Origin of the sequence: Spiroplasma endosymbiont of Villa modesta (genome assembly GCF_964030925.1) — a bacterium.
Classification (GTDB): Bacteria; Bacillota_I; Bacilli_A; order Mycoplasmatales; family VBWQ01; genus Spiroplasma_E.
On the sequence record NZ_OZ034992.1, the window covers coordinates 1,211,101 to 1,268,771 of the forward strand.

At 24.0% G+C, this 57,671-nt stretch carries 59 protein-coding genes (2 of these 59 only partly in view); 30 read left to right on the top strand and 29 right to left on the bottom strand.

Going from position 1 to position 57,671, the window contains the following annotated elements:
• On the bottom strand, nt 1–83 hold the 5' portion of the coding sequence (gene thyA / locus AAHM89_RS07865) for a thymidylate synthase (RefSeq protein WP_342265984.1). Its footprint begins 787 nt before the window's first position; only the first 83 of its 870 coding nucleotides appear in the window; it begins with the start codon at nt 81–83; its stop codon lies off the left edge, out of view.
• Between the two features lie 194 nt (nt 84–277).
• Between thyA and AAHM89_RS07870 the strand changes: the two genes are divergently transcribed.
• From AAHM89_RS07870 to AAHM89_RS07885, 5 genes are all read left to right on the top strand, one after another.
• Nucleotides 278–700 carry a transposase family protein gene (locus tag AAHM89_RS07870; protein ID WP_339045912.1) on the top strand — a complete coding sequence of 141 codons (423 nt, stop codon included), beginning with the start codon at nt 278–280 and terminating at the stop codon, nt 698–700.
• A gap of 23 nt (nt 701–723) precedes the next feature.
• Nucleotides 724–1,131: a transposase family protein gene (locus AAHM89_RS07875; RefSeq protein ID WP_339045908.1), complete on the top strand. Its 408-nt coding sequence runs from the start codon at nt 724–726 to the stop codon at nt 1,129–1,131.
• A 543-nt stretch (nt 1,132–1,674) separates the two neighbouring features.
• Nucleotides 1,675–1,809 (top strand): IS3 family transposase, encoded by a 135-nt coding sequence (locus tag AAHM89_RS12815; protein WP_425289702.1) that lies wholly within the window; start codon nt 1,675–1,677, stop codon nt 1,807–1,809.
• 224 nt (nt 1,810–2,033) lie between these two features.
• Complete coding sequence (locus AAHM89_RS07880; RefSeq protein WP_342265985.1) at nt 2,034–2,372, top strand: GNAT family N-acetyltransferase; 339 nt, start codon at nt 2,034–2,036, stop codon at nt 2,370–2,372.
• Between the two features lie 117 nt (nt 2,373–2,489).
• Nucleotides 2,490–3,467: an IS3 family transposase gene (locus AAHM89_RS07885; protein ID WP_342265776.1), complete on the top strand. Its 978-nt coding sequence runs from the start codon at nt 2,490–2,492 to the stop codon at nt 3,465–3,467.
• Here AAHM89_RS07885 and AAHM89_RS07890 read toward each other — a convergent pair.
• Both AAHM89_RS07890 and AAHM89_RS07895 read right to left on the bottom strand, forming a co-directional pair.
• On the bottom strand, nt 3,464–3,586 hold the full coding sequence (locus AAHM89_RS07890) for a hypothetical protein (RefSeq protein WP_342265986.1): 123 nt from the start codon (nt 3,584–3,586) through the stop codon (nt 3,464–3,466). The genes AAHM89_RS07885 and AAHM89_RS07890 overlap by 4 nt on opposite strands.
• A 2-nt stretch (nt 3,587–3,588) precedes the next feature.
• A complete protein-coding gene (locus AAHM89_RS07895; RefSeq protein ID WP_342265987.1) occupies nt 3,589–4,029 on the bottom strand; it encodes a hypothetical protein in 441 nt (146 codons plus the stop codon).
• Nucleotides 4,030–4,204: 175 nt separating this feature from the next.
• Here AAHM89_RS07895 and AAHM89_RS07900 point away from each other — a divergent pair, with 175 nt between their 5' ends.
• From AAHM89_RS07900 to AAHM89_RS07915, 4 genes are all read left to right on the top strand, one after another.
• Nucleotides 4,205–4,942, top strand: coding sequence for a hypothetical protein (locus AAHM89_RS07900; protein ID WP_342265988.1), 738 nt, complete (start codon nt 4,205–4,207; stop codon nt 4,940–4,942).
• Nucleotides 4,943–5,321: 379 nt separating this feature from the next.
• The gene (locus AAHM89_RS07905; RefSeq protein WP_342265989.1) at nt 5,322–5,705 is read left to right on the top strand and encodes a hypothetical protein; all 384 of its coding nucleotides are present in this window, start codon (nt 5,322–5,324) and stop codon (nt 5,703–5,705) included.
• A 20-nt stretch (nt 5,706–5,725) separates the two neighbouring features.
• On the top strand, nt 5,726–5,968 hold the full coding sequence (locus AAHM89_RS07910; RefSeq protein ID WP_342265990.1) for a hypothetical protein: 243 nt from the start codon (nt 5,726–5,728) through the stop codon (nt 5,966–5,968).
• Nucleotides 5,969–6,045: 77 nt separating this feature from the next.
• A complete protein-coding gene (locus AAHM89_RS07915) occupies nt 6,046–7,314 on the top strand; it encodes a TIR domain-containing protein (RefSeq protein ID WP_342265991.1) in 1,269 nt (422 codons plus the stop codon).
• 76 nt (nt 7,315–7,390) lie between these two features.
• Here AAHM89_RS07915 and rpoC read toward each other — a convergent pair whose 3' ends face one another.
• The 7 genes from rpoC to AAHM89_RS07950 form a co-directional block, all read right to left on the bottom strand.
• Nucleotides 7,391–11,149, bottom strand: coding sequence for a DNA-directed RNA polymerase subunit beta' (rpoC, locus tag AAHM89_RS07920; protein WP_342265992.1), 3,759 nt, complete (start codon nt 11,147–11,149; stop codon nt 7,391–7,393).
• An 18-nt stretch (nt 11,150–11,167) separates the two neighbouring features.
• The gene (locus AAHM89_RS07925) at nt 11,168–14,878 is read right to left on the bottom strand and encodes a DNA-directed RNA polymerase subunit beta (protein ID WP_342265993.1); all 3,711 of its coding nucleotides are present in this window, start codon (nt 14,876–14,878) and stop codon (nt 11,168–11,170) included.
• 182 nt (nt 14,879–15,060) lie between these two features.
• On the bottom strand, nt 15,061–15,441 hold the full coding sequence (locus AAHM89_RS07930; protein WP_342265994.1) for a ribosomal protein bL12: 381 nt from the start codon (nt 15,439–15,441) through the stop codon (nt 15,061–15,063).
• A 40-nt stretch (nt 15,442–15,481) separates the two neighbouring features.
• Nucleotides 15,482–15,973, bottom strand: coding sequence for a 50S ribosomal protein L10 (gene rplJ / locus AAHM89_RS07935; protein WP_342265995.1), 492 nt, complete (start codon nt 15,971–15,973; stop codon nt 15,482–15,484).
• A 364-nt stretch (nt 15,974–16,337) separates the two neighbouring features.
• Nucleotides 16,338–16,550: a hypothetical protein gene (locus tag AAHM89_RS07940; RefSeq protein WP_252320294.1), complete on the bottom strand. Its 213-nt coding sequence runs from the start codon at nt 16,548–16,550 to the stop codon at nt 16,338–16,340.
• A 152-nt stretch (nt 16,551–16,702) separates the two neighbouring features.
• The gene (locus AAHM89_RS07945) at nt 16,703–17,017 is read right to left on the bottom strand and encodes a hypothetical protein (protein WP_342265996.1); all 315 of its coding nucleotides are present in this window, start codon (nt 17,015–17,017) and stop codon (nt 16,703–16,705) included.
• Nucleotides 16,980–18,233: a hypothetical protein gene (locus AAHM89_RS07950; RefSeq protein ID WP_342265997.1), complete on the bottom strand. Its 1,254-nt coding sequence runs from the start codon at nt 18,231–18,233 to the stop codon at nt 16,980–16,982. The genes AAHM89_RS07945 and AAHM89_RS07950 overlap by 38 nt, the downstream gene beginning before the upstream one ends.
• A 567-nt stretch (nt 18,234–18,800) precedes the next feature.
• Between AAHM89_RS07950 and AAHM89_RS07955 the strand changes: the two genes are divergently transcribed.
• Both AAHM89_RS07955 and AAHM89_RS07960 read left to right on the top strand, forming a co-directional pair.
• Nucleotides 18,801–19,223 (top strand): transposase family protein, encoded by a 423-nt coding sequence (locus AAHM89_RS07955; RefSeq protein ID WP_342265998.1) that lies wholly within the window; start codon nt 18,801–18,803, stop codon nt 19,221–19,223.
• Nucleotides 19,224–19,246: 23 nt separating this feature from the next.
• Nucleotides 19,247–19,654 (top strand): transposase family protein, encoded by a 408-nt coding sequence (locus AAHM89_RS07960; protein WP_339045908.1) that lies wholly within the window; start codon nt 19,247–19,249, stop codon nt 19,652–19,654.
• Between the two features lie 374 nt (nt 19,655–20,028).
• Here AAHM89_RS07960 and AAHM89_RS07965 read toward each other — a convergent pair whose 3' ends face one another.
• Complete coding sequence (locus AAHM89_RS07965) at nt 20,029–20,277, bottom strand: TIR domain-containing protein (RefSeq protein ID WP_342265999.1); 249 nt, start codon at nt 20,275–20,277, stop codon at nt 20,029–20,031.
• 385 nt (nt 20,278–20,662) lie between these two features.
• On the opposite strand from AAHM89_RS07965, the gene ileS reads away from it, so the two are divergent.
• Genes ileS through AAHM89_RS07985 form a run of 4 tightly spaced genes read left to right on the top strand, consistent with a single transcriptional unit; the run spans nt 20,663 to nt 26,333 of the window.
• Nucleotides 20,663–23,425: an isoleucine--tRNA ligase gene (ileS, locus tag AAHM89_RS07970; RefSeq protein ID WP_342266000.1), complete on the top strand. Its 2,763-nt coding sequence runs from the start codon at nt 20,663–20,665 to the stop codon at nt 23,423–23,425.
• A gap of 31 nt (nt 23,426–23,456) precedes the next feature.
• A complete protein-coding gene (lspA, locus tag AAHM89_RS07975; RefSeq protein ID WP_342266001.1) occupies nt 23,457–24,164 on the top strand; it encodes a signal peptidase II in 708 nt (235 codons plus the stop codon).
• Nucleotides 24,109–24,975: an RluA family pseudouridine synthase gene (locus AAHM89_RS07980; RefSeq protein WP_256468411.1), complete on the top strand. Its 867-nt coding sequence runs from the start codon at nt 24,109–24,111 to the stop codon at nt 24,973–24,975. Before lspA ends, AAHM89_RS07980 begins: the two co-directional genes overlap by 56 nt.
• Entirely contained in the window at nt 24,975–26,333 is a 1,359-nt protein-coding gene (locus AAHM89_RS07985) for a hypothetical protein (RefSeq protein WP_342266002.1), read from the top strand. Before AAHM89_RS07980 ends, AAHM89_RS07985 begins: the two co-directional genes overlap by 1 nt.
• Before the next feature lie 42 nt (nt 26,334–26,375).
• Here the strand turns inward: AAHM89_RS07985 and tsaE are convergent, their stop codons facing one another.
• From tsaE to AAHM89_RS08000, 3 genes are all read right to left on the bottom strand, one after another.
• Complete coding sequence (gene tsaE / locus AAHM89_RS07990; protein ID WP_342266003.1) at nt 26,376–26,846, bottom strand: tRNA (adenosine(37)-N6)-threonylcarbamoyltransferase complex ATPase subunit type 1 TsaE; 471 nt, start codon at nt 26,844–26,846, stop codon at nt 26,376–26,378.
• Between the two features lie 95 nt (nt 26,847–26,941).
• Nucleotides 26,942–27,679 (bottom strand): nicotinamide riboside transporter PnuC, encoded by a 738-nt coding sequence (gene pnuC / locus AAHM89_RS07995; protein ID WP_342266004.1) that lies wholly within the window; start codon nt 27,677–27,679, stop codon nt 26,942–26,944.
• A 178-nt stretch (nt 27,680–27,857) separates the two neighbouring features.
• Nucleotides 27,858–28,394 carry a hypothetical protein gene (locus AAHM89_RS08000; RefSeq protein WP_286642680.1) on the bottom strand — a complete coding sequence of 179 codons (537 nt, stop codon included), beginning with the start codon at nt 28,392–28,394 and terminating at the stop codon, nt 27,858–27,860.
• A gap of 181 nt (nt 28,395–28,575) precedes the next feature.
• On the opposite strand from AAHM89_RS08000, the gene asnS reads away from it, so the two are divergent.
• The gene (asnS, locus tag AAHM89_RS08005; protein WP_422397100.1) at nt 28,576–29,994 is read left to right on the top strand and encodes an asparagine--tRNA ligase; all 1,419 of its coding nucleotides are present in this window, start codon (nt 28,576–28,578) and stop codon (nt 29,992–29,994) included.
• A gap of 145 nt (nt 29,995–30,139) precedes the next feature.
• Nucleotides 30,140–30,667 carry a hypothetical protein gene (locus AAHM89_RS08010; protein WP_342266005.1) on the top strand — a complete coding sequence of 176 codons (528 nt, stop codon included), beginning with the start codon at nt 30,140–30,142 and terminating at the stop codon, nt 30,665–30,667.
• A 55-nt stretch (nt 30,668–30,722) separates the two neighbouring features.
• Here AAHM89_RS08010 and greA read toward each other — a convergent pair whose 3' ends face one another.
• The gene (greA, locus tag AAHM89_RS08015; protein ID WP_342266006.1) at nt 30,723–31,244 is read right to left on the bottom strand and encodes a transcription elongation factor GreA; all 522 of its coding nucleotides are present in this window, start codon (nt 31,242–31,244) and stop codon (nt 30,723–30,725) included.
• A 109-nt stretch (nt 31,245–31,353) separates the two neighbouring features.
• Nucleotides 31,354–31,701 carry an HPr family phosphocarrier protein gene (locus AAHM89_RS08020; RefSeq protein ID WP_252320667.1) on the bottom strand — a complete coding sequence of 116 codons (348 nt, stop codon included), beginning with the start codon at nt 31,699–31,701 and terminating at the stop codon, nt 31,354–31,356.
• 219 nt (nt 31,702–31,920) lie between these two features.
• Here AAHM89_RS08020 and rpmB point away from each other — a divergent pair, with 219 nt between their 5' ends.
• From rpmB to phoU, 5 genes are all read left to right on the top strand, one after another.
• Nucleotides 31,921–32,112, top strand: coding sequence for a 50S ribosomal protein L28 (gene rpmB / locus AAHM89_RS08025; RefSeq protein ID WP_252320665.1), 192 nt, complete (start codon nt 31,921–31,923; stop codon nt 32,110–32,112).
• A 210-nt stretch (nt 32,113–32,322) separates the two neighbouring features.
• A complete protein-coding gene (locus AAHM89_RS08030; protein WP_342266007.1) occupies nt 32,323–33,285 on the top strand; it encodes a PstS family phosphate ABC transporter substrate-binding protein in 963 nt (320 codons plus the stop codon).
• Nucleotides 33,286–33,299: 14 nt separating this feature from the next.
• Nucleotides 33,300–35,321, top strand: a complete 2,022-nt coding sequence (gene pstA, locus AAHM89_RS08035) for a phosphate ABC transporter permease PstA (protein WP_342266008.1) — start codon at nt 33,300–33,302, stop codon at nt 35,319–35,321.
• Entirely contained in the window at nt 35,246–36,181 is a 936-nt protein-coding gene (gene pstB / locus AAHM89_RS08040; RefSeq protein WP_252320660.1) for a phosphate ABC transporter ATP-binding protein PstB, read from the top strand. Before pstA ends, pstB begins: the two co-directional genes overlap by 76 nt.
• Nucleotides 36,182–36,218: 37 nt before the next feature.
• Entirely contained in the window at nt 36,219–36,896 is a 678-nt protein-coding gene (gene phoU, locus AAHM89_RS08045) for a phosphate signaling complex protein PhoU (RefSeq protein WP_342266009.1), read from the top strand.
• A 536-nt stretch (nt 36,897–37,432) separates the two neighbouring features.
• Here the strand turns inward: phoU and AAHM89_RS08050 are convergent.
• The 3 genes from AAHM89_RS08050 to AAHM89_RS08060 are packed head-to-tail and all read right to left on the bottom strand — an operon-like array spanning nt 37,433 to nt 43,351.
• Nucleotides 37,433–38,431, bottom strand: a complete 999-nt coding sequence (locus AAHM89_RS08050; RefSeq protein ID WP_342266010.1) for an ABC transporter ATP-binding protein — start codon at nt 38,429–38,431, stop codon at nt 37,433–37,435.
• Between the two features lie 20 nt (nt 38,432–38,451).
• The gene (locus AAHM89_RS08055; RefSeq protein ID WP_342266011.1) at nt 38,452–42,447 is read right to left on the bottom strand and encodes an ABC transporter permease; all 3,996 of its coding nucleotides are present in this window, start codon (nt 42,445–42,447) and stop codon (nt 38,452–38,454) included.
• Nucleotides 42,448–42,487: 40 nt separating this feature from the next.
• A complete protein-coding gene (locus AAHM89_RS08060; protein WP_342266012.1) occupies nt 42,488–43,351 on the bottom strand; it encodes a hypothetical protein in 864 nt (287 codons plus the stop codon).
• Between the two features lie 165 nt (nt 43,352–43,516).
• On the opposite strand from AAHM89_RS08060, the gene AAHM89_RS08065 reads away from it, so the two are divergent.
• Nucleotides 43,517–43,765, top strand: a complete 249-nt coding sequence (locus tag AAHM89_RS08065; RefSeq protein WP_342266013.1) for a hypothetical protein — start codon at nt 43,517–43,519, stop codon at nt 43,763–43,765.
• 24 nt (nt 43,766–43,789) lie between these two features.
• Here the strand turns inward: AAHM89_RS08065 and AAHM89_RS08070 are convergent, their stop codons facing one another.
• The 3 genes from AAHM89_RS08070 to AAHM89_RS08080 all read right to left on the bottom strand — a co-directional run bounded on the left by AAHM89_RS08070 (nt 43,790) and on the right by AAHM89_RS08080 (nt 45,608).
• Nucleotides 43,790–44,272, bottom strand: a complete 483-nt coding sequence (locus AAHM89_RS08070) for a hypothetical protein (RefSeq protein WP_342266014.1) — start codon at nt 44,270–44,272, stop codon at nt 43,790–43,792.
• A gap of 71 nt (nt 44,273–44,343) precedes the next feature.
• Nucleotides 44,344–44,487 carry a hypothetical protein gene (locus tag AAHM89_RS08075; RefSeq protein WP_342266015.1) on the bottom strand — a complete coding sequence of 48 codons (144 nt, stop codon included), beginning with the start codon at nt 44,485–44,487 and terminating at the stop codon, nt 44,344–44,346.
• A gap of 26 nt (nt 44,488–44,513) precedes the next feature.
• A complete protein-coding gene (locus AAHM89_RS08080; protein WP_342266016.1) occupies nt 44,514–45,608 on the bottom strand; it encodes a hypothetical protein in 1,095 nt (364 codons plus the stop codon).
• Nucleotides 45,609–45,746: 138 nt separating this feature from the next.
• On the opposite strand from AAHM89_RS08080, the gene AAHM89_RS08085 reads away from it, so the two are divergent.
• Nucleotides 45,747–46,994, top strand: coding sequence for an ISNCY family transposase (locus AAHM89_RS08085; RefSeq protein WP_342266017.1), 1,248 nt, complete (start codon nt 45,747–45,749; stop codon nt 46,992–46,994).
• 125 nt (nt 46,995–47,119) lie between these two features.
• On the opposite strand, the gene AAHM89_RS08090 is transcribed toward AAHM89_RS08085, so the two are convergent.
• Both AAHM89_RS08090 and AAHM89_RS08095 read right to left on the bottom strand, forming a co-directional pair.
• Nucleotides 47,120–48,604 carry a hypothetical protein gene (locus AAHM89_RS08090; RefSeq protein ID WP_342266018.1) on the bottom strand — a complete coding sequence of 495 codons (1,485 nt, stop codon included), beginning with the start codon at nt 48,602–48,604 and terminating at the stop codon, nt 47,120–47,122.
• 197 nt (nt 48,605–48,801) lie between these two features.
• Nucleotides 48,802–49,236: a hypothetical protein gene (locus AAHM89_RS08095; RefSeq protein ID WP_342266019.1), complete on the bottom strand. Its 435-nt coding sequence runs from the start codon at nt 49,234–49,236 to the stop codon at nt 48,802–48,804.
• 509 nt (nt 49,237–49,745) lie between these two features.
• Between AAHM89_RS08095 and AAHM89_RS08100 the strand changes: the two genes are divergently transcribed.
• Both AAHM89_RS08100 and AAHM89_RS08105 read left to right on the top strand, forming a co-directional pair.
• Nucleotides 49,746–50,168 carry a transposase family protein gene (locus tag AAHM89_RS08100; protein WP_339045912.1) on the top strand — a complete coding sequence of 141 codons (423 nt, stop codon included), beginning with the start codon at nt 49,746–49,748 and terminating at the stop codon, nt 50,166–50,168.
• 23 nt (nt 50,169–50,191) lie between these two features.
• A complete protein-coding gene (locus tag AAHM89_RS08105) occupies nt 50,192–50,599 on the top strand; it encodes a transposase family protein (RefSeq protein WP_339045908.1) in 408 nt (135 codons plus the stop codon).
• Nucleotides 50,600–50,772: 173 nt separating this feature from the next.
• Here AAHM89_RS08105 and AAHM89_RS08110 read toward each other — a convergent pair whose 3' ends face one another.
• The 5 genes from AAHM89_RS08110 to AAHM89_RS08130 all read right to left on the bottom strand — a co-directional run bounded on the left by AAHM89_RS08110 (nt 50,773) and on the right by AAHM89_RS08130 (nt 56,089).
• A complete protein-coding gene (locus tag AAHM89_RS08110) occupies nt 50,773–51,030 on the bottom strand; it encodes a hypothetical protein (RefSeq protein ID WP_342266020.1) in 258 nt (85 codons plus the stop codon).
• 105 nt (nt 51,031–51,135) lie between these two features.
• Nucleotides 51,136–52,947 (bottom strand): PTS transporter subunit EIIC, encoded by a 1,812-nt coding sequence (locus AAHM89_RS08115; protein ID WP_342266021.1) that lies wholly within the window; start codon nt 52,945–52,947, stop codon nt 51,136–51,138.
• A 438-nt stretch (nt 52,948–53,385) separates the two neighbouring features.
• Complete coding sequence (gene der / locus AAHM89_RS08120; RefSeq protein ID WP_342266022.1) at nt 53,386–54,717, bottom strand: ribosome biogenesis GTPase Der; 1,332 nt, start codon at nt 54,715–54,717, stop codon at nt 53,386–53,388.
• A 27-nt stretch (nt 54,718–54,744) separates the two neighbouring features.
• Nucleotides 54,745–55,416 (bottom strand): (d)CMP kinase, encoded by a 672-nt coding sequence (gene cmk / locus AAHM89_RS08125; RefSeq protein ID WP_252320710.1) that lies wholly within the window; start codon nt 55,414–55,416, stop codon nt 54,745–54,747.
• A 16-nt stretch (nt 55,417–55,432) separates the two neighbouring features.
• Entirely contained in the window at nt 55,433–56,089 is a 657-nt protein-coding gene (locus AAHM89_RS08130; protein WP_342266023.1) for a hypothetical protein, read from the bottom strand.
• A 439-nt stretch (nt 56,090–56,528) separates the two neighbouring features.
• Between AAHM89_RS08130 and AAHM89_RS08135 the strand changes: the two genes are divergently transcribed.
• From AAHM89_RS08135 to AAHM89_RS08150, 4 genes are all read left to right on the top strand, one after another.
• Complete coding sequence (locus AAHM89_RS08135) at nt 56,529–57,089, top strand: hypothetical protein (RefSeq protein WP_342266024.1); 561 nt, start codon at nt 56,529–56,531, stop codon at nt 57,087–57,089.
• A 117-nt stretch (nt 57,090–57,206) separates the two neighbouring features.
• On the top strand, nt 57,207–57,353 hold the full coding sequence (locus tag AAHM89_RS08140) for a hypothetical protein (protein ID WP_342266025.1): 147 nt from the start codon (nt 57,207–57,209) through the stop codon (nt 57,351–57,353).
• Between the two features lie 40 nt (nt 57,354–57,393).
• The gene (locus AAHM89_RS08145; RefSeq protein WP_339047194.1) at nt 57,394–57,543 is read left to right on the top strand and encodes a hypothetical protein; all 150 of its coding nucleotides are present in this window, start codon (nt 57,394–57,396) and stop codon (nt 57,541–57,543) included.
• A 57-nt stretch (nt 57,544–57,600) separates the two neighbouring features.
• Nucleotides 57,601–57,671, top strand: partial view of a hypothetical protein gene (locus AAHM89_RS08150; RefSeq protein ID WP_339047170.1) — the start only. Its footprint extends 145 nt past the window's final position; 71 of the gene's 216 nt are visible here — the first part of the coding sequence; its start codon is at nt 57,601–57,603; its stop codon lies off the right edge, out of view.

Genomic DNA, 57,671 nt, shown 5'->3' on the forward strand with positions numbered 1-57,671 from the left:
GAAACAGTACCAGTGCCTGTTCTATCAGCTTTTTTATATCCTTTTTCTAAAACATATTGACATAAATCTAAATATTGTTTCATAATCATTACCTCTTTCATAAATCAAATTAAATCAATTATATTTTAACAAAAAATATTTTTTTATCTAAGTTTTAATTTTAGTTCCTTACTATAGACATATTCCGTAATTAAATTTTTTAAAAGTCAATTAATAATTTTAAAATTTATTTTATAATTTTGTTATTAACAATAAATTTAGAAAAGTGTTGATAAAAATGATTTTTGAAAATTTAAAAAAATTAAAAAATGAAGAATTTTACAGATATTTTGGTATAAAACGTTTTCATTTTAATGAAATGTTAGAAAAATTAATTGAAATAGAAAAATTAGAAAAAAATAAAGGTCGAAAAAATAAACTTTCAGTAGAAGAAAGATTAATGATGACTTTATTATACTGAAAAGAATATTATACTTTTTTTCAAATGAGTATTAAATCTAAAATGAGCCCATCAAGTTGTTTTCGAAATATTACTTGAGTAGAAAATAAACTTAGTAACCACAAAGATTACCAATTTTTAAAAGAAAGATATAAATTAAAAATTGATAAAAAACAAGAAAATTCAAATGAATTTCAATTTTATTTAATTGATTCAACTGAGATTGAAATTGAAAGACCAACTAAAAAAAACTACAGTTAGAATATTTTTCTGGTAAAAGTTGAATGTATTCTATAAAATTTCAAATTGTATATGATTTTTTTAATAAAAAAATTGTTGATATTTTTGCTGATAATGGTAAAGTGCATGATTTTCAAATATTAAAAAATTCAAATCTTGAATTTTCAGAAAAAACAATAATTATTGGTGATTTAGGATATCAAGGTATACAAAATATTTATAAAAATACAATAATACCAATTAAAAGAACTAAAAATAAAAAATTAACTAAACAAGAAAGAAAATACAATAAGATTGTATCTAAAATTAGAATTAAAGTTGAACATGTCTTTGCTTGATTGAAAAGATTCAAAATTTTAGTAAATAAATGTAGAAAATCTAAATTTAGACTTATGTACTTAAGATTTAACTTACTTTGTGAAATTTTTAATAAAATAAAACCATTAAAATAAAAAAAATATTAAAAATATTTTTTTAAAATTTAAATTTTTATCGAGTTAATATAAAAATATTATTAACAATTTTTTGTTTAAAATGTAAACTCATTTTTTAAACTATTTTTTCAAAAAATATTTATTTCTATATTCAATAACACTAAATAGTTTTAAAACAATTTTATTGACAATTAATTAAATTTAATTACGGAATATGTCCTATATCTTGTCATAAAAAAAGTCTCCTTACTAAGTTAAAACATTGTTTTTTGCAACTTAGGGGCGACCCTTTCCTATTTAACCGTGAAATTATTGGAGATATAGTGTAGGTACTAAAAAGATGCATCATTGGTACATAAAGCATTTATGGAATCAAATCGCTGTTTAAAAGATATTCAAATATTTCATACTGATCGCGGTAATGAGTTTAATAATAACTATTAATAAACTTTTACTAGCATTCAACATTACCCGCTCTTTAAGCAAAAAAGGCTGTCCTTATGACAATGCTGTTGCTAAGGCAAATTTTAAAACTTTCAAAACCGAATTTATTAATAACAAATTTTTACATCATTTATCCAATTAAAACTACAATTATTTGATTATATCAATTGATATAACAACATAAGAATTCATAGCATTCTAAACTACTTAACTCCAATTAATTATCAAAAACAAATGTCTACCAAAAAATAGTCCTAAAAAGGGTTGCCATTCCACTTATCTAACCAATGCCATTTTAGTTGAAAAGGCAACACTTTATGTGATAAAATTTAAAAACAGTACATAAAGGAAGAAAAATTAGTGGAAAATCTTAAAAATATATAATAGTAAAAGAAAATAAAGATTTTAATTTGGTTCATAAAATTTGGAAAAAAAATGTTTTAAAAACACATGTGTTTTTAAAACATGAACATTTTTTGTTATTTAATAAAACACTAAAAGAAAATTTAAATAATTTAAATGTTCAATTATGATATAAAAATGATTATAACCAAGTTATTGGATTTTCGATTATTTTAGAACAAAAATTAGAAGCTTTATTTTTAGATATAAATTATTTAAATCAAGGATTTGCTTCAAAAATATTAAAAAAATTAATTAAAGAATTTAATATAAATCAAGTTGATGTCAATGAACAAAATACTAGAGCTTACAGTTTTTATTTAAAAAATGGATTTATATTTAATGATAGAAAAGAATTGGATAATTTTAATTTACCTTATCCAACAATAAATTTAATTTTCAAAGGTGATTAGTGCCACTTACCACTTAGCCCTTTTTACTAGACCATTAATTTAAAAAACCTGAATGTATTCTAAAAACAATTGTGTTATATAATTAACACTAATTTTAACCTGAAAGGATTTTTATTAATGGATAAAATTAAACAAATAGCATTAGTAATTAACAAATTAAATATCAAAGAAAAAATTAAAATTATTGATGATTGTAAAAATCAATATTCAATTAGAAACCTATGTCAATATCTTCAATTAAACAGATCAACATATTACTTTTTAAAAAATAAACAAAAACCTATTAAAAAAGAAGAAAATCATATTATTAAATGCAATCATAAATATCAAAAAATATGCCAACTTTTAATCGAATTTCATTCTACAAGAAAAGGCAGAATTTATGGATATTTAAGAATTTTTTCAGCTTTTAAAGAGTGATTAAAACAAGAAAAAAATATCATTTTAAATATAGAATTATCAATAAAACAAATGCGAAAAATTATGAAAGAACACAATATTCAAGGATTAAAACAAACTAAAAATAACTATCCTAAAAACAAAAAAAATCCAAATAAGTGAATACCTACAATGGATAAAGTAAACAAAGATTATAAAAGTACAACCTCTTCAAATCAAATTTGATCAATGGACACTAAACAAATAAATACTAAAGAAGGATGATTATATCTTTTTGTAATTATTGATTTTTATTCAAATAATGTTGTTAGTTATAATATTGCTCCTAATAAATCATATCAGGATTTAATTCTTCCTGCTCTTGAAAAAATCAACAAACAATTTTCTTGAAATCAAGTAAAAAATGTTATTTTACATTCAGATAACGCCAACGAATTTTATTGTCAGGATATCACAAAATGAGCAGAGGATAAACAAATAATTTTAAGCAAAAAACAACCTTATGATATTGGTGGTAATGTATTATCTGAAAACTGATTTTCTCATTTATCTCAAGAATGACTACCTAAAGGATCAAATCAATATTTATCCATCAATGAAGCTATAAATGATGTAAATCAATATGTTATGTTTTATAATTATGAAAGAATACATTCTAAATTTCTAAAACCACCAATTTTACAAATTAAAATTTAGAATTTTATATCAAAAATGGTCCAGTAATTAAGGGCCAACCACCTAAAATAAACAACTTTTAAAATTTTAAATACAGTTTCAACAATTGCATTTTGATATGAAGCATAGCCATCTGTCATGCTTAATTGAATATTATTTTTTTTAGCATAATTTCAATAATCATGAGTTCTAAACTGTATTCCGCGATCAGTATAAACGATTGTATTATGCAAATTATATTTATTAGACATGTTTTTAAAGATTTTATAAGATGTGATTTTTCTTGATTTTTAGATCAGTAGTGATGTACTATTTTTCGTGAATAAAAATCAACAAATGCTCATAAATATAATTTTTGATTATTAATTTTAAATTCACTAATATCTAAAGCAATTTTTTCTAATAGTTTATTAACACTAAAACTAATGCTATCATCAGATTGTTTTAGTAAATTAGGTGCTATAAATCAAATATAAATTATCTTTCTACTAACTTTATTTTCTTTGCTTAATGTTGTGGCAGATTTACCAGCAAAATATTGTTCTATTATTTTTAATTTTAGTTCCTTACTATATCTTGTCATAAAAAAGTCTCCTTACTAACTTAAAACATTGTTTTTTGCAACTTAGGGGTGACCCTTTCACATATTCAAAAATTTGTAAAATACACTTAATAAATATTTATTTTTTATTATGTCTATGTATAATTAAGATTAAATATCAATATCATATTTCATGTTATTTGAAAGGAAAATTAAATTGAGTCAAAATGAAGTATTTAGTTGAATAGGTGTTATTTCTGGTTCTAGCTTACTTATTTCTTTTATATTACTTTTAATGTTTTTACTAATAAAATTTTTATTAAATTATAAACAAAAAAACAAAGTTAAAAGAATACTTTCTTCAAATGATTTTAGTCAAATCATAGGAACGAAAAAAGAATTAAAAATAAAACTAAGAAAATATTTTAAAGAAATATTTATTAGAGATGTTGATATAAATTTATTTAAAAAATTTCTAAAATCAGAAAGTGGAGTTAATAAAAAAACAACAAAAATTGCCTGAAATTTTTTTATAATTTTGACAAGTTCAATATTAGTAAATAAATCCGAAGGAAGAGTTTCTGAAGCAATTAAAAGTATTAAAAATACTTTTGATGAAAGTAAACAAATATTATTAACTTCCGATAACAATAACTTAGTAACAGATGTAATTTTAAAAATTATGAATTTAAAAATCAGACCAATCTTAATTGCTAGTAGATCACTAACAAAAATAGACACTAATGGTAATTTCATCATTAATGATGAAAATTTAAGCAAAAAAGAAATCGAAGATTTTTGAAAACAAATTGATAAAGTTAGAAAAGATTTAATAGAAAACAAATATTTATATTTTATTTCAATACTTTCACTTTCAACTGCAACTAATGAACAACTCAAAAAATTATTAAACTACACAAATCAGTATAAAATACATAAAAAAGAAACATTATAACAATAATTTTTTAAAAAAATTCTTATATTATGTTGCTTTTTAATAGATTTTTTAAATTATATATGTATATAATTAAAATGGAATATTATTATTAATATCATAATAATTTTCAACAAATATTAATAAGAATCTAAAATAAAATTAATAACTAACAGAAAACAAGTAACTATTTAATTAAAAAATTATAATACTAAATCTTTTTATTTTTTTAAACTAATACCCCAAATTATAAATATAAAAGTTATGTATTTTTTATACTATTATGTTTAACATTTTATGGATAAAACTAAGGAAAAGCAAATTGACTACAACTAAAATATTTAATTGAATAGCTTATATTTCAAGTATCGCTTTACTTATTTTTTTCATATTACTTTTAATGTTTTTACTAATAAAATTTTTATTAAATTATAAACAAAAAAACAAAGTTAAAAGAATACTTTCTTCAAATGATTTTAGTCAAATCATAGGAACGAAAAAAGAATTAAAAATAAAACTAAGAAAATATTTTAAAGAAATATTTATTAGAGATGTTGATATAAATTTATTTAAAAAATTTCTAAAATCAGAAAGTGGAGTTAATAAAAAACCAACAAAAATTGCCTGAAATTTTTTTATAATTTTGACAAGTTCAATATTAGTAAATAAATCCGAAGGAAGAGTTTCTGAAGCAATTAAAAGTATTAAAAATACTTTTGATGAAAGTAAACAAATATTATTAACTTCCGATAACAATAACTTAGTAACAGATGTAATTTTATAACAGATGTAATTTTAAAAATTATGAATTTAAAAATCAGACCAATCTTAATTGCTAGTAGATCACTAACAAAAATAGACACTAATGGTAATTTCATCATTAATGATGAACATTTAAGCAAAAAAGAAATCGAAGATTTTTGAAAACAAATTGATAAAGTTAGAAAAGATTTAATAGAAAACAAATACTTATATTTTATTTCAATACTTTCACTTTCAACTGCAACTAATGAACAAATAAAAAAATTATTAAACTACACAGATTAAAATATTAAATGTTTAAATAAAATATAAGTAAAAAACAAATTTAAATTTTTAATAATGTTAAAAAAAGGAGTTAAACAGTGAGAAAAATTTTTATTTCATATCATCATCTAAGAGAACAAGAAGAAAAAGACCAATTAGCAGAGTTAATTAAAAAGTATGCTAATTATTTAAATATAAAAGACATGTCTGTAGAAATAGGGGATATTGATACCACATGATCAAATAATCAAATCGCTAAAACTATTAGACAAAATCATTTAAAAGATACAACTATTACTATTCTTATTCTAGGAATACATACAAAATGTAGACAACATATTGACTGAGAAATTGAAGCTTCATTAAATAAATATGGAAGTTTAAATAGAAGAAAGAAGATAAATAGTTTTATAATACTTTTAACTGCTGATTTTATTAAAAAAGCAAAAACAAATTGTAATTTTAATAACACTTGTGATTATTCTTCTTTAATCACCCAAGAAAATGCTGGTCAAAGAATATATGAAACCGTAATAAATAAACATGCAATTATTGCTACTTATGATGAAATCTTTTCAGATATAATAATTCTTAAAAATTTACTTGATAAAGTTCAATCTAATCATAAAAAAGAAGAAATGTTTTATCAAAATGTTATCAGCCCTAGTTTTTTAAAACCAACTGTTTTAAAAGATAATACTAAAGATACTGTTTTTAATGAAAAAAAAGAAATAGATAATACAAAATTATCTTCAAATAAAGATAATGGTTTTAAAGAAGAAGATAGTGATATTGAAATACTTTCTGAATCAGACGAAGAAATAGATAATGCAAAATTAACTTCAAATAAAGATAATGATTTTAACGAAGATGATGATAGTAATATCGTAGTACCTTCTAAATCAGAGGAAAAAATAAATAATGTAATATTAACTTTAAGTCAAGATAGTGGTTTTAACGAAGATGATGACAGTAATATTGTAGTAGCTTCTAAATCAGACGAAGAAATAGATAATGCAAAATTAACTTTAAGTCAAGATAGTGAAATTAACAATCAATTACTACAAGAAATTACAACGGACTTTACTAAAGATGATAATAAAAGTAATCTTTTAAGAAAATTATCTTTAAAACATAATAGTAAAGATAGTGGAATTGGTAGTGAACTACAAGAAACAAGTATACTGAAAGACGAGAATTTTAAAAGAATACATCTCCATAAAAAAGATAATTCAGAAGAATGTGAAGCAAAAGAAAAATCTGAAAAAACAATGCAAGTGTTTAATAAAAAAACAAAAAAATTTATAAATTCTGGTAAAATTAATTATACACAAGAATGTCCAGAAATATATTTATCCTATCTTTAAAACATACAACTAGTAAAATAAAATATAAATATTTAAAAAGTGAGAATTTTATTCTCACTTTTTATTTTAATTTAATTTAGTATTCTTCTTCAAGTGAAGAATTACCCATACCTATTAACTTCTCAGTTGGCATTAAACCAGTACCGGCCGGTATCAAGTTTCCTAAAATAACATTTTCCTTTAAACCACGTAAATTATCTTGTTTTGACTTAATAACAGCATTAGTTAATACTCTTGTTGTATCTTGGAAAGAAGCAGCAGCCAAGAATGATTCTGATTCTAATGGTGCTTTTTTAATCCCTAAAATAATTGGATGACCAAAAGCAGGTTTTTTACCAGCAACAATAATTTTGGCATTAACATTCTTAAATTCTTTGATATCAACAATCGCTCCAGGCAATAATGGTGAATCATTACCTTCAACTACAAAAATACGATTCAACATTTGTTTTACAATAATTTCAATATACTTATCAGAAATTTCAATTCCTTGTAAACGATAAACACGTTGTACTTCTTTTAAAATATATTGTTGAACTTCAATGATTCCTGCTACTTCTAGTAATTGTGTAATATTAATTGCACCTTCAGTTAGTTTTTGGCCAATCTTAACATTATCACCAATTTTAATTCTTACCTGCGCATTATATTGAGTTTTGTATTCTTTATAGTCAAGTTTTGACTTTACAGTAATTGTATAAATTCCTTGCTCTTCACGAATATCTGTTACTTTACCATCAAATTCACTAATAATAGCAACAGCACCTTTGGGATTAGTAATATCTAATAATTCTTTAATTCTTGGTAATCCTTGGGTAATATCACTACCACCAGCAACTCCTCCAGTATGGAAAGTTCTCATCGTTAGTTGAGTTCCTGGTTCACCAATTGATTGCGCTGCAATAATTCCAACTGCTTCGCCAATAGCAACAATAGAACCTGTTGTTAAATTAATACCATAACATTTTTGACAAACACCATAACTTGCTTCACAAGTTAAAACTGAACGAATATTTATTTTTGTAATTTTTGCCTCTAATATTGTTTCTACTAATTTTTCAGTAATTAATTCATTATTTGCAACAATTACATTATTTTTACTATCAACAACATCACCTTGAACAAAACGTCCAAATAAACGGTCACGTAACGGCACAATAATATTATTACGTTTTTGGTCAACAACGTCACTAATTATAAAGCCATTACCGGTATTACAATCTTCTTCAGTAACAATAATATCTTGTGAAACGTCAACTAGTCTTCTTGTTAAATAACCTGAGTCAGAAGTTTTAAGCGCCATATCTGCCATTCCTTTACGAGCACCATGGGTAGAAATAAAGAACTCTGAAACATTTAATCCTTCACGGAATGAAGATTTAATTGGTAATTCAATAACTTCTCCTTTTGGATTATTCATTAAACCACGCATCCCTACTAATTGAGTAAAGTTACTAATATTAGTTCTAGCACCTGAATCTCACATCATAAAGATTGGATTTTCAATATCTTTTCTTAAAACTGTTTCTAGTTCAACTTGAATATTGTTTTTAATACCACTTCATTTATTAATAATATGGTAATGACGCTCACGATTAGTTAACATACCTTGTTTATAAAACTTGTTAATTGTTTTAACATATTCATCTGCTTCTTTAAATAATCTTGTTTTACCTGAATAAGATACAACATCGCCTGCAGAAATTGTTGTTCCTGAAATTGTTGAAAATTTAAAACCAAGATTTTTCATTTTATCTAACATTTGTGCAGTTAATTGAGTTCCAAAAGTTTTAAAATATTTATGAATAATATCTGCTAAAGCTTTTTTCTTAAATGGTTCAACAATAACTCTTTTTTTAATAAATTCACGAAAATCAACATCAGTGGCAACTAAATCTTCATTATGAGTTTCAGTTAAATTAATAATATTTGGGCGATTAATAAATGGCATTCTTTCTGAAAACATTTGATTAAAAATAATCTTACCAATAGTAGTAATTAAAAATTTATTTTGATCGGTAGCAGCAAATTTACTTGCACCTAAACTAGCAACACGAATTCCAATAATAGCATGTAATGAAACCTGTTTTGTATCATAAGCTTTAATTGCTTCATTAACATCTTTAAAAATTGAACCTTGACCTAATTCATCTAATTTTTCAATAGTTAAATAATAATTACCAAGAACCATATCCTGAGTTGGCGTAACAATTGGTTTACCATCTTTAGGACTTAAAATATTTTTTGAACCTAACATTAAACTTCTTGCTTCAGCTACTGCTTCTTGAGTAATTGGCACGTGAACAGCCATTTGGTCACCATCAAAGTCAGCATTAAAAGCAGGAGTTACTAGTGGGTGTAAACGAATAGCTTTCCCTTTAACTAGAATTGGTTCAAATGCTTGAATTCCTAAACGGTGTAAAGTTGGAGCACGGTTTAATAAGACAGGACGATCTTTAATTACTTCTTCTAAAACATCTCAAATTCGTTCATCTTGAATTTCAATTAATTTTTCAGCAATTTTAATATTTAAAGCTAATTCTTGATGAACTAATCTTTGCACAACAAAAGGTTTGAACAAAATAATTGCCATATCACGAGGAATACCACATTGATACATTTTTAATTCCGGACCAACAGCAATAACGCTTCGACCTGAATAATCAACACGCTTACCTAATAAGTTTTGACGGAAACGTCCTTGTTTTCCTTTTAATGTTGAAGTTAAAGATTTTAATGGACGTTTATCTCTTCCTGTTACTGGACGTGCTTTACGTTCATTATCAAATAAAGCATCAACTGATTCTTGCAACATTCTTTTTTCATTATTAATAATTAAGATTGGTGCTCCCATTTGTTTTACTTTTTTTAAGCGTTCATTACGAATAATAATTCTTCGATATAAATCATTAATTTCTGATGTTGTAAAACGACCACCATCTAACTGAATAATTGGACGAATATCAGGTGGAATCACCGGAATAGCGTGTAATACCATTCATTCTGGTTTATTTCCTGATTTAGCAAATGAATCAATAACATCTAAACGACGTTCTAGTTTTCTACGATCAGTTTGTGATTTCTTGTTTGTCAATTGTTTTTTAATGGCAAGAAATTCTTTTTCTAAATTAATATTTTTTAATAAATACTCAATAGCTGAAGCACCAATTCCAAATTTTGTTCCAGTATGTTTAGTAATAAATTGAGCACATTCATCCATTGAAAATGGACGTGAAGTATCTGCTAAAGTATCAGTTAACATTTGAGCACGAGTATAAGCAAAAGAAGAAGGTTCTAATTGTTCTAAAATTTGTGCAAATACTTTACGTAAACGATTACGAGTATCAGTTGAAGATTTAGCATTACCTAAATCCATAATCATTTTTTGTTTTAAACCTTTGGCAGTCCCTGGATCTAAAACAATATAAGAAACAAAATATGCTACTTCTTCTAAGTCTTTAGCTTTCATATCTAATGCTAACGCAATTCTTGAAGGAGAAGCCTTTAACATTCAAATATGAGTTACTGGCTCTTCTAACTCAATGTGTCCTAAACGTTCACGTCGAACAATTGCTTCAGTAATTTCTACTAAACAACGTTCACAAACTTTACCTTTATTTTTTATTTTCTTATATTTACCACAAGTACATTCATAATTTTTAGTTGGTCCAAATATTCGTGCATCAAATAATCCATCTTTTTCAGGTTTTAATGACTTATAATTAATTGTTTCTGGCTTTGTAATTTCTCCATGTGATCATGAGCGAATTTGATCGGGAGAAGCAAGAGAAATTTTAAGGGCAGTATAATGTTTTGAATTTTTTTGCTTTTGCATATATTTATTACTCCTTTTCTAATCCTCAAGATAACTTTCGACTTCTTCATCGTAAGTTACCACTTTTTGTTCTTGACCTTTTTCATCAATTAACACAATATTTATTCCTAAACCTTGTAGTTCTTTTGTTAAAACATTAAATGATTCAGGGATACCTGGCGTTGGAATTTGTTTATTACGTAGAATCGCTTCATAAGTTTTAATTCTACCTTTAATATCATCAGATTTAATAGTTAGGATTTCTTGTAAAGTATGAGCAGCACCATAAGCTTCTAATGCTCAAACTTCCATTTCTCCAAATCTTTGTCCACCATTTTGTGCCTTACCACCTAATGGTTGTTGAGTAATTAATGAATATGGACCCACATTACGAGCATGTAATTTATCATCTACCATGTGTGATAGTTTTAACATATACATAACACCAACTGAAATTTTCTTGGCAAACTTTTCACCAGTTAAACCATCATATAATGTTAATTTATCAAAGTCATTATATTTTGCTTCTTTCATAATATCTAACAAGTCTTGATTTTTTGCACCATCAAAAACAGGGGTTGCTACTTTAATTCCTAAAGTTTTAGCAGCCATTCCTAAGTGTAATTCAAGAATTTGTCCAATATTCATCCGCGATGGTACTCCTAATGGATTTAACATAATATCAACCGGTGTTCCATCTTCTAGGAAAGGCATATCTTCAATTGGTAAGACTTTAGAAATAACACCTTTATTTCCGTGTCTTCCAGCCATTTTATCTCCTTCTCGGATTTTACGTTTTTGTACAATAAATACTTTAACTACTTCTTCTACTTCTGAAGGTAAGTCAAAACCATCTTCACGTTTATAACGTTTAATACCTTGAACAATTCCAGCACCACCATTAGGTACTCGTAATGAATTATCTTTGACATTACGTGATTTTTCACCAAAAATAGCTGCTAATAATTTTTCTTCAGCAGTTGATTGTGTTTGACCTTTTGGTGTAACTTTACCAACAAGAATATCTCCTTCTTTAACTTCAGTTCCAATTAAAACAATTCCTTCATCATCAAGATAACGTCTTGATTGTTCAGAAGTATTAGGGATTTCACGTGTAATTTCTTCTTTACCTTGTTTTGTTTTTCGACATTCTAAATTATATTCTTCAATATGCATTGAAGTATAAACATCATCTTTTACTAAACGTTCACTAATAATAATAGCATCTTCATAGTTATAACCATGTCAAGTCATGAAAGCAATAATTACATTTTGTCCTAATGCAAGTTCACCATCTTTCATTGAAGGTCCGTCTGCTAAAATTTGATTAACTTCAACTTTATCACCAACTTTTACTAATGGCACATGAGTTACTGCTGTTCCTTGATTACTACGTTCAAAACGACTTAACTCATAAGTTGTTATTTCATATTCTGATTTAATAATAATTTCATGAGAATCAACATATTGTACAACTCCCGGTAAATTAGCAACAATAGCTAATCCTGAGTCACGAGCAACAGCATACTCAACACCCGTACCAACAATTGGTGTTTGTGGTTTTAATAATGGAATTGCTTGACGTTGCATATTAGCACCCATTAAAGCACGGTTAGCATCATCATTTTCTAAAAAGGGAATACAACTTGTAGCTATTGACACAATTTGTTTTGGTGAAACATCAATATATTCAACTTCGTTTGGTCCAACAATAATATTTTGACCATTACTACGAGCAATAACATTATTATTTTTAATAACATTATTAGTATCTAATTCAATATTAGCTTGTGCAATGATATAATTCTTTTCTTCACCGGCAGTTAAATATTTAATTTCATTAGTAATTTTACCTGCAATTACTTGACGGTAAGGTGTTTCAATAAAACCGTATTCATTAATACGAGCATAAGTGGCTAAATTATTGATTAAACCAATATTAGGTCCTTCAGGAGTTTCAATTGGACAAATTCTTCCATAGTGAGAATAGTGAACATCACGAACTTCTAAACTAGCACGATCACGTGATAATCCACCAGGTCCTAAAGCAGTTAAACGTCTTTTATTAGCCAATTCTGCTAATGGATTAGTTTGATCCATAAATTGTGATAATTGTGATAAGTTAAAAAACTCACCAATAACAGCTGTTAATGGTTTATTATTTGTAATATTTGCTGGTTTCATTTTATCACTATCAGTAGTTGACATTTTTTCTTTAACATTTTTTTCAATACGTCCCATTCCGATACGAAATTGGTTTTGTAGTAATTCACCAATTGTACGAATACGACGATTTGCTAAGTGATCAATATCATCAGCATTACCAATACCATGAACAAAATTTAAAATATAAGAAAGAGTTGCTAAAATATCAGCAATAGTAATAATTACTTCTTTACATTTAGGATTAATTCCAACAACATTAATAACTTCATTTAATCTTTCTTTATCATTATAAACTTTAATTAACTGCACATAATGTTTTGGTTCACTATCACTAATTGATGTTTTTAAAGGTACTAAACATGCTCCTTCTTCTAATACTGTTTTTAGAATTTCTAATTGTGATTTACCAATTACTGTTTTTTTGGATAAAACAACTTTACCTCTAATATCTTTAATATCTTCAGCTAGAGTGTAATTTAAAACACGATCTGTAATAGCTAATTTTTGAATTAACTTATATCTTCCTGCTTTTGTTAAATCATATTTTTTTGAATCAAATAATAATCCAGTTAAAAATTTTGCAGCACCATCAACACTGGCAGTTTCTCCGGCTTTAATTTTTTTATAAATTTCTTGTACTGCTGCTGGTCAATTTTGATGTTCATCATATTCATAAGTATTTAATAAAACATCATCTTTACCAATTATATTAATAACATCATCTTTAGTTAATCCTAAGGCAGTAAGTAAAGTGGTTACTGCAATTTTACGTGATTTTTCAATTTTAACTTGAATAATATCTTTAATTGCATTTTTATTACGAACTAATTTATTACGTTTAGAATCAGTTTCAAATTCTAGTCAAGTTCCACGTGATGGAATTAAATCACCTAAAAATTTATATAATCCGGTTTTTGGATCAATTTCAATTTTAAAATATGCACCTGGTGAACGAACTAATTGTGAAACAACAACCTTTTCACTTCCATTAATAATAAAGGTTCCTTTTTGTGTCATTAATGGAAAATCACCTAAAAATACATCTCCTTCACGAGTTAATGTATAATCAACAATTAAAACATCTTCTTCTCTACTTTTAATAGTAACTTCAATAGTTGAAAATTCACTATTAGCATGAACATTTTTTTCTTCAAAATAATATATATTATCGCTAACTTTTGGTTCATTAATGTTTTTAATACCAAATTGGTCTTTAATTCAACGCATTAAATAATCTAAAATATTATCTTTAGCAGCAATAGTTAAATGACGATTATTTTCATGAATTGATAAAGATAATTTTGTATAGATTGGTGCTTCATAAGTTTTTGACTCATCTTTTGCTTCTTTTAATGTTCTTCTTGGTTTACGAAATTCTCAATCAATCAATGATAAAATAATACGATTATCATTATCAGTTACCGGAAATATTTCATTAAATACTTCTTGCATTCCTGTATCAATAAATCATTTATAAGTATCACGTTGAATTGAAATTAAATCAGGAAGATCTAAATTTCCTGATACTTTAGTATAGTCACGTCTTTTAGCATAATGACCAAATTGTTTTGTAGTATATGACATTGGTTCATCTCCAATTTTAAAAATTTATTAAAATCAAATAATTTGATTTCAGTTAATTAGTATTAAATTACTAATTAGTTTGATAAAATATTAAGTTTTAAGTTGATAATTTTTAGTTAAATAACAAACAGAAAACCAGTTTTAATTAATACTGGTTTTCATATAAATTTTTAATATTTGAACTACTTAACTTCAACAATAGCACCAACGGCTTTTAACGTTGCTTCGTGTTCTGTTGCTTTTGCTGTATCAATATTTTCTAAAATCTTTTGTGGTCCTGTTGCTACTGCATCAACCATTTTTTTAGCATCCATTAAAGACATTGTACCACCAACAATTGCTTTAACTGCTTTAATAACATCAACTTTTTTGTCTCCTACTTCTTTTAAGATTAGAGAAACTGTTGATGGTTTTGTTGCTTCTTCTTTAGCTGCTGGTGGTGCAGAAGCAACTGCTGCAGTTACTCCAAAAGTTGTTTCAATTAATTCAACTAATTCTTTTAATTGAAATGCTGTCATTGTTTTAACATGTTCAATAATTTGTTTATTTGTAATATTTTCCATTATTTTTTCCTCCATATTTTTTTTATTTAATAAGTGTTAATTATGCGTTTTCTTTTTGTTGGGCTACTGCTTTAATTGCTAAAGCCAAATTGCGAACTGGTGCTTGTAAACAAGAAGCTAACATTGAAATTAATTCTAATTTTGATGGTAATGAAGCTATTTTTTGTAACTCACTTTGGTCAATAACTTTCCCTTCAAAAATGCCACCTCTTAATACTAATAATTTATTAATTTTAGCATAATTAGAAACTATTTTAGCTGTTTCTAAGTCGTTTTCAAATCCAAAGATAAAACCATTTGGGCCAACTAAACTACTTTCAAGCGATGAATATTCTTTTTTTAAAGCACGAGCAACTAAATTATTCTTATAAATAGTGAATGTTGCACCTTTAACTCTTAATTCCTTACGTAAAGAACTAATTTCTTCAACATTCATACCTTGATATTGTACAACAATTGTTGTTTTTGAATCATTAATTTGCTTAGCAATTAAATCAATAGTTTTTTGTTTTTCAACCATTGCTGGGCGCATAAGTACACCTCCTTATTATTCTGAAATAACTAGCAATAAGTAGTAAATAAAACTCGGAGCAAAACCGAGTAAATCACATGCATATATAATGATGGAAATTACCTGAGCAACATAATTAAGACAAAAGTCCGTTGCTGTCTTTGGCTTATTCTAGCTTGTATATTATATGATATATATATATTAAAATCAAGAAAAATTTACAAAAGATTAAATAAATAATTTTTTATTATATATCTTTTAAGTTATAAACACTATTTTTAATAACATAAATGCTAATTTCATCAATATCTTAATTAAGATTAAAAAAATAAATTAAAAATAAACTTCATATTGAAGTTTATTTTAATTAAAAAAATTGTTTTTTTTATAACTGGTTACTGTTTTTACTACTAGAGTTTTTACTTTCACTTGAAGAAGATTCACTATTTATTTTTGATTTATCTAACTCAAGATTTTTACAAACTCTTTCTCTTCTTTCAGATTCATTTTTTTCTCCTCAAGCTTTATTTATTTTATCAGCATTTTTAGCATGTGCTTCTTGTTTTAATTTATTATTCTCAATAGATTTTCATGGCATAATTTATTATTCCTTTCACTTTTTGAATATTTTTTCTACCTTTAAATACTAAATAAAATTATATATTTTTTATTAAAAATATATATAAAAATATATAAAAAATTATTCTTACTTAATTAAGTAAGAATAATTAAACTAATTATCGTTATATTTTAAAATGAATAACGTCGTTGTCTTACATTTGTAGAAGGTTGCATATTGTCCATAGAATTTGCTTTATCTACATCAAACTGATTTTCAACTGGAATTATATTATTTTCAACATTTATTATTGTTTTATCATTCATTAGTTCATTTATAGTTTTAAGTTTTCTACCATCCAGTTCTTGTTTTAATATATTAAATTGTGTTTCTAACTTAGTTTCTAATTTATCACTTGTTAAATCCTTAGATACTGATTTAACTTCTTTTTTTTCTTTTTTATCTTTATTATTTTTTAAATATTTTATTATAAATTCATGATTCAACTTTTTTTGATGCAGTTGAAAAAACTGATGTAATTGCTTTAAAACCTCCACTAATAAAAACTGAAGCAATAGCAATATCAATCTTAATTGTTGCCACTACTGCAGCAGCCAAATAAGGAGCTAAAATCACAGGAAGCAAATTTGGAAGAACAGCAATAACAATAGTAATGACTAAAATAATAACCCAAACTTTTCACTCCGTTTTAGATGGCTTTGATTTTAATTCCATTTGTTCTTTTAATAATTCTTTAACTGGCATTGTACTAATATTATTTGCATTTTCTTTATCAATTAAACAAGTGCTTTTTTTATATTCTTCAATACTCTGGTACTTTTTAGTCTGTTTTCAAACTTCAACCTCATTTTTTTCATTATTATCAAAATATATTATTTCTTCAAAAATTGATTCATCATTATAAACTAAAGTTGTTATATAAAATATCTTATCTTCAATTGGAAAAATTTCTTCATAAATTTTTTGAACATTTTGACTTTTAATATTTCATTCTTTTTTTATTTCTTTTTTTAACTTAGAAATATTAGAAAATATTTCTAGTTTTTGCTCTTCAGTTAAATTTTCTTCATCAATTTTTCTTTGTAGTTCTATTCTTCTATTAATATTTTCTTTTAATGATAACGGCATCCAATCATCACTATAACTATCTAGTTCACTATTTAAATTGCTTATAGTATTTTCTAATTCTTCAATTTTAGAATTATTTTTTTCAATATTATTATTCAATTCTTTTTTTATATTTCTTTGTTCCTCAATTTCTAATTCTTTATCTGATATTGTTTCTTTAAGCGCAAAATATTCTCTAAATTCACTATCGGTTGTATTTTGTTTCTTAGTTTTATTTATTTCCATTTTTCTTTCTTTACGTTTTAAATCATCAAGTAATGGATTAAGTTGAATAATTTCTAATTCAAAAAGATTTTCTCTAATAATAGTTAATTTTTTATTTAAATCATCATTTGTTCTTTTGACATCTTCTAATTGTTTTGTAAAATTAAAAATTTCTTCTCTAAGTTTACTTATCTTTTGATCTTCTATAATTGTAAGACAATTATATTTATATTTATTTAAAACATTACTATCATTATTTGCTTCATTTAAACTATTTTCACTTCTAGAAGATTTTATTGCTAAACCTCCATGTCTTTTTTTTATAGAACCATCGGTTTGAGCAAAAATATTTTCTGGATTATTTTCCATTATTCGCTGAAATGTTGTTGATTTTTTTTATATCATTATCACGCATTTTATACACCTTCTTAGTAAAATAAAACCCATTTACTTACAAACAAAGCAATGGGTTAAAAACTATATTTAGTTTTACACTTATCTTTTACCAAATTTTAGAAATTTTTACAATATTTTTTATTTTCATATTATATAAATAATTTAAATATTATTAAATTTTGAGGTATATAATAATTATTTAAAATAAAAGAGTTACCAATAATGGTAACTCCTATTCACTGTTAGGTGCCAACCGCAATGAATATTTACTTACCCTTAACTAAGTAAGTATTTTTATTATACTACTAAAATAAAGTTTTTTTAGTTTTATTTACTAAAAATAAAACCTTTTTAATTTTATATATTTTTGATATTTATAATTAACTACTAATATACATCTGTATTCTTATTGGTATTCAATTATTTATTTTTTTCTAAAGACATATTCCATAATTAAATTTTTTAAAAGTCAATTAATAATTTTAAAATTTATTTTATAATTTTGTTATTAACAATAAATTTAGAAAAGTGTTGATAAAAATGATTTTTGAAAATTTAAAAAAATTAAAAAATGAAGAATTTTACAGATATTTTGGTATAAAACGTTTTCATTTTAATGAAATGTTAGAAAAATTAATTGAAATAGAAAAATTAGAAAAAAATAAAGGTCGAAAAAATAAACTTTCAGTAGAAGAAAGATTAATGATGACTTTATTATACTGAAAAGAATATTATACTTTTTTTCAAATGAGTATTAAATCTAAAATGAGCCCATCAAGTTATTTTCGAAATATTACTTGAGTAGAAAATAAACTTAGTAACCACAAAGATTACCAATTTTTAAAAGAAAGATATAAATTAAAAATTGATAAAAAACAAGAAAATTCAAATGAATTTCAATTTTATTTAATTGATTCAACTGAGATTGAAATTGAAAGACCAACTAAAAAAAACTACAGTTAGAATATTTTTCTGGTAAAAGTTGAATGTATTCTATAAAATTTCAAATTGTATATGATTTTTTTAATAAAAAAATTGTTGATATTTTTGCTGATAATGGTAAAGTGCATGATTTTCAAATATTAAAAAATTCAAATCTTGAATTTTCAGAAAAAACAATAATTATTGGTGATTTAGGATATCAAGGTATACAAAATATTTATAAAAATACAATAATACCAATTAAAAGAACTAAAAATAAAAAATTAACTAAACAAGAAAGAAAATACAATAAGATTGTATCTAAAATTAGAATTAAAGTTGAACATGTCTTTGCTTGATTGAAAAGATTCAAAATTTTAGTAAATAAATGTAGAAAATCTAAATTTAGACTTATGTACTTAAGATTTAACTTACTTTGTGAAATTTTTAATAAAATAAAACCATTAAAATAAAAAAAATATTAAAAATATTTTTTTAAAATTTAAATTTTTATCGAGTTAATATAAAAATATTATTAACAATTTTTTGTTTAAAATGTAAACTCATTTTTTAAACTATTTTTTCAAAAAATATTTATTTCTATATTCAATAACACTAAATAGTTTTAAAACAATTTTATTGACAATTAATTAAATTTAATTACGGAATATGTCGTATGAAAAGATCAAAGTTTTTTTCAATTTTTCAGTTTTAACTTTATCTTGACATTTATCAAGTAATTTTTTTAACTTTAAAGGATTTGAAACTACATTTGAAAAACTTTCAACGATTGCATAGTCATTTATTACATTTTCATAAATTCTTGGAGTAGAATTTTGTTCATTAATTAAAGTTTTGTAATCATTATCATTAAAATCACAATTTTTTTTGCTTTTTTAATAAAATCATCAGTTAAAAGTATTAATAAACCATTTTTTCCCCTTCGATGGAGGCTACCATATATTGATAATGAAGATGCAATTTTTCAATCAATATGTTTTCTACATTTTGTATGTTTTCCTAAAATAACTACAGTAATATCTGAATCTTTTAAATACTCTTCTCTAATAGTTTTAAATATCTTTTTAGGAGGCAATTGGGATCAATATCACCTAGTTTTACAGATACGTCTTTCACTTCAAAATATTCTCCATAACATTGCGAAATTAATTCTGATAATTCATCCTTTGCTTTTTGTTCTCTTAAATGATGATATGAAATAAAAATTTTTAACATTATTCATTAACCTCTTTTTTAAAATTTTAAAAATATTTTTTATAAACTTTAATAAGTTTATACTTTATTATAAAATAATACTCACTAAAAGTAATATTTTTAACTTTTAAGTTTTATAAAATCTTATTATTAAAATAAAGTAAATATTATACAAATTTCAAGTAATTACTAGTATAATGATTTAAGAATAAAAAAAGAATAATTAGTACAAATAAAACTTGTTATTTTAAAGGAGAATAATATACATGAATAAAAACTATAAAGATACATTATTAATGCCTCAAACTAACTTTGAAATGCGTGCTAATTTAACTATAAAAGAACCACAACTACAAAAATATTGACAAGACCAAAAAATATATCAACAACTAATTAACAAAAATAAAAAATCTACGAAAACTTTTATTCTTCATGATGGACCTCCATATGCTAATGGTGATCTACATTTAGGACATGCATTAAATAAAATTTTAAAAGATATTATTGTTCGCTATTATAATAGTAGCAATTATTATGCGCCCTATATTGCGGGTTGAGATACGCATGGTTTACCTATTGAAACAGCAGTTACTAACTCGGGAATTAATCGTAAAACAATAGCAGTATCAGATTTTAGAAAACAATGTCAAAAATATGCAGAACTGCAAGTTGCTAATCAAATTAATCAATTTAAAACATTAGGATTATTAACAGATTTTGAAGATCATTATGTTACTTATGATAAAAAATATGAATCTGAACAAATTAAAGTTTTTGCTAAAATGGTAGAAAAAAAACTAGTATATCGTAATTTATATCCTGTATATTGATCACCATCAAGTGAAAGTGCCTTAGCTGAAGCTGAAGTTGAATATTTAACAAAAACTAGTGCTGCTATTTATGTTGCCTTTTTACTAAATGATGAAAAAAAAATATTTAACTTACCTACCTCACTAATAATTTGAACAACAACACCATGAACCATTCCTAGCAATCAAATGTTAGCAGTAAATGAAGAATTTACATATAGTATTATTAAAACTAATGAACAACAATATATTATTGCACAACCATTGATTGATTCTTTTACTAAAGCAAACAACATCACCGATTTTATAATTGTTAAAACAATTTCTGGTAAAGATTTAATTGGATTAACAGCATTACATCCATTATATCAAAGAAAAACTCCAATCGTTCATGGTTCTCATGTTACTATAAATGATGGAACTGGAATTGTTCATACTGCTCCAGCGTTTGGTGAAGAAGATTTTGATTTAGGATTAAAACATAATATCAAAATTCTTTGTCCAATTAATGATCAAGGTCAATTTACAGCAGAAATCAATGATGAACAATTAGTCAATAAATTTTATGATGATACTAATAAAATTATTGTTGAGCGCTTAAAAAATAATGGTACATTAATTGGTATGAAATGATTTAAACATCAATATCCACATGATTGACGAACTAAAAAACCCGTTATTTATCGTGCCACTTTACAATGATTTATCGCTATTGAAAAAATCAAACCATTACTTACTAAAAATATTAATAAAGTAAATTTTGTTCCTGAATGAGCAAAAAAAAGAATGTTATTAATGACAAATAATCGCTATGATTGATGCATTTCTCGTCAACGTGCTTGAGGATTACCAATTCCAATTTTTTACACCGAAAAAAAAGAACCAATCATGGATATAAACCTTATTAATCATGTTGCTGATTTATTTGCTAAACATGGTTCAAATATTTGATTCGAAAAAGAAGCAAAAGATTTATTACCACCTAAATATCAACATAAAGATAGTCCAAATGGTATTTTTTATAAAGAACAAGACATCATGGATGTTTGATATGATAGTGGCGTTTCCCACTTAGCAGTTATTAAAAATAATAATTTACCTTGACCAGCAGATTTATATTTGGAGGGTAATGATCAATTTCGTGGTTGATTTAATTCAAGTTTAACAACAGGAACTATTACTAATAATAGTAGTCCCTATAAAAACTTGCTGGCACATGGTTTTGTAACTGACGCTAAAGGCAATAAAATGTCAAAATCAATTGGTAATGTTATTAGTGTTAAATCAATTTGTGATACTAATGGTGCTGATATTTTACGATTATGAGTAGCCAGTGTTGATTTTACTGATGATACAAGAATTGGTACTGAAATTTTAAAACAAGTTAGTGAAAACTATCGTAAAATCAGAAATATTTTTCGTTTCTTACTAGGTAATTTATTTGATTTAGATATCAAAACTATTGAAAATAAAACAGAAGAAGAAATTATTAATAGTTTATCAGAAGTTGATCAATATATTTTAAATAAATTAAACGGATTAGTGACTAAAATTAATGAAAATTATCAAACTTATCAATTTAATACTATCTATCATTTAATTTTAAATTTTGTTACTAATGATTTGTCTGCTTTTTATTGTGATTTTACTAAAGATATTTTATATGTTAATAGCAAAAATGATATTAGAAGAAAACAAGTACAAATGACAATGTTTTTAATAGTAAAAACTTTAATTGGTTTATTAGCCCCTATTTTACCACACACTACTGAAGAAGCATTCCAAAGTTTAACTAAAAAAGATTTAAACACAAGCAGTGATTCTATTCATTTAAAAAAATTTCCACAACCATGAAATTTAAACAAACCAACAAAACTAATGGAAAAATGAGAATATTTTATTAACTTTAAAAATGAAGTTAATAAAGTTATTGAACAAGCTAAAAAAGACAAAATTGTTAAAACAGCCTTAGAAACAATAGTGACTATTATTTTTAAAGATAATCATAATATCTTATCAACAATTGATGAAAAAGAATTAGCACAATTATTAATTGTTAGTGAAGTTAATATTAATTATAATAATAGCAACGTTAATGACTGAACTATTAATGTTAAAACAAAAGAGGGTACTAAATGTCCTCGCTGTTGATTAATTGTTAATGAAACAAAAGAAGATGTTTGTAATCGTTGTTTTGAAGTGTCATCCTTAATAATGTAAATAACTAATATTAGTTTAGAAAGAAGTAATTATGGAATTTTCTTGATTAGCAATTAAAAATCATTTAAAAACACGTGATTGAAAATGATTAACTAAAATAATTTGTTTTTGTGCAATTATTATTCTAATTGTCACTGATCAAATGATAAAATTAGCAGTACAAAATGGAATAAAAGTTGGTGAAGAATATAAATTCATACCCGGATTTATTAATTTAAAATTTATTATTAATTATGGTTCTGCTTTTAGTTTTTTTCAAAATCAAAAAATCTTTCTAATAACTTTTGCTTTTCTAGTAGCAATTGCTAGTAGCACCTGACTATTATTTACTAAATCTATTAACAGAGCACTAGGTCTCAGTTTTGTTATTGCAGGAACAATCGGTAATTTAACCGATAGATTTTTACATAATGGTGGTGTTATTGACTTTTTATTATGACAACTATTCCCACCATATACTATTTTTAATACTGCGGATATATTTATTACCATTGGTATCACAATAATTATTCTACAAATAATTATTGGAACCATAATTAATGCCTATCAAGAAAAGTTTGGAGAACACAATAATGAAGTCAACAACGGAACATTCACAACAATCATCAATGATAGAAAATCAAAAGATGATAAAACTAACATATCATGAAAACAAAAATATCCGCATCGACAAATATTTAGCAATGATATTAACAGAACATCATTATTCACGAAATTTTATCCAAAATTTAATCACTAATGGGCAAGTAATAGTTAATAATAAAACTATTTCATCAGCTAACTTATTATTAAAAAATAATGATGAAATAAATATTATTATTAAAAATGAAAAAGAGAACACTTTAAAAGCAACTGCAATTGATTTTGAAATAATTTATGAGGATAATGAAATTCTTGTTATTAACAAACCTAATAATTTGGTTGTCCACCCAGGAGCAGGTAATTGAGATAATACTTTAGTTAACGGATTATTATTCCAATCTAAAATTGAAAATATTGATGAAAATAATTTACGTCCAGGCATTGTTCATCGTATTGACAAACAAACGACAGGGTTATTATTAGTAGCTAAAAATAAAATTAGTCATCATATTTTAGCAGAACAATTACAAAAACATGAAATTAAACGAATTTATATTGCATTAGTTCATGGTACAATTAAAGGTAGATCAGGAACCATTAAAGCGCCTATTGCTAGAAGCAATAATAATCGTCTAAAAATGATGGTCAATGAACAAAATAGTAAGAAAGCAACTACTCATTTTACAGTTATTGAGCGATTTAAAGACTATACTTTAGTTCAATGTCAATTAGAAACTGGTCGAACACACCAAATTCGTGTTCATTTTGAGTGAATTGAACATCCAATTGTAAATGACCCTTTATACAGCAAGTTTAAATTGGAAAATGCTAATATTGGACAATACTTACATGCTAAAGTCATTACTTTTACTCATCCCACAACTAAAAAAGTTATGACTTTTGAATGTAATTTACCTGATTTTTTTGAAAATAAATTACAATTATTACGAAAGGAAAGTGTTAAATAATGGATGATAATATTCTAGATATTTTAGGTTTACAATTAGTTGATTATTTTATTAGTCATCAAGATTATCGACCATTTAATGTTCCTAAAGAATTAAAACTACATGTTAAAGGTGAAGTATATCTAACTAATAAAGATAGTAATACTTATCATATCATTAAAATTATTAAAGAAAAAAAATTTAATCCTCACCATTTAAAAAATAAAGATGAAGTTTATGAAATTTTACATAAACAATTAGCAGATGAAGGTGTTAAAGATATTCGTTATTTAATGGTTATTTTAAATGATGATAACCAAAACGAAAATCGAATGTCACCAGCGGTTGATGTTATTATTGCTACTAGTGACAAAATTGTTCAAGAATTATCTAAATTTTATCCTAGTATTACTAAATTTATTAAGGTAGACTTACCCCAACTTGAAACTGAAACCGAAAATAATGAAGAGACTAATGAAGATAATAGTACTGGAACTTTAAGTGATAATTGAAAAAAAGTTAATTTTCAAAACCGTCGTTACTTAAGCGAAACATTAAAAAAATGTACTAATGCTAATTTGGCAGTTACCTGATTTCTTTTTATAATTCCTATTATTACACTTGTTGTTTTTCTAGTAATTATAAATCTTAGTCAAGATGATTGATTAGCATTAGATTATAAACAACAACATTTGCTTTTTGGTGCCAATTATCATAACTTAATATTTGGTGCTTATCAATATTGAAGGTGATTAATTTATCCATTTGCTGGTAATGATATAAATCCTTCAACTCCTATTAATTTAATATTTTCACTTTGAATGTTTTATCGTGTTGGTAGATTTGTTGAAGGATTTTATGGATGATGAAAAGCAATTTTCATTTGAATTGGTGCAATGATTCTAACCGGTATTTTACAAAGTGTTGTTGATAATATTAATATCATGTCAGGATTTTGAGTTTTTCCTGTAATTTCATTAGGAGCAATGTTACCTTTCATTTGAAATTATAAATTATTTAAAACTCCAATTATGAGTCGTTTCTTTACAACTATTTTATTAATGTTAATATTTTGATTTATAACTGATCAACAAGTAGTGACATTATTATATTGAATGATTGCTTTTGTCACAGGATGATTATTTGCTTCTTTAATCGGATATCATAATCGTAAAATAACTGTGTATTATGCTTTTAGTCCAATTGCTATTGGTTCATTAGTATTATTTGCTGGTTTACTTTGAGGTTTAAATAATTATTATCCTGTTGATGATAATAATTATACTTTAGAAGTATTAAAACAATATCAAAAACTTGGTCTAATTAGTCAAAGTACTATTAATAATATTATGCTTAATTACTTTCACATACAAGTATAAAAAAAAGTAGGATTTTTCCTACTTTTTTTTATAAATAAAATTCTATATTTTTTTTAATGCATCAAATAAATACTTTTCTTCCTCTTTTGTAAGAAGATTAGTATTAATAACTATCTGTCTACTATTAATATCAATAATTTTAAAATCTATAGCAATATATGAATAATTATTAAAATTAATTTTTAATCTTTCTGATCATTCAATTATCATAAAATTATTCATCATTATTTCATAATATTCTTCTAAATGAGGATTAATTAAACGATAACCATCCATATGAATTAAATTTCATTCATATTTAGTTTGATACTTATTTCAAATAATAAAAGTTGGTGAATTAATAATATTTTTAACTCCAAGTAAATTACCAATTAATTTAGTAATTTGCGTTTTACCACTACCAAGCGGACCATTTAATAATAAAATTAAATTTGGTTTAGCAATTTTAGCAATTATTTTGGCAAGAGTATTAGTGTCATCTAAATTTTTTAATATATATACATTTTTTTTCATAATAACCTTCTTTGATAATTATTTTATACTTTACAAACTATTATACAAAATAATAACTTATTTTCTAAATTATTATTTTTCTTATTTAAAAGTTATTACTGCTCATATGTTTCTTTTTTAACTACTACTTTTTCTTTACTTCTTACAAAAAATCATTGATAAAAACCAAAACCAGAATTACCAAGAGCAACAATTCACATTAATAAAAGATTTACATCCAAACGATTATGAGCAACTCCCGAATACATAGCTATTTGAAAAATATTAACAATTATTCAAAAAATTCATTGTTCACGAAAACGTAATAACATTAGTATTTGCGCAACAATACTTAAAGAATTAGTTAATGAATCTAGAATATGTGGTAAAACTTGTTGAAAAGTATTACCATCAAAATCATATTTCCCTAAAATTACACGTGAAAATTCAGGAATTTCAAAATAAAAAAATACTGATAAAACAATTGCAAAGTAAATAGTAACAATACTTGTTTTTAAATTTAAACGTTTAGAAATTATTTCTTGTTGTGAATCTAAATGAAATTTCCATAAACTATAGCCAATAAATTGAAAAGGCAAAAAGAAAAATAAATTCAACTGCATATCACCAACATAATCTCAAACTAAAGCAATACAACCATAAATAGTAACAGAAAAAAAGCCTCAAAAAAAATTAGAAATTTTACCAAATGAAATTAAAATTATACAAATAACATTAGTAAAAGCAGCAATACCATTTAAGAATAATAATACTTGCTGTCAAGGATGATAAACTTGACGATTTACAATAGTTCAAACCGAAGGATATAAATTAGGATTAATAAAATGATTCAAATCAAAAAAATGTATTTCATAACATAAAAATCCCTAAACAAATAATAGCTACTTTAGCAGAAAATGGAATTTTATTAAGATCTTTGGGTATTGATAATAAAAATTCTTTTATATTTTTTTTCTTTTTATAAATCTAAATTTTATATCTTTAAACATATTTTCTTCCTTTTAAATTTATTTATTTATTTATGTTCACTATTGTATTATTCAATCGTAATTTTCCATAAATTGCCAATGTAAGTGCATCATTAACTTTATCTAGTTCACTCTCATTAATAAAAATACCATTAATACCATTTTCACCAATACTACCATCACCTTTACCAAAATAACTTAACTTTAAATCTAAATTCAAACTAGATAAATCAACAGCATAAAAATGTCATATTTTTATTGAAGTTTTATTAGCATAGTAACTACCAAGTCTATAAATACAATCAAGTTTTAAGCTTCTAATATTAATTCCTGTCTCTTCTAAAATTTCATTCTTAACAGTTTCTAGTGATGATTTACCTAATTTACAACCACCTGTTAGAGTACTAAAAAATGATATCTTTTTATTTTCAAATAAAGGATTCTTTTCTTTCATTAATAAAAATCAATATTGATTGTATTTATATACAAAAGGTAAAACTGCAACTCCTTCATTATTACATCATGGTTCACTAACACCTGTCATAAAGCCATTAGTAATTAACTTTAAAAATTTGCCCATAATAAACCGCCTTTACTATAAGTAATATTATAACATTAACTTAAAATTCAATTTGAAATTTTATACTAACTAAAAATAAAATTTATCCCAAATATTAATGAAAAAAATCATAAATAATTCCCTACTAAGATAATAGTTAATATATAATTTATTTATTATATAAAAATAAATAGGAGGAACAATAATGATTTACACGATTAATAATTTATTTATTAATAGTAACGATAAAACTAAAAAAATACCAACACAAGTAACTGTTAACGGTTGGGTTCGTTCTAATCGAAATAGTAAAAAAGTTGGGTTTTTAGATTTAAACGATGGTTCTTCAATTAATAACTTACAAGTAGTATATGATCCAAATTTAGAAAATACTAACAATTTAACTAATGTTACTACTGGTAGTGCTGTTACTATTACTGGTAATTTAATTTTAACACCAAATGCGAAACAACCATTTGAACTAAAAGTAATTACTGCTACTGTCTACAACATATGCGCTAATGATTATCCAATCCAAAAAAAAGAACATACAAATGAATTTCTTCGTGAACATGCACACTTACGTGTTCGTACTAATACTTTCTTGTCATTATTTAGAATTCGTGATCAAGTATCATGATCTATTCATAATTTTTTTCATAATAATCAATTTATTTACCTACATAGTCCTCTTATTACAGCTAATGATGCTGAAGGTGCTGGTGAAAATTTTATTGTTACTACTATAACTAATGATAAATATGAAAAGGATTTTTTTGGGAAAAAAGCCTCATTAACTGTTAGTGGTCAGTTAAATGCTGAAGCCTACGCTCAATCTTTACAAAAAGTTTATACATTTGGACCAACATTTCGTGCTGAAAAATCTAATACTACACGTCACGCAGCAGAATTTTGAATGGTAGAACCAGAATTTACCTTTAGTAATCTACAAGATAATATTATACTAGCCCAAAAACTAATAAAAACTGTTATTAGAGATGTTCTAAATAATTGTAATTCTGAATTAAAATTTTTAGAACAAAAACAAGAAACTAAAAATGAACAATCACTAATTGAAAAATTAGAAAAAATTGCCGATTTTAAATCTGATTTTAAAGTTATTACTTATACAGAAGTCATTGAATTACTTTTAAATGCACAAAAAAAAGGAAAAAAATTTGAATTTAATGAAATTAAATGAGGAATTGATTTACAATCAGAACATGAAAGATATTTATGTGAAGAAATAACTAAACAGCCAACTTTTGTTATTAACTATCCACAAACCATCAAAGCTTTTTACATGAAACTTAATCCAATTGATAGTAATTATCCACAACAAAAAACAGTGGCAGCTATGGATTTATTAGTGCCAGGGATTGGTGAATTAATTGGTGGTTCTGTTCGTGAAGATAATTATGAACAATTACTAAAAAATAAAACCCAATTCAAAATTGAGGGTAATGATCTACAATGATATTTTGATTTAAGAAAATATGGATATGCACCAAGTGCTGGTTTTGGTTTAGGTCTAGAAAGATTTTTAATGTTTATTACTGGTATTAATAATATTAGAGATGTTATTCCTTTTCCTCGTACACCAAATAACTTATTATTCTAAAATAATAATATTTTAATAATATCTTTTTAAATTAAACTTATAATGTTATTTAAAACTCCTATTACTACATTAAAATCCAACATAATATATAATTAATTTAGTATTAAATAATTATTAATAAGTTAAAAAAAGAAAGGATATTTATATGCCAAAGTCATATGAAATTATAAAAACAATATTAAAAAATAATACTTTTAAATTAAAAAGTAAACGTTTAAATTTAGAAATAATGATTGATTATAATCAAAAAGATCTAATTAATGTTCAACACTCAATTTACAATAGTTCAAAAGCAACCATTTTTTCTAAAGAATTACAAGAATTTTTAAAAAATGCTTACCATAATGCAGTTGCATCTAAAAAAATAGATATCCCATGAGTAATAACAGCAACTTTTAATTTACCAAATTCATCATATATAACTGAAATTAATGACTTAAAAAATAAAATTATTAAAGAAGGTATAACTATTAAAAATGATGAAACATACTTTGAAACTAAACTTTCTTTAAAAGAAATATGTGAAAACTTTAATATTGAAAATTCTAACATAAAAGAATTACTAAATGATTGCTTAAAAATCCCAGATAATAATTTTGAAAAAATCAAACAACAAAGTAATTTAGATACTAAAGAAAACAAAACTTATAATTATCATTCTGTTCAATTATAAATAATTTAATTAAAAATGATCACTATTTATTAGTGATCATTTTTAATTAAATTATTTATAATTGATTTTTTACTTCTATAATTTTTACCCTATATGTTTCTTTAATACCTTTAATATCAACAATATCACCAACAACACAATTCATAATTGATACTGCTAATGGACACTCATTAGAAATTAATCCTTCAAATGGATTACTTTCAATACTTCCAACAATTTTAATTTTTTCTTCTGAATCAGAAACAATTTTACCATCTTTAATTTTTACAATTGTTACTCAACTACCAACACGAACTGCTTTGATATTACTATTTTTACGTTGTTTTTGTTCTTCAAGAATAACAGCACTAGTAATAATAGTTTCAAGTTCTTGAATGCGTGCTTCATTTTTACCTTGCTCTTCACGCGCACTAGTATAATCAGCATTTTCTGATAAATCACCATCAGCCCTAGCTGCTTTTAATCGTTCTTTTATCGATTCACGTTCAACATTAATTCGTTTATATAATTCAGTTTTTAACTTTTCTAAACCTTGTTCTGAAATTATTATTTCTTTATTTTTGTTAATTTCGCTCATTAAATGCCTCCATTTATATAATTTAATATTTTAAGAACGTAAATAATTATATCATAAGGATAAATGGTTTTAAAAAAAGTATTCAAAAGAATACTTTTTTTAAAACCATTTACTTTATTAATTTTTCTTCTTTTAATAAAGAAATAATTTCTGTTTTAACTTCTTCAAGTTTTTTATCTTCTTCTTTCTCATCCATTTTTGTAATAATAAAAGCAATTTTACTAAAATTTTTTGCTTGTAAACCTAGAAAATTAAGAACTGACTTAGCTTTAACTTTAGTTTCATTACCAGTAAGTTTTACTGGCTTCGTAATATCTGCATTATCAGGTAATTTAATGACTTCTACCTCAATATTTTTATACTTACTAATAGCAGCAGCAATTTTGGCTATTGGTCGTGCATGTAAACCAATCTTTTTTTCATCATCAATTTGCACAGCATAAATAATACAATTCATTTTTTTCCTCCAAGATTTCTTAAAAATTTGTATAATATAGTTTATTTATAACATATTTTTTATTTTTTTAAAAAAAAATATATAATTTAAATTTTTCTTATTAAAATAATGTCCTAGTAAATATTCAATTTTTTACAAATAAATTTTAATTTTTTTTAAAATAAATAAATAAATATGGTATTATTTATTAGTTAAAACATTAATAAGGAGAAAATAACTATGGCAAGAAAATGTGCTTTAAGTGGTATTGGTCCACTAGCTGGTAACAACCGTTCGCATGCGATGAACTCTTCTAGAAGAAAATGAAATCCAAACTTACAACCAGTAAAAATTGGTGGAAAAACTTTAATGATTAGTGCTCGTACTTTAAAAACTTTAAAGAAAAATAATGCTTTAGATAATAAAAAATAAAGTTATTTTATCTTTTGAATTATATAAATAAAGAATACTAATAAAAGAAAGAAATACTTTTCTTTTATTTTTTATATTAAATTAAAAATATTAATAATATAGTCTAGAATCTACATTTTTTATAAAAATGAAATAATTTTTCTAGTTTTTATCAATTATATTGTTATAATACGTGTATGATAAAGAAAACTCTCAGTTGGGTGGATTTATATGCTAAAAAAAAGAATTTTGTCATTATTTTGATTAATCACAATGATTAGTATTTTTATTGTAACTTTAGTTAGTCATAAACCCTATTTTATTATGGGTGGTTCAACTTCAGTAGCACCTTTAATGCATACATTAATGGAAGACTATCCTGATAATCATAAAGAAGCAGATTTTACTTATAACAGTTTAGGTTCAGATGCAGCAGTAATTCCCGTTAATAAAAATATGTTTGGTATTGGCTGACTTTCAAAGGAATATACAACTCCTAATAATAATTTAATTTCTTTTGTTTTATCAAAAGATGGCATGATTTTAGTTTATAATTTACCAAAAGATTGCTTAGGTAATAATAAACCTCTAAATTTTACACAAGATAAAGTAAAAAAAATGTATTTAAAATCGTCTATTTTCTGAAGAGATTTATTTCCACAAAATACTTCAGAACCAAATCAAGGTTGAATCAAACCAACTTGTGACCTCAAAATTTTACCTTATACTAGAGAAAATGGTTCAGGAACACGAGATGTTTTTAATGAAAAAATTCTGGGTGATTCAAAAGCATATTATCCACAAGCAATAACCGTTAATTCAAGTACACAAATGTTTAATATGTCTAGTGGTGGTGTTGGTTATAGTTCATATTCAGATAAAAAACAATTAGATTCAAATAAACAATTCACTAATATTCATATTGCTAATTGAGAAAAAATTGCTCCAAGTTTAGATACCATTAAAAATGGTACTTATCAGTTATCACGACCATTTACAGGTTTAATAAATAAAAATTTTAAACAAATTAATACTTTAGTTAAATTTCTAAAATTCTTGTTTATTCCTGGCTATCCAGGTCATAACGAATACGTAGTTCCTGCTTTTTCAGAAGCTCAATACGCACAATCAGCAGTACCATTAACTGACAAATTAAATCATGATTTAAATCAGTGATTAAACAATTTTCCATAAAGGAGTATTAATAAATGAAATCCAAATCTTTTAAAAAGTTTTGACATAAAATAACTTTTAATCATTTTAATAAAAATCATGATCCAAAAAATGTTTTTATTAGTGAACAAAAAAAACATACTTATGATTTGATTGCTAAAATTTGTGTATTGTCTATATCTTCATTAGCACTAATTGCCGCTTCATTATTAATTGGTTTTATTATCGGCCAAACATTTAGTAATATGAGTTTTCTTAATTGATTTAAAATGTTAGGAAATAGTAAATGATTACCTAGTGCTAATAGTTTTGGTATTATTGCCTTTGTTGTTGCCACTTTTTGAGTTGCGCTATTTTCAATGATACTTGCTGTTCCTTTAAGTTTACTAACATCATTATTTATATGTGAATTTTTACCACCAAAATTAAAAAAAACAACATTAACTTTAGTAGAATTATTATCTGGTATTCCTTCAGTTGTTTTTGGTGCTTTTGGTTTAATGACCATTGGTCCTATTTTTGTAAAAATGGGAGCACCAACCAAAGAAAATATGATGACAGCAAGTTTTATTTTATCAATGATGGCATTACCAACAATTATTTCATTATCTGTTAATGCTATTACTAGAGTACCAAAATCTTATCTATATGCATCATTAGCACTAGGTATTAGCAGGACTGACACTAGTTTTAAAGTCATTTTTAAAGCGGCAAAAACCAAAATCATTGGTGCAATAATTTTTGGATTTGGAAGAGTCATTGGTGAAACAATGGCCGTTGTCATGATTGCTGGTAATAGTACTCTAACCCCCAATTTTGCACATGGTCCACTTGCATTTTTATTTAGTTCAATTTCTACTTTAGCGGGAGTAATTGGACTAGAAATTGGAGAAGCAGTTAGTTATCAACAAATATCAGCATTATATGGAATTGGTTTATTTTTATTTATTATAGTTTCAATCATTAACTTTATTGTTTTAATAATTTATAAACGTAGTGATAAAAAAGCAAAAGGTCATAAAAAACCACGAAATTATAATTTAAAAAAAATAAATCTATCTGATAATCAACTAATGTTAACTATTAGTGAAAAAACTATTAAAAATCAAGGTTGAAAACACTTTAAAGACTATTTTCGATTATTCTTTATGGGGCTAGCTTGTTTTATTACTATGGGATTAATTATTTGAATTATTGGTGATATTATTATTAATGGTATCTTCAACATTAGTGGTAATGCTGGTAGTAGCGTTTTCAATTTTAATTTTGCGGCTTTAATTTGAACAACCGGTGATGAAGGTTACTTATCAATTATCACAATGACATGTTTATTGGTATTAACAACAATTACTATTGCTATGCCATTAGGTATTATTGGCGCAATTTATCTTCACGAATATGCCAAAAATGGTTGATTTGCTTCAATATTACGTTTTGTGCTAAATACCTTAGCTTCTACGCCATCAATTATCTTTGGTATGTTTGGATTTACTTTTTTTATTACTTTCTTACAAATAAGTTTCTCAGCAATTGCTGCTAGTTTAACATTAACAATTGTTATTTTACCACTTATTATTAGAGCAGTAGAAGATACATTAAAATCAGTACCTATTGAATATCGTGAAGCATCATTAGCACTAGGTGCTAGTAAATTTGAAACAATAAGAAAAGTAGTTATTCCAGCTGCCATTGGTGGCATTATTACTAGTATGATTTTATCAATGGGTAGAATTATTGGTGAATCAGCACCAGTTTATCTAACATTAGGAAGCACTGTTGCTTTTCCCAATAAAGGTTTCTTAAGTTCAGGACAAACTTTAACAACCCATATTTTATTAGTTAATAAAGAATCAAATGACCCTAATAAATTAGGAATGATGTACCAAACAGCACTAATAACAGTTATACTAATATTTATTTTAAATTTTATAGCAAAACATTTTGAAAAAAGTTTAACAACAGGAATCGGGGTGAAAACAAAATGCTCAATTGAATTATTAAAAGAAAAAATGAAAGCAAGAAAGAATCAGCGAATAGCAATAAAAAAAGAAAAGTAAATGTGATTAAACCTTACTTTTTAAAAGTGAAAGATAAATTTAAGAAAAAACCAAATAACAAATCAAATAATTTATCAAATATAGAAAATATTCCAAAAAGTAATTATGTTTTTACTATTAAAAATTTAAATTTCTTCTATAATCATGGTAAAAAACAGGCTTTATTTAATATAAATTTAGAAATAAGTCGTAATCAAGTAACCGCTTTTATTGGACCAAGTGGTTGTGGCAAATCAACATTACTACGAACTTTAAATAGAATGAATGATTTAATTGATGGTGTTAAAATTAATGGACAAATATTATTCAATAATGAAGATATTTATGAAAATAAAAAAAATATTATTTCATTACGAACTAAAGTTGGAATGGTATTTCAAAAACCTAATCCCTTTCCAATGTCAATTTATGATAATGTTGCATATGGTCCAAAAAATCAAGGCATTAAAAACAAAAAGATTCTAAATCAAATTGTCGAAGATGCTTTAAAAAAAGCGGCTTTATGAGATGAAGTTGCTCAACACTTATTTGATTCAGCATTATCATTATCAGGTGGCCAACAACAACGTTTATGTATTGCTCGTGCTATTGCCCTAAAACCAGAAGTACTATTAATGGATGAACCAACTTCAGCTCTAGATCCGATTGCCGCATCTAAAATTGAAGACTTAATGAATGATTTAAAATCAGACTTTACAATTATTGTTGTTACTCATTCAATGCAACAAGCAGCACGAATTTCTGATAAAACTGCTTTTTTCTTAAATGGAGAAGTCATTGAATATAATAATACTAAAAAAATATTTTCACGACCAAAAGATAAAAGAACAGAAGATTATATTACCGGCAGATTTGGTTAAAAATATATATAATTAATTATAGAGAAAGGAGGAAAAAATGAAAATAATTAACCGTAGATTTGATTTAGATATCATAAATTTAAAACAAAACTTATTAACTTTATTAAAAGAAGTAAAAAAAGAACATAAAGACGCTTTAATAGCAATGGAAACACAAGATTTTGATATGTCAAAAAGAATTGTTGAAACCGATAAAGAAATTAGAACAGTCGCTGAAAGTTTAACAATTACTGCAATTTGAAGTATTGCTCAACAAAATCCTTTTGCTACTGACTTACGTACTATTATTGGCTATATGAATATTATTCGTGATTTAGAACGTATTTCAAATTATGCTAAAAATTTATCCAAATTTAATGTCAAATATAAACCAGAAATTAAATTAACATCTCAATTATCAGGATTAATGAAAAAAGTATTTAAAATGATGGATTTAATTGGTGAATCTATAAATGAAAATGATATTAACAAAGCTTATCAAGCAGCAGAATATGATATCGATATTGATAATCGTTTTCATGAATCAATGAAAAACATTGTCAATATGTTAAAAGTAAACAAAAATAATGATCAACTCTCTCAATATACATCAACAATGCAACAGTTGAAATATATTGAAAGACTAGGTGATCACTTAGTTAACATTTGTGAAACAATAGTATATATTATTAAAGGTAAATTTTATGATTTATCTTCAACAAAAATATCTGAATAATTTATCAATCATTGTTAAAATAATTACTTTTTTTGCAAGTTTCATTTAAATATTTTTAAGTCATACTTTAATATGATAATATTTATTATTATTTTATTTTTAATTGTATTAAATTAAGGTATGATTTTTTAATTTAATACTAAAATTTCTAAAAAGGAATGTTTAACTTAGTTCTTCTATTTTAATATTACTATTAATATTTTTTTTGTTATCTACATTTTGCTTATTTTTATTATATAATAAAGAAATTCCTATTATTAAACCAATTAAATTTAATGTTAAAAATAATAATATGATGCCTAATGCATTATTACTATTACATAAAGTTATACCTCAAATTAAAAACACTATTCAAATTACTAAACATATTCATATAATAAATGTAATTAAACCAATACTCATTACCTTGCACCTTTTTCTTTCTAAAAAATAATTAAACTAAATAAAATATAGTATTTTCTATTAGATTCTTATAATTTAATATTTTTTTCTTTATACAAGTATTTATTAAATCAACCCCCATCTATACCCTTTTCTTATGATCAATTTATTTCATTTGGTTTCATTGGTTTTTCATTATTCTTTACACTAATAATTTTACCATTTTTAACGTTAATAACAGTATTTGCAACATATTGGAAGTTAGGATTATGAGTAACCATAATAATTGATGTTTTATATTCTCGATTAACATCCAATAAAATTTCTAACACCTTACGCCCCATTTCCTCATCAAGTGCTCCTGTTGGCTCATCACAAAATAAAATTGTCGGATTTTTTGCTAGTGCTCTACCAATCGATACTCTTTGTTGTTGTCCACCTGATAATTGACTTGGAAACTTATTCATATGTTCATCCATTTCAATAACTTGAAAAATATCATCAATACTCATATTTTTATTTTTAGCAAGATTTTCACCAACTTCAGCATTTTCACGAGCAGTTAAGTTAGTTAATAAATTGTATTGTTGAAAAATAAAACCAACATTATCTCGTCTAAATTTAGTTAAATGACTATCTTTTAATAAAGATAAATTGTATCCCGCCACAAAAACATCACCAGTATTAGGTTTATCCAATCCCGAAATAATATTTAATAATGTTGTCTTACCACTTCCCGATGGTCCTAAGATAACAACAAAATCACCTAATTTAATTTTTAAATTAACTCCTTTTAATACTTCATATTCTAAGTCTCCAGTTAAGTAAGATTTTTTAACATCAAATAATTCAATAACATTAGTTTGAGTATCAGGAGTATTATTAGTCATTGATATAATTTTACCTGCTAAAATTTCTTTTGAATGAGTTTTTGTTAATTTTTTAATTGCTTTTTGATTATCTTTAAAAGCTTGCAATTTAGCTTTATTAGCTTCTATTTCTTCCTTTGATTCTGGTTTATCATGAGATTTATGAGTTACTGGTGGTATTGTACCTTCGGTTTTAGATACTGACTTCTTTGTAAAAGTAGATTCTAACTTATTTTTAGTTACTTGTCCACTTGAATTTTTAGTGTTTTTTTTATCATTTTTCATGTTTTTATTCCTTTCTGCTTTTAATCAATTTCATTTAAAGTTTTAATTGGATTAATCTTCTTCATGGCATATCAATCAATAATAAAGGTTGTTGCATAAATACCAAAGACAATTAAACCAACCACAAGCGGTAATCATCAAACAAAGAATAATGGTAAAATCCATGTTGTATTAGCAGCTAAATAGTTAAGAATAAACTTAACAATTATTCATCCTACAGGAAAACCAATAACAAACATAACAGCAATCACTGGTAAATACATACCAATAACAATATTAGTTATTTTTGCATCACTATAACCAAGTGTTTTCATTGTTGCTATTGTTTTACGATTTTCATAAATCACTAAATTACTTGTTAATAAAATAATAAAGAACGAAATGATTAATGAAAAGATAATAAATGCAACTAATACTGTATCAACTAAAGCAGTAATTTGATTTAACAACTGATGATGGATATCTTGTGGCGTAATATTAACAGCACTACCTGCACCATAACCTTGATAAGTACCAGAACCATCAGTACCACCATTTAAACCAAAAGCACTGTAATCTCCATACATTTGCGAAGTTGAAAATGAATTAGTTATATCTGGTAATGATTGCGAATTTGAAAATTTAAAATTAAAGATTGGATTTTCATTTTCAAATATTTGATTAAGTTTATAAATAACGGGATCATTTAATTGATTAAGAAAATTTTGATATTCATTAAATGATTTTAATTTACCAAAATCAACATCACAAGTTGTTTTTTTGTCTTCTCATTCTTTTTTAAATAATAAAAATAAAAATTCTTTTGTTTTATTAAATGATAAAACTTTATCAGCATTAGTTTTACTAATATAAGCATTAGGTTGACCATAACCATTATATATACCAACTACTTTATACGTTGGTGTTTTAGAACTTATCTTATCATTATAAGAATTAACAACCTTACCAGCAGCAACTTCTTTTAACATATTTGTAGCATTAATACCCGCATTAACATAAGCCTCATACTTTAACTCATCAACTTGTGTATAACCAGTTTGTTGTTTTAATAATGTTACATTATTAACATTTTTACTATCACCAACAACGTTATCAATATTAATTTTATCCAAATCAAAAGGTTTCAATTTATTATTATCTTTAAATTTCATAGTATTACCATTACTACTCATTTTAAATTCATCATTTATTTTTAAATTTAATTGTTTAGCAATTGTTTGATTAATAACAAGACTAATACTATCATCACTATTTTCTTGTTCTAAAAGTGGATTTAATGAAGAACCTCCAGCATCATATAATTGCATCATTGAAGGTTTGCCTAACTGTTGTTGATTTTGTAAACCATAAACTTTCATTAAATATTTGTTCTGTTTAAATAATTTTTCAGGAGTACCAACAAAGTAAGTTTCTAATTCATCAGTTTCTTTATCAAAAGGCACAACATTAAAAGCAACATTAAAAGGAGCATTGGGATCACTATAAGCTTTGGCAATATTTTGACGAATAAAATATGGGCTTTTAGTATAAGCACCTTGCACTACAGTTTGTCCCATTCTATTATAAAATAAAGCACCAAATCAAATTCCAACTTTATTAATTCAACTATCACGCTCTTTGTCACTAATTTCAGATGCATTATTATTCAATAATTGTGTTTCATTAGTTAAATGTCACGGATATAATTTATCGTTAGTATCAAAACTTAAATTATCAATATCATTAATAAAAGTAGGACCCTTACTTGAGGCATTTTTGTAAGCAGGAATATTACTATTTGCTCAATCTTTGAATTTTGTAATATCTAAATCATTAGGATTAGTACTAATCTTACCAGTCTTCGAAATCGTACCACTAATATTCATTGCCACTGTTGTTCGATAGTTTTGATAAAATTTTCTAATAATATTATAAGTATTCTCACTATAAAAACTGTTAATATTAGTATTTTTTAAAACTGTGTCATACATTGGTAATGCATTTGGTCAAGCCATTTGTACCATAATTCCAACAATCACAGAAGCATCTTTAATATCACTAGAATCTAATCCATTTAAAAAGTTTTTAGTAAGCATTTTACCATTTAAATACGTTAAACCAGTATATCCTAAATCACTAATAGCAGCACCGGGATTAGATTCATCTGACATTGGAGCATATGCTTCAGCATTAATATTATTTTCTAATAATTCTTTAACAAAAGTATCATTTAATGGTCCAGAATTATCAAAACGTGGTGGATGTCAATATGTATCACCAGTAGTACTATCAACAGTAGAAGTATAAGTTCAATCATCTTTATTATTTGGATTATAAGTTTTATAAAAACTATATGGAGAATTATAAGTCGGAATGTCATATTCAACTAAGGAGTGATAATTCATACCAGTAAAAGAAAGTAATTTATTATCAGCCATAATTTTTGGACCAATAATAGATGTTGTCATTAAAGTTGTTCCTAAAAACATAGTTAATGATGCTGCTGCCATTTTTCCAATTGATGATGTAAATAGTGATAAACGGAATCTTGTTAAAAATCCACGATTAATACTTTTTGTTTTAATAATTCGACTAAAGCGAGAATTAACAGTAGCTGATTCGTTTTTAATTAAATCTATTGGTTTTTTAATAACTGTTAAAGCACTAATAACTCATGCAATAATTGATAAAAAACCAAATATTAAAATTAAACAATATATAAATCCTAAACCATTAAAAATAAAATGACCAAAATCTAGATTAAAATAGTTGGCAAATGTTTGAACTATAATTACTTGTAAACCACTTGCTGGTAAAAACACTAAAATAGTACCAATAAGTGCTGCTACCATTGGATAAGCTAAAGATGTAATTAAAATTTTAATATTACTATAACCTAATGATTTTAAAATTCCAATTTGTGTTCGTGAATTATCAATATTTTTATAAGTAATTAATATTACTGTAATTCCTGTAATAATTAAAACAATTAACAATAAACCAATTAATAAACTTTTAAATCCAATAATAGTTGCATTCAAAGTAGCAGTACGATTATTAAACGTATACTTATTATTTCCTAACTTATATACTAAAGCAGCATCAGAATCAATAGTATTAATATATTTACTTCTTAAACTTTGTGAAATTAATTTAACATCATTAATTTTACCTATTGTTGATTTTCCAACAAAATAAATTTCGCGATCATTATCAGAAGAAATTGTGATTTTTTCATTAGCTTTATCATATGATCAAATATAATTATTTTTTTCTAACCTTTTACTTAAACCAAATTGCATTGGATCAACGTATAATAAACCTTCACGAGTTTTATTTGGAATTGGTGTAGTTTGATCAATAATTGGGGTTGTGAAATCAGCAGATACACCATATCCAACAATTTTTAATCAATTATAACTACTATAAGCAGCATCATTTAAATCATATCCTGAAACTTTTAAACTACTTCCTAATTGATCTGATTGCACACGAATTGTATCATTAATATGCAAATTATTTTTTTGAGCAAATTCTTTATTAATAACTACCTGTTTTCAACTTGGAGTTTTATCTGGATTATTACTATCTCCTATTTGATAACCATCACTAATGATTAATTTATCAATACGAGCATCTTGATTATAAGTTAATATTTTTAAAATTCTAGGATTACTATTATTATCTAATTGCATAGTTCTGCCTTCAACACGATCTCATATAAATTCATTACCAGCATCATTTGCAATATTGTTAATATCAAAATCATTCTTTTCATCAACAGCAGTTGTTGATGTTGAGATTTTATTAGAAACAGTTTTTGGAGTAGTATTAGATAAATCAATAACAAAATCATGTAAATTAGATTTTGCAACTAATGTTGAATATTCATCAGAAATTCTTGCTAAACTTGTTTGCATTAATGAAAAAATAGTTGATGATAATAATACTAAAACAATTAAACCAACTAATTGAATTTTATTACGAAATGCTTGTTTAAACGCATTTTTAAAAAGCAAAAATGATTGTTTTTTCATATTCGTTCTTCCTTTCTTTTAAATTTTAAAACAAAAAAAGTTATTGAATTAAAGCCATTTTTCAACCATTAATTAAAGTTTTTAAATCTTGAATAGTTTTAGTAATAAGTAGTGTTAATTGGGCACTTAAAAAATAAGTTAAATTCTTCTTAAAAATAGTAATTAAAAGTTTTTTATTATTATCAGTAATAGAAACTTGGTGGTCAAAATTAGTAAACATTTGTTTTTTAAATTGCCATGTTAAAATGATAATTTTAGTTTTAGTATATGCTTTTACTGGAAATTGTTTATTAATAATATTGGGTAATGAAGAATTACTAAATAATGTTACTCAAGTTTTTTTAATTAAATTAAAAATTGTAAATAAATTATCACTAAACATTTTTCATGAAAAGAAACCTAATCAATAGTAAAAGAACACTAAAATTAGTACTGAAATAAAGTTATTTATTGATGGTAATGATATTTTAATCATAGTAAAATTAAATTGTAAAATAATAGCAATTATAATAATTGACAAAATAGTAAAACGCATCACTTTCATAATTTGATTATTATTACGGCTTAAAAAACTAAAACAAATAAATAAATGTAAAATCGAAATCAATGATAGCATTGGTAAACTTTCTAAATCTAAAAAATTAATATTAATTACCATTTCTTGAACTGGTAATAAAAATAAACAAAATTGTGCTAAAAATCATAAACTAAATTGAAGAATAATGATTTTTGTTTTATTAAATATTTTTTTATTATTAATACTATTTTTATGAAAATTAATAGTAATTAAAAAAGTTAATTTCATAATTAAAAGTAAAAAAAGAACTGGTAAACCAAAAAAAATAAATAATTGTTCAAAATTATTAATACTATTAATTTTTAAAATATTACTACTACGTAACATTATATTCACCTTTAAATAAACTTTGCTATTATTATAATTATAAACTATTAAAATTAAATAATGCAATTATTTAATTTTAGATAGTGTTCAAATATTTAAAAAGAAAAGGAAAAAAGAAAATGTTATGAAACTGCTGTATTAAATTCTTTAGTAATAATTTTGATAATGAATATCAATATTTACAACCTATGGATTCAAACTATATGTACTACCCCCACTACTAATTATCAAACTACTACATCTACTACTAAAATAATATCTGTTGAACAACCAACTAAAAATACATCAACAGTTTTTTCAAATAGAAAAATTATTTCAAAACCATTGAAAAAAAAGATACAAGAAATTAATTTTAATAATATTACTATTTTTGAAGAAGAAAGTGAAAATCAAACTAAACATATATCTTTATAAATAAAAAGAGTTAATAAATATTTATTAACTCTTTTTATTTAATTTATAACTATCTTTAATTTTTTTAAAAACCATTGTTTTATAATCTTTGTTACGATAATCATCAAAAACAAATATACCTATAAAATGATAACCAATGCCTTTTGATTTTTCTTTTATTTTTACAAAAGTAACAAATTCTACTTTATCTTTAATATATTTTTCACCCAATTGTTTTCTTTTTTCACTTGTACTAGTACTATTAAATTGATAAATAACATTTCAATCTTCTGACAAAAAATTTGCATATCCTGTTTTAATTACTTCTTCTTTTTCGCTATTTGGACTAATCGTTAAAAATCAAACTTGTTGATAATCATTTATTTTATAACCACTTTTTAATATTGATACACCATCTTCATTAGTAAAAAGAGTACTTAAAACCTCAAAAATTGTTTTAAATAATATTCTATCTTTGATAGTTATTTCTTTCTTGAATAAAATTGTTTTTAGTACCTCATTGTTCACTATATGGTCACCTCTATATAAACTATAACATAATTTTAATGATTCTTATTTATACGAAATAATAATACTAATTACATTGTAAATAATTTTGGTTGTAAACAAAATCCTGGTGTTAATTCATTAGCAATATGAACGTCTTCTCAATTTTCAGTTTCAACTGAAAATTGTTGACCTGTAGGTACTAAAACTGATACTGGTGCAACTACTTCCATCATTTCACTAACTACTAATGTTTTTGATACTATTTTTTTTCAATAACTGGGTTAATATGAATACAAGATTTTATATCATAACTATCAGTAAATGCCACTAAATTTTGATTATACTGTGATAACACTTGTATTTTTTTATTTAAATTTGTCAACTTCTGACTACCTTTTTTATTTAAAGTTTCTAACTTTTCTTTTTCTAAAACTAATTGTTTTTTTTCTTTAAGTAGTTTTTGAACTTCTTCAGTTGTTTGATTACCAATCTTTGTTAATTTATCTTCTAGTAAAGAAATATTTTTTTCTTTCTCCTTTATTTGCATGCCATTTTCTTGTTGAATAGTTTCTAGTTTTATTTTTTCTTCCTTTAATTGATTAACTTCCGTAACCAATTTTTTATTTTTAGTTCTTTTAATTGGTATTATTGTATTTTTATAAATATTTTGTATACCTTGATATCCTAAATCACCAATAATTATTGTTTTTTCTGAAACTAACGCGAACTCTTTTTTTATTAATCTTTCAATACTTTTATTTTTTTGATCACGAATATTTCTCAATTTTTTTTGCACTTTTTCTAAATTATTACCTATTTGATTTATTTTTACACTATTTTGTTGTTTAATTTTTTCTAACTTTGTTTTCTCTCTTTCTAAAGTAGCAACTTTAGAAACTAAAAATTTAGTTTCATCAATTAATAGTTGTACTTTTTGCTTTTCTGCTATTAATTGTTGTTCTAATATTGCTGTTTCTTCTGCAGATTTAACTTTTGTTTTATCCAATTCTTCTTGTGTTTGCTTTAATTGTGCTTCTAATTGATTAATTTTTGCTTGTAAAATTTGATCTTGACTTAAAATTTCTGTTTTTTCTTCTTTTGCATCATTTTCTTGTTTTATGCTTTGTTCTTTAATGTCCTTTTCTTCTAAAATAGCATTAATTTTAGTAATATCTTTTTCAAGTAAAGACGTTGAACTACTTGTTGTAGATGATTCTGAATTATCTGTTTCATTAGTATTAATAAATTTTAAATGTTCATTTTTTTTGTTGTCTTTTTTCTTATTTTTTCTTTTTTTAACATTTGTTTTCTTTGTTTCTGTTTTATGAGAATTATTAAAACTTTCTACTTGCATTAACGTTTCCTTTTTTGAAACATCATTATCGTTTAAAATTTCTTGCAATTTTTGTTGTCATTATTTAGTGATAATTTCCTATTAGTTATCGAGTAAAAATTTCCCAAAAAGTGAAGTTAAATATACTTGGTTATAAATATGGAAAGAAGCATGACTATGAAAGAAAAATATAAGTATAAAATTATAAATGACATTTTTATTAATAAATTATCTAAACATCAAGCCAAGAATAAACTTAATCTAACTATTAGAAGAATTAACCAATTAATTCAAATTTTTAATAAAGAAGGTAAAGTTGGTTTTATTCATAAATCTCGCAATAGAATTTCTAATAAAGCAACAAATACTGAACTTAAAAATAAAATTATAAACTTGTATAAAACAAAATATTATAATTTTAATTTTCAACATTTTCATGAAAAAATAATTAATGAAGAAAAAATTAAAATTTCATATAGCACACTTTATACTATATTAGTTAAAGAAAAAATCAGTTCACCAAAAAAACATAAAAATAAGAAAAATAACTTACATCCAACAAGAAATCGTAGAACAAATTTTGGTGAATTAATTCAAATGGATGCCAGTAATCATCATTGATTTGGTAACGATAAACCAAAAGCATTTTTACATGCTGCAATTGATGATGCTACTGGAAATATTGTTGGACTATGATTTGATCATCAAGAAACATTAGATGGTTATTATAATGTTTTTTATCAAATTTTAACTCAATACGGTATACCAAAAACATTTTATACTGATAACAGAACAGTTTTTGGATATAAGAAAAAAGTTGATGCAGGAAAAATAAATCCGGAAAATGACACTTATACTCAATTTCAAAAGTGCTGTAATGATTTAGGTGTTGAAATAATTAGAACTTCAATTACACAAGCTAAAGGTAGAATAGAACGCTTATTTGGAACACTGCAAAGTCGATTAATTAGTGAATTACGACTTAATAAAATTAAAACATTAAATGAAGCTAATCAATTTCTTAAAACATACATAAACGTTTTTAATAAACAGTTTGCCTTTCCTATTGATGATAATAAATCTGCTATGGTTAAAGCTCCCACACAAAAAGAAATAAATATTTATCTTTCAAGATTTTCTAAAAGAAAAACAAATAGTGGTTCAACTATAACATATTATAGTAAAAAATATTTTCCTTATAAAAATAACAAAGTTCAATATATAAAACCTAGAACTGATGTAATTGTACTTAAATCATTTATTAATGACTTATATATTAGTTACAATAATCAAATATATGAACTAAAAGAAATAACGTTAAAACCAATTATCAAAGAAAATTTAATAAAAACTAAAAAAGTTTATATACCCAATAAAAATCATCCTTGAAGATATGGATATCAATAATTCCTAATTAAAGTTATATAAGATTTATATTTTTTGAATACTTAACCATATAAATTTTAAAAATGTTTGTCTATGAGCAAATTTGGTGCCTTAAAATTGATTTTAAAGATATAAAATAATTAGAATTATATACCAGCAATAGCACAAGTACCAGAAGTAATTGCTGAAAGTTTAGAACCAACAGTTCCAATTACAGGCATGTAAGAAATTAATTCACCAACTAAATTTACTGTATTAGCACAATTTCAATTTGATTCATTTTCCAAATTAGAAACTCTTGTTTCTAATTCATTAACTGTTTTATTTAAAATTTTAAAATCATTTTTTAATCCTTGCAAATTTTTGCTTAATTCATCAATTTTCATCTCATCATCTATTATTTTTATTAAAATTTTTCATCTTGATACATAACCTTGAATATTTATACGTTCTTGTCTTTTTCAATTATATAGCTGTTCAGGAGTAAATGTTTTAGCATTATTTATTGCTTGTGGCAAAGTAGAATTTCAATATCTTATATCTTCTATTCAATCTTGGAATAATACGTTATTTGTTATATTATAGTTTATTTCATTAAGTTTATTTTGTGTTATATAAGTAAAAATTGGTTTTGTTGAACCATAGGAATAACAATCATCAAGTTCTCTAGCATAATTTTTTGCTAATAATTGAAATTTAAAACATTTATCAAAATATGAATAATCTTTTCAATTTATAATTTTGATATTTTCTTTTTTAATAGAAAGATATTTTCTTTTTATTGCAGTTTTAATGCTATCATCTTTTTTTCCAGATCAATATTCATAATTTTTATTAATATTAATTTTTCCTAAATTAATTTCGATATTTTTATTTCAATCTGGAAAATCTCTTTTTAAATTATCAAAACATTTATTTGGATAACCCAATATATCTTCTGTTATTATTCTTACTGATTTAAAATTATAATACTCAAAATTAATTTCTATGCGTTCTTGTTTAGAACTATTTGCATATGTTTTTTCAATTTCCAAAAAATTATCAAAAATAAGTTGACCAAATTTATTTACAGTTGACCAATTAATTTGAAAATTAATTTTAATTTCACCGTTATTGTACATATCTTTTATTTTTTCTTTAAATATTTCACCAAATTTCTTTTTAGGATTATCAAAATTTAAGTCTTTTCAATAATAATAATAATCTATTATTCCTTCAAAAATTATTGGTACAAATGAAACAGTAATTGGAGAAGAAAAAGAAAATGGAACATTTGTAATTTCATTTCCTTTGATTGATGTTATATCAAAAAAATTCTCTCTTTTTAGTCTATTTCTGTGTTTTTCATGACGATGTTTATGAGTATTTGTTTGTAGTTTTATTTGATAAAAAAGGTCAATATTTTGATTTGGTAATTGTTGATTTAAATTATATCGTTGATAATTAGTATTTAAATTTGTAAAGCTAATATCTTGGTTTATTGATTGTAAATTAGTATTGTTGCTAGCTCAATTTTTAATCTTTTCATTATTATCAATTCATTTACCATTAATACCTTGGTTTTTATTTTGAAAAAATGGGACAGTTAGCATTCATAACTTAAATCAATAACTTGGATTAAAATATTTCATATTTATTGTTCTCCTTTGAAAGTAAATATAAAAATATTTACTTTCAAAACAAAGCAATTTTTTATTTTTCTAAATTTTACTACTTTTTTAAAATAAAAAAAGTTTTTGTATAAAATAAGGAACTAAATTTTTTATGGGTTATTTGGAATTTATGTAGTTTATTGAATAGTTTAACTTTCCAAAATAATTTAATTTTTTTATAAATATTTTTGGGAAATTTTCACTCGATATTGACATTGCAATTTTTGTTTTAACTTTTTAATCATTTCAATATTACTATCAATATTTTTTTCAATTTCGCTTAAATATTGCATTGAATCATTTTCATCAAAAATTTGATTTACAATTTTCGTTAAAGGCAATGAAGAAGTAACTGGTTTTTGAAACATTTCAAAAATAATTTTTGACAAATCAAAAATATTTTGAATTTTTAATTTAATTCCCTTAATTTTTAATTCATTTTTTTTAGATTTATTATTTTTAAAATCACAAATTTTATTTTCATATTCATCGAATAAATTTACAACTTCCTTTTTAAAAATTTTATCAAGTTCTTCAATATTTAATTTATATGGAATTTCAGAATTACTATCTTTAACTAAAATATCCTTAAATTTATTTTCTCTTGACATTATCTCCTTAATTTTTTCATATTCATTACTTGTTAAACTAATTTTATTATCACAATCTTCATCAGTAACAAAATATTTTGATTGATTAGCAATAAAGTTATAAATATTTAATACACCTAATTGATGATTTTCACAAATTGTTTTAAAATGTTTTAATATTTCAAAATTATTATTTAATTGCTCTCTTAATTTATTTAACTTATTTAAGTCCTTGCACGAACTAATTTTTTTAATAAAAAAAATATTATCATTTTTTCAGGATTTCTATTTTTGTTTTCATAAATTCAATATTAGTAATATCTTTTTTAATAAAATCACTAAATAATAAAGGATGATTAAAAACATTAATTATTAAAATAATTGAAATCAAACTTTTCAAACTGTATAAATTGTCTTGATCAATATATTAGACATATTCCGTAATTAAATTTTTAAAAGTCAATTAATAATTTTAAAATTTATTTTATAATTTTGTTATTAACAATAAATTTAGAAAAGTGTTGATAAAAATGATTTTTGAAAATTTAAAAAAATTAAAAAATGAAGAATTTTACAGATATTTTGGTATAAAACGTTTTCATTTTAATGAAATGTTAGAAAAATTAATTGAAATAGAAAAATTAGAAAAAAATAAAGGTCGAAAAAATAAACTTTCAGTAGAAGAAAGATTAATGATGACTTTATTATACTGAAAAGAATATTATACTTTTTTTCAAATGAGTATTAAATCTAAAATGAGCCCATCAAGTTGTTTTCGAAATATTACTTGAGTAGAAAATAAACTTAGTAACCACAAAGATTACCAATTTTTAAAAGAAAGATATAAATTAAAAATTGATAAAAAACAAGAAAATTCAAATGAATTTCAATTTTATTTAATTGATTCAACTGAGATTGAAATTGAAAGACCAACTAAAAAAAACTACAGTTAGAATATTTTTCTGGTAAAAGTTGAATGTATTCTATAAAATTTCAAATTGTATATGATTTTTTTAATAAAAAAATTGTTGATATTTTTGCTGATAATGGTAAAGTGCATGATTTTCAAATATTAAAAAATTCAAATCTTGAATTTTCAGAAAAAACAATAATTATTGGTGATTTAGGATATCAAGGTATACAAAATATTTATAAAAATACAATAATACCAATTAAAAGAACTAAAAATAAAAAATTAACTAAACAAGAAAGAAAATACAATAAGATTGTATCTAAAATTAGAATTAAAGTTGAACATGTCTTTGCTTGATTGAAAAGATTCAAAATTTTAGTAAATAAATGTAGAAAATCTAAATTTAGACTTATGTACTTAAGATTTAACTTACTTTGTGAAATTTTTAATAAAATAAAACCATTAAAATAAAAAAAATATTAAAAATATTTTTTTAAAATTTAAATTTTTATCGAGCTAATATAAAAATATTATTAACAATTTTTTGTTTAAAATGTAAACTCATTTTTTAAACTATTTTTTCAAAAAATATTTATTTCTATATTCAATAACACTAAATAGTTTTAAAACAATTTTATTGACAATTAATTAAATTTAATTACGGAATATGTCCATTGAAAAGAACTATGCAAATTTTTTTTAAACAATTGACTATCAAATTTTTCATCTTCTTGGTGATAATATTTGGCAATATTACTAATAGAACTATCAATAGCATTATATTCTGCACAAGTTATATAGATAATATTAAGCGCAGTAATAAGGTCTTCTTTAGTTAATGTTGGTACTTGTGATTTTATTTTTTGTAAAATGTTAGTAATTAAATGTTTACCTACTCCCATTATTTTTACTCCTATCTTTTTTAATCAATTAAAAGCTCATATAACCATTTAATGGCTATATGAGCTTTAGTAGATTTAATATTATATTGTAATAATCACTTTTAATTATAGATTAACTTTAGTTTTAATATTCAAAGTTGCTGAATTTTGTAACTGTGTCTTTATTGCATTGGCTACATGTTCAACATCGGTACCAATAACAATTTGCAAAGCTTCTTTATTCAAAATTTTAGTACCAAATGCTCCTGCGGCCTTAACTTTTGCCAAATTAACACGTGTTGTATCTTTAACAATCAAACGTAACCTAGTAGCACAATTATCAATTTCAACAAAATTATCTGCACCAATTGCTTCAATTAATTTTGTTGCCATTAATGTATATTTATCACTTTTAAGATTTTTATTGCTTAACTCTGATTTTGTTGTTACTTTATTTTCTTCAACACCAAAATCTTCTTCTCTTCCTGGTGTTTCAATATTCATTTTAGTAATTAATGTATAAAATACAATAAAATAAACTCCACCAGCAGCCACAATTAATAATAATACTCATAGTGGATTTGAAGTAATATGATAAGCACCTGTAGCATGATTAGCAAATCCTCATGATTGAGCAAAAGAAATGCAATAGTCAATAATTCCAGCACTAAAACCAAAACCAACTTGGATATGCAATGCTGTCGTTATTGCAATAAATATCCCTGTTAATAAGGCATGAATTACTAATAATAATGGAGCAATAAATACAAATGAAAATTCAATTGGTTCAGTGATTCCACTAATAAAAGAAACTAAAGCAACTCCTCCTAAAAATCCTGATACCATTTTTCTATTTTCTTTTTTAGCTGCCATAATCATAGCTAAGGCAGCAGCGGGAATACCACCCATCATAATAGGAAAGAAACCTGATTGAAAAAATCCAGATCCTTCAATACCTCTAGTAAAAGCATTAATGTCTCCATTTACTCATTCCGTTGTTCCAGATGCAGCACCTGTAATTGGAGATATTATCTGACCATTAATTGGTAATTGAAATCAAAAAAAAGTATTTAAGATTTGATGTAATCCAAAAGGTAATAATAAACGATTTAATATTCCATAAACTGCTGTTCCTGGAATAGCAACTGCTGGATTATTTGGATTAGCAACTAATTGACCAAATTTCATTAATACTAATTGAATTCATGGTCAAACAATAGCAAATGCTAAAGCAGTGGGAATAGTTATTGCTAAAACTACCATTGGTGCAAATCTTCTACCACCAAAGAATGATAATGCTTGAGGAAGTTTAATTTCTTTATATTTATTATATAAAACTGCAGATAAACACCCCGCTACAATTCCACCAAAAACACCAATGTTTAATACATAAATACCACCAATGATAGTTTTACCATCTGTTCCAAATTCTTCTACATAAAATAATGACGAAAATTTTTCACCTTTACTTGATGTAAAAGTTAAAACATTTTTATATAACATTTCTGGTAATGAATGTTCAATTGACGTCATTGCAGATATTGCCAAATAAAATACTGCTCCAACTAATGCAGCTTCACCACGATGATCTTTAGCTAAACCAAATGCTAAACCTAAAGCAAATAATAATGGTAAATTATCAAATACTATTTTTCCTGGTTGTTGAATAATATATGAAATTCAATAACCCACTTCATTAGTAACATGCATAACACCAGCATCAGTTGTAGTAGTAAATGTAAGCCCTAATGCTCCAAATCTGTTTAAAATAGCAGCGAATGGTAATACTGCAATTGGAAATTGTAATGCTTTACCTAAGTCTTGTAAAAATTTTAAAACATTATTTCAAGGACTTTTTTCTTTTGAGGTTTTTAATTCAATATTACTATTTTTTGTTTGATTTTTCTCTTTATGTTTTTTTCAGAAAACTAAACCCATATTTTAACCCCTTCCTAAAACTTTTTCTTAATTTTTCAAAATTAAAACATTGAACTTATTGAAACTGATAATAGCACAATGGCACCAACTGTTGCACAAAACATTAAAAATATATAAAGAGCTTTATTTCAAAAATGAAAAACTTGATATGTAACTTTTTTTGGTTTAAATAAAAATTGCTCGTTAATCAAGCTCCTTTCTTTACGTAATTTTCTTTTAAATAAAAAAAACACAAGAAAAATAATACCAATACAAATCAAACCAATGATAAACATTATTCACATTGCCGATGTTGATAAACTTTTATTGTGCGACTCTAATGTTAAAAAATTTAGCATAATCATTTACACTTTCTAATCATTAGTTTTTTATCTTAATAAATATTATTATACAATAAATTTTTCTTAAATAAATATAATCACAAAATTTTACACTTTTTTATTGTTTATTATACAATGACTTACGCATTCTAAATCTTAATTTAATTGGTACACCCTGAAAACCAAATCGTTCACGAATTTGATTAATTAAAAAACGTTCATAAGAAAAATGACATCGTTGTGGATCATTTACCATTAAAATAAAAGTAGGCGGATTTTTTTCAACCTGTGTTGTATAATATATCTTTAATCTACCACCTTTAAAGTAGGGCGACTCATTAATTAATTGAGCTTTATTAATTATTTCATTAAGAATACTTGTTTTAATTCTTAAATTCATATTAACTAATACTTCATTAATAGTAGCAAATAAAGTATGAATTCTAGTATTTTCTAAAGCAGATAAATATACAACAAAAGAATACTCAAGGTATTTAAATTTTTCTTTTATTTTTTTAGTAAACTCTTGCATTGTTTTTTCATTTTTTTTAACTAAATCTCATTTATTAACAATAATAATAACTGGCTTATCTAAATTTTTTGCCATTCCTGCTATTGTTAAATCTTGTTCTTGAATTTCAACACTACCATCTAATAAAAACAAAACAATATCACTACGTTCAATAGCATTAGTAGTTCTAATTAAACTATATTTTTCTAAATCTTCAGTAATTTTTCCTTTTCTACGAATTCCAGCAGTATCAATAACACAATATTGTTTTTTATTATAAACAAAATTACTATCAATAGCATCAGTTGTTGTTCCTGCTATTGGTGAAACAATAACTCTATTCTCTTGAAGAATAGTATTAACTAAACTTGATTTACCAACATTGGGACGACCAATAATTGCTAAATTAATATGTTCTTTCTTTTCTGTATGAACCTCTTTTGGTAACTTAGTAATTATCATATCTAATAAATCACCAAAACCAACACCATGACTAGCAGACACTAAAATTGGTTCGCCAAAGCCAACTTTTAAATAATCATAAATTTTATCATTATCGTTTTGAACATTATCATATTTATTTGCAATAATAATAACCGGTTTCTTAGTTCTGTATAATAATTTAGCAATATCTTCATCTTCGTGAGTTAGACCTTCTTGATAAGAACAAACAAATAAAACAATATCAGCCTCAGCTAAAGCAATATTAACTTGTTGATTGATTTGTTGAGTAAAATTAGTAATCGTTTTAGTAATACCACCCGTATCAATAATCACAAAATTTTGTGTTAATCATTCACCAATGCCATAAATTCGATCTCTAGTTGCTCCAGGCATATCTTCAATTATTGCTACTTTTTTTTGTAATATACGATTAAAAATTGAAGATTTACCAACATTAGGACGTCCTACAATTACTACTTTTGGTAACTTATTCATTTTATTCAAATCCTTATATTTAAAATATTATTTTTTATGACTAAAGTAATTATCATATAAAACTTTTAATTTATCAACGGTCGTTTGTAAATTATAATCACTATTATCTAAAATAACTGCATCTTCAACAATTACTAGTTGACCAGTGCTACGAGTTTTATCAACATTATCACGAATTACCATATCGTTATATACTTGTTCTTGTGTAATATTAATACCCTCTTTAATATACTGTTTATATCTTCTTTCACTACGAGCGTGTAAACTAGAAGTTAAAAAAATCTTTAATTGAGCATCAGGTAAAACAACACTACTAATATCTCTGCCAACGACAATAAAGCCTTGACTTCTAACCATTTCTTGAATTCTAGCAACCATAACTTTTCTAACTTCAGATAACGAAGCAATTATTGGTACTTTACTAGTAACATTTTTATCATAAATTTCTTCTGTTGGTGGTTGATCATTAAATAAAAAATGACCATTAACTCATCTTATATCAAAAAGTTGTAATGCTGCAAGTATTAAATCTTCACTTTCAAAAGCAATTTTGTTTTTTAAACAATAATTAGTAAAGCTACGATACATAATTCCTGTATCCATAAATTGATAATCAATTTTTTTAGAAAGTAAATATGCTGCTGCTGATTTACCACTAGCTGCTGGACCATCTATTGCAATATTAATCTTTGGGTACATTGTTTTTCTCCATTCTCTACTTAATAAATAATATTAATGATAATACTAACACGACTATTAAAATTAAACAAATAATGATAATACTAAATACTGTTAAACTTCACTTATAGTTATTCTTAATTTTAACTTTTTGTAATTCATCTTGAAAATTATTATGTTCTTGATTAATTTCTTTTAGTTCTTTATTAAGATCACTATTATTTATTTTATACTTTTTATATTTAAATTCTAAATTTTTAACAAAATTTTTGACATCATGAATTTTACTTTCTAAGTCTTTTTGAAATTCATTTATTTTATTATGCATACTATTAATTAACGTTTGATATTCCAAGTTAGTACTTATTAATGGCACATCAACTATTTCAAAATCAATATTTTCGCTATATTTTTTTAAAATATTATTAATATTTTCTAACATATTTTCCAATATTAATTTATCATTATTATCTAAATGTTGTTCATTATTTTTAATAAAATAATTTTCAAAATTAACTAAATTTAAATCAGAATTTAATTTTTGAAAAATTGGTTCAAAATATGATTTATCAATTTTTATTAGTTGCTGATAATAATTTTCTATTTTTTGTTCTTGTTCTCAAAGCTTACTATTTTCTTTAATTTCTTTAGCAATTTGTTCACGTAAACTTTTATACTTTTCCATTCTTGTCATTAAAGCACCCACAAATTAATATTTAAAAAATTCCAATATTTATTTATTTTTAATAGTAATGATAATTTTCTTGATTATAACATAAATATATAAAATCATTATAATATACAAATTTAACTATTGATAATATTGATAATATTTTAAAAAATAATTGTTTTTACTTAGTTTTCTTTTAAACATTATTAAAAATAAAATATTAGAAAAATTTATATTTTTATGCAGGTATTATTTTTTTATTGTATATTCTTTTTTTCAATTATAGACTTAAATTAAGATTTACAAAAAATATTTTTATCTAATATCACTTTCACATTATTATAAATATCTTGCTATTATCGATATTAAAAATAAAAATATATTACATTAAGTAAATCTTAATTCTAAAAATAAACTAAAACTAAAAATCAAAATTTATTTTAGTAACAAAGGAGAATAAAATATGCAAAAAACTACATTTACTTTAGGACATTTAAAAATTGAACATACAACTACTACTGGAAATGCTGATAGTAGTAATATTAATGTACTAGATAACGTTGATCCTATTAGTGTGCAAGCTAACTTAAACAGTATGGTTCCATATATTAACCAAATATTAGAAGCTTTACCAGCTACAGAAAAAGTTGCGTTTTTAAAAGATGAACAATATCCAGATGGAACATTCATATTAGTAACAAGTGCTGGTATAACACCAATTGTACCACAATATTTACTTACTAGACTTCAAGAAACAGGTCCAAAAGCATATATATTAGCACAAGGTCAACAATGAGGATGATCAATTGCTAATAAAACAGATGTTTCTATTAACGATTTAGAAAATCAATTTGAAAAACATACAAAAGAATGTTTAAATGCATATATAGCTTCAGGAGATGCACTAGACTATAAAATGGATTTTATTTACAAAGTTGTAGCAACCGTACCTAATGCACCACAAGTAACTGCTAGTTCATCAGTTAAATTCCACTTTACTGTTAAAGCAGTTAAAAAAGCGTAATTAAATAATTTTAGTAATTCATAAAATATAATATTTTTTATATTTTCTTAGTACCTAGGTCAATTTAGTATTACTAAATAACCTAGGTTATATTATTAAATAAAAGGAGAAACACTAATGAACAATAAAAATATCAATGAAAAAATCAAAATTATAATGAAAACAAAAATAACCAATAACGAAGAAAAAAAAGAAAATCAAAAGACATATTCCGTAATTATTTTTTTGAAAAATCAAGTAATAATTTTAAAATTTATTTTATAATTTTGTTATTAACAATAAATTTAGAAAAGTGTTGATAAAAATGATTTTTGAAAATTTAAAAAAATTAAAAAATGAAGAATTTTACAGATATTTTGGTATAAAACGTTTTCATTTTAATGAAATGTTAGAAAAATTAATTGAAATAGAAAAATTAGAAAAAATAAAGGTCGAAAAAATAAACTTTCAGTAGAAGAAAGATTAATGATGACTTTATTATACTGAAAAGAATATTATACTTTTTTTTCAAATGAGTATTAAATCTAAAATGAGCCCATCAAGTTGTTTTCGAAATATTACTTGAGTAGAAAATAAACTTAG